53 protein-coding genes, 1 other RNA gene and 1 riboswitch (2 of these 55 only partly in view) are annotated in these 55943 nt (G+C 59.7%); of the genes, 34 read left to right on the top strand and 20 right to left on the bottom strand.

Annotation, left to right across the window (positions count from 1 at the left end):
- The 3 genes from AB5Y86_RS05480 to AB5Y86_RS05470 all read left to right on the top strand — a co-directional run.
- Positions 1 to 247, top strand: partial view of a hypothetical protein gene (locus AB5Y86_RS05480; RefSeq protein WP_069651784.1) — the 3' portion only. Its footprint begins 245 nt before the window's first position; 247 of the gene's 492 nt are visible here — the last part of the coding sequence; its start codon lies off the left edge, out of view; the stop codon is at positions 245 to 247.
- 168 nt (positions 248 to 415) lie between these two features.
- Positions 416 to 940, top strand: a complete 525-nt coding sequence (locus AB5Y86_RS05475; RefSeq protein WP_167824804.1) for a helix-turn-helix domain-containing protein — start codon at positions 416 to 418, stop codon at positions 938 to 940.
- A gap of 270 nt (positions 941 to 1210) precedes the next feature.
- Entirely contained in the window at positions 1211 to 2545 is a 1335-nt protein-coding gene (locus AB5Y86_RS05470; protein ID WP_368192335.1) for a hypothetical protein, read from the top strand.
- 204 nt (positions 2546 to 2749) lie between these two features.
- Here the strand turns inward: AB5Y86_RS05470 and AB5Y86_RS05465 are convergent, their stop codons facing one another.
- From AB5Y86_RS05465 to smpB, 4 genes are all read right to left on the bottom strand, one after another.
- Positions 2750 to 3106, bottom strand: coding sequence for a hypothetical protein (locus AB5Y86_RS05465; protein WP_201920384.1), 357 nt, complete (start codon positions 3104 to 3106; stop codon positions 2750 to 2752).
- Positions 3103 to 4836, bottom strand: a complete 1734-nt coding sequence (locus tag AB5Y86_RS05460; protein ID WP_368192334.1) for a hypothetical protein — start codon at positions 4834 to 4836, stop codon at positions 3103 to 3105. The genes AB5Y86_RS05465 and AB5Y86_RS05460 overlap by 4 nt, the downstream gene beginning before the upstream one ends.
- Positions 4837 to 4909: 73 nt before the next feature.
- Positions 4910 to 5269: a transfer-messenger RNA gene (ssrA, locus tag AB5Y86_RS05455) on the bottom strand.
- Positions 5270 to 5435: 166 nt separating this feature from the next.
- Positions 5436 to 5924, bottom strand: coding sequence for an SsrA-binding protein SmpB (smpB, locus tag AB5Y86_RS05450; RefSeq protein ID WP_005334498.1), 489 nt, complete (start codon positions 5922 to 5924; stop codon positions 5436 to 5438).
- Positions 5925 to 6093: 169 nt separating this feature from the next.
- On the opposite strand from smpB, the gene AB5Y86_RS05445 reads away from it, so the two are divergent.
- Together AB5Y86_RS05445 and AB5Y86_RS05440 are read left to right on the top strand one after the other, a co-directional pair.
- Entirely contained in the window at positions 6094 to 6528 is a 435-nt protein-coding gene (locus tag AB5Y86_RS05445) for an SRPBCC family protein (RefSeq protein WP_005334496.1), read from the top strand.
- The gene (locus AB5Y86_RS05440) at positions 6521 to 6868 is read left to right on the top strand and encodes an RnfH family protein (RefSeq protein WP_042054648.1); all 348 of its coding nucleotides are present in this window, start codon (positions 6521 to 6523) and stop codon (positions 6866 to 6868) included. Before AB5Y86_RS05445 ends, AB5Y86_RS05440 begins: the two co-directional genes overlap by 8 nt.
- 81 nt (positions 6869 to 6949) lie before the next feature.
- Here the strand turns inward: AB5Y86_RS05440 and AB5Y86_RS05435 are convergent, their stop codons facing one another.
- Positions 6950 to 8224, bottom strand: coding sequence for an amidohydrolase (locus AB5Y86_RS05435; protein ID WP_368192333.1), 1275 nt, complete (start codon positions 8222 to 8224; stop codon positions 6950 to 6952).
- Positions 8225 to 8403: 179 nt separating this feature from the next.
- The gene (gene fadE, locus AB5Y86_RS05430; protein ID WP_368192332.1) at positions 8404 to 10860 is read right to left on the bottom strand and encodes an acyl-CoA dehydrogenase FadE; all 2457 of its coding nucleotides are present in this window, start codon (positions 10858 to 10860) and stop codon (positions 8404 to 8406) included.
- 255 nt (positions 10861 to 11115) lie between these two features.
- Here fadE and lpcA point away from each other — a divergent pair, with 255 nt between their 5' ends.
- The 3 genes from lpcA (at position 11116) to AB5Y86_RS05415 (ending at position 13295) form a co-directional block, all read left to right on the top strand.
- On the top strand, positions 11116 to 11694 hold the full coding sequence (gene lpcA / locus AB5Y86_RS05425; protein WP_005334485.1) for a D-sedoheptulose 7-phosphate isomerase: 579 nt from the start codon (positions 11116 to 11118) through the stop codon (positions 11692 to 11694).
- A gap of 164 nt (positions 11695 to 11858) precedes the next feature.
- Positions 11859 to 12668 carry a class II glutamine amidotransferase gene (locus tag AB5Y86_RS05420; protein WP_368192331.1) on the top strand — a complete coding sequence of 270 codons (810 nt, stop codon included), beginning with the start codon at positions 11859 to 11861 and terminating at the stop codon, positions 12666 to 12668.
- 291 nt (positions 12669 to 12959) lie between these two features.
- Positions 12960 to 13295 carry an Hpt domain-containing protein gene (locus AB5Y86_RS05415; RefSeq protein ID WP_019446543.1) on the top strand — a complete coding sequence of 112 codons (336 nt, stop codon included), beginning with the start codon at positions 12960 to 12962 and terminating at the stop codon, positions 13293 to 13295.
- Between the two features lie 39 nt (positions 13296 to 13334).
- On the opposite strand, the gene yvcK is transcribed toward AB5Y86_RS05415, so the two are convergent.
- On the bottom strand, positions 13335 to 14249 hold the full coding sequence (gene yvcK / locus AB5Y86_RS05410) for a uridine diphosphate-N-acetylglucosamine-binding protein YvcK (RefSeq protein ID WP_368192330.1): 915 nt from the start codon (positions 14247 to 14249) through the stop codon (positions 13335 to 13337).
- A gap of 113 nt (positions 14250 to 14362) precedes the next feature.
- Here yvcK and AB5Y86_RS05405 point away from each other — a divergent pair, with 113 nt between their 5' ends.
- Both AB5Y86_RS05405 and AB5Y86_RS05400 read left to right on the top strand, forming a co-directional pair.
- Positions 14363 to 15547: an FIST signal transduction protein gene (locus tag AB5Y86_RS05405; protein WP_236350476.1), complete on the top strand. Its 1185-nt coding sequence runs from the start codon at positions 14363 to 14365 to the stop codon at positions 15545 to 15547.
- Positions 15548 to 15578: 31 nt separating this feature from the next.
- The gene (locus AB5Y86_RS05400) at positions 15579 to 17675 is read left to right on the top strand and encodes an ATP-binding protein (protein WP_368192329.1); all 2097 of its coding nucleotides are present in this window, start codon (positions 15579 to 15581) and stop codon (positions 17673 to 17675) included.
- Between the two features lie 249 nt (positions 17676 to 17924).
- On the opposite strand, the gene AB5Y86_RS05395 is transcribed toward AB5Y86_RS05400, so the two are convergent.
- The 3 genes from AB5Y86_RS05395 to narQ form a co-directional block, all read right to left on the bottom strand.
- Complete coding sequence (locus AB5Y86_RS05395; protein WP_005334473.1) at positions 17925 to 18500, bottom strand: LON peptidase substrate-binding domain-containing protein; 576 nt, start codon at positions 18498 to 18500, stop codon at positions 17925 to 17927.
- Between the two features lie 103 nt (positions 18501 to 18603).
- Positions 18604 to 19242 (bottom strand): two-component system response regulator NarL, encoded by a 639-nt coding sequence (gene narL, locus AB5Y86_RS05390; RefSeq protein ID WP_005334471.1) that lies wholly within the window; start codon positions 19240 to 19242, stop codon positions 18604 to 18606.
- Complete coding sequence (gene narQ, locus AB5Y86_RS05385) at positions 19242 to 20954, bottom strand: nitrate/nitrite two-component system sensor histidine kinase NarQ (RefSeq protein ID WP_005334468.1); 1713 nt, start codon at positions 20952 to 20954, stop codon at positions 19242 to 19244. The genes narL and narQ overlap by 1 nt, the downstream gene beginning before the upstream one ends.
- A 78-nt stretch (positions 20955 to 21032) precedes the next feature.
- A riboswitch (molybdenum cofactor riboswitch) is annotated at positions 21033 to 21173 on the top strand.
- Here narQ and moaA point away from each other — a divergent pair.
- The 16 genes from moaA to AB5Y86_RS05305 all read left to right on the top strand — a co-directional run bounded on the left by moaA (position 21161) and on the right by AB5Y86_RS05305 (position 34070).
- Positions 21161 to 22156, top strand: a complete 996-nt coding sequence (gene moaA, locus AB5Y86_RS05380; protein ID WP_040065406.1) for a GTP 3',8-cyclase MoaA — start codon at positions 21161 to 21163, stop codon at positions 22154 to 22156. It overlaps the preceding riboswitch by 13 nt.
- Positions 22157 to 22395: 239 nt before the next feature.
- Positions 22396 to 22938, top strand: a complete 543-nt coding sequence (gene napF, locus AB5Y86_RS05375; protein ID WP_101530466.1) for a ferredoxin-type protein NapF — start codon at positions 22396 to 22398, stop codon at positions 22936 to 22938.
- Positions 22939 to 22967: 29 nt separating this feature from the next.
- The gene (locus AB5Y86_RS05370) at positions 22968 to 23222 is read left to right on the top strand and encodes a chaperone NapD (protein ID WP_031227438.1); all 255 of its coding nucleotides are present in this window, start codon (positions 22968 to 22970) and stop codon (positions 23220 to 23222) included.
- A gap of 101 nt (positions 23223 to 23323) precedes the next feature.
- Positions 23324 to 25813 (top strand): nitrate reductase catalytic subunit NapA, encoded by a 2490-nt coding sequence (napA, locus tag AB5Y86_RS05365; RefSeq protein ID WP_368192328.1) that lies wholly within the window; start codon positions 23324 to 23326, stop codon positions 25811 to 25813.
- 16 nt (positions 25814 to 25829) lie between these two features.
- The gene (gene napG / locus AB5Y86_RS05360; protein ID WP_368192327.1) at positions 25830 to 26567 is read left to right on the top strand and encodes a ferredoxin-type protein NapG; all 738 of its coding nucleotides are present in this window, start codon (positions 25830 to 25832) and stop codon (positions 26565 to 26567) included.
- Positions 26564 to 27439, top strand: coding sequence for a quinol dehydrogenase ferredoxin subunit NapH (gene napH / locus AB5Y86_RS05355; protein ID WP_182963533.1), 876 nt, complete (start codon positions 26564 to 26566; stop codon positions 27437 to 27439). The genes napG and napH overlap by 4 nt, the downstream gene beginning before the upstream one ends.
- On the top strand, positions 27439 to 27894 hold the full coding sequence (locus AB5Y86_RS05350; RefSeq protein ID WP_005334452.1) for a nitrate reductase cytochrome c-type subunit: 456 nt from the start codon (positions 27439 to 27441) through the stop codon (positions 27892 to 27894). The genes napH and AB5Y86_RS05350 overlap by 1 nt, the downstream gene beginning before the upstream one ends.
- Positions 27895 to 27905: 11 nt before the next feature.
- Positions 27906 to 28496, top strand: a complete 591-nt coding sequence (locus AB5Y86_RS05345; protein WP_088869497.1) for a cytochrome c3 family protein — start codon at positions 27906 to 27908, stop codon at positions 28494 to 28496.
- A 242-nt stretch (positions 28497 to 28738) separates the two neighbouring features.
- Positions 28739 to 29245, top strand: coding sequence for a molybdenum cofactor biosynthesis protein B (moaB, locus tag AB5Y86_RS05340; RefSeq protein WP_206874859.1), 507 nt, complete (start codon positions 28739 to 28741; stop codon positions 29243 to 29245).
- 9 nt (positions 29246 to 29254) lie between these two features.
- A complete protein-coding gene (moaC, locus tag AB5Y86_RS05335) occupies positions 29255 to 29779 on the top strand; it encodes a cyclic pyranopterin monophosphate synthase MoaC (protein WP_144715204.1) in 525 nt (174 codons plus the stop codon).
- A complete protein-coding gene (gene moaD, locus AB5Y86_RS05330; RefSeq protein WP_005353453.1) occupies positions 29776 to 30021 on the top strand; it encodes a molybdopterin synthase sulfur carrier subunit in 246 nt (81 codons plus the stop codon). Before moaC ends, moaD begins: the two co-directional genes overlap by 4 nt.
- A gap of 2 nt (positions 30022 to 30023) precedes the next feature.
- Positions 30024 to 30497 carry a molybdopterin synthase catalytic subunit MoaE gene (moaE, locus tag AB5Y86_RS05325; protein ID WP_139407100.1) on the top strand — a complete coding sequence of 158 codons (474 nt, stop codon included), beginning with the start codon at positions 30024 to 30026 and terminating at the stop codon, positions 30495 to 30497.
- An 87-nt stretch (positions 30498 to 30584) separates the two neighbouring features.
- On the top strand, positions 30585 to 31313 hold the full coding sequence (gene modA / locus AB5Y86_RS05320; RefSeq protein ID WP_368171833.1) for a molybdate ABC transporter substrate-binding protein: 729 nt from the start codon (positions 30585 to 30587) through the stop codon (positions 31311 to 31313).
- A gap of 111 nt (positions 31314 to 31424) precedes the next feature.
- A complete protein-coding gene (gene modB / locus AB5Y86_RS05315; protein ID WP_263085880.1) occupies positions 31425 to 32105 on the top strand; it encodes a molybdate ABC transporter permease subunit in 681 nt (226 codons plus the stop codon).
- Entirely contained in the window at positions 32102 to 33202 is a 1101-nt protein-coding gene (gene modC, locus AB5Y86_RS05310; RefSeq protein WP_368192326.1) for a molybdenum ABC transporter ATP-binding protein, read from the top strand. Before modB ends, modC begins: the two co-directional genes overlap by 4 nt.
- Positions 33203 to 33293: 91 nt before the next feature.
- Entirely contained in the window at positions 33294 to 34070 is a 777-nt protein-coding gene (locus AB5Y86_RS05305; protein WP_368192325.1) for an alpha/beta fold hydrolase, read from the top strand.
- 70 nt (positions 34071 to 34140) lie between these two features.
- Here AB5Y86_RS05305 and moeB read toward each other — a convergent pair whose 3' ends face one another.
- Entirely contained in the window at positions 34141 to 34896 is a 756-nt protein-coding gene (gene moeB / locus AB5Y86_RS05300; RefSeq protein WP_368192324.1) for a molybdopterin-synthase adenylyltransferase MoeB, read from the bottom strand.
- Positions 34893 to 36119: a molybdopterin molybdotransferase MoeA gene (moeA, locus tag AB5Y86_RS05295; RefSeq protein ID WP_368192323.1), complete on the bottom strand. Its 1227-nt coding sequence runs from the start codon at positions 36117 to 36119 to the stop codon at positions 34893 to 34895. The genes moeB and moeA overlap by 4 nt, the downstream gene beginning before the upstream one ends.
- Positions 36120 to 36427: 308 nt before the next feature.
- Here moeA and folE point away from each other — a divergent pair, with 308 nt between their 5' ends.
- Positions 36428 to 37084 (top strand): GTP cyclohydrolase I FolE, encoded by a 657-nt coding sequence (gene folE, locus AB5Y86_RS05290; RefSeq protein ID WP_368192322.1) that lies wholly within the window; start codon positions 36428 to 36430, stop codon positions 37082 to 37084.
- 411 nt (positions 37085 to 37495) lie between these two features.
- Positions 37496 to 39151, top strand: a complete 1656-nt coding sequence (locus AB5Y86_RS05285) for a methyl-accepting chemotaxis protein (RefSeq protein ID WP_267511563.1) — start codon at positions 37496 to 37498, stop codon at positions 39149 to 39151.
- A 72-nt stretch (positions 39152 to 39223) separates the two neighbouring features.
- Here AB5Y86_RS05285 and AB5Y86_RS05280 read toward each other — a convergent pair whose 3' ends face one another.
- On the bottom strand, positions 39224 to 40954 hold the full coding sequence (locus AB5Y86_RS05280) for a formate--tetrahydrofolate ligase (RefSeq protein WP_368192321.1): 1731 nt from the start codon (positions 40952 to 40954) through the stop codon (positions 39224 to 39226).
- 67 nt (positions 40955 to 41021) lie between these two features.
- Between AB5Y86_RS05280 and AB5Y86_RS05275 the strand changes: the two genes are divergently transcribed.
- Positions 41022 to 41450: a hypothetical protein gene (locus AB5Y86_RS05275; protein WP_201947835.1), complete on the top strand. Its 429-nt coding sequence runs from the start codon at positions 41022 to 41024 to the stop codon at positions 41448 to 41450.
- Between the two features lie 58 nt (positions 41451 to 41508).
- Here the strand turns inward: AB5Y86_RS05275 and AB5Y86_RS05270 are convergent, their stop codons facing one another.
- Positions 41509 to 42408, bottom strand: coding sequence for a LysR family transcriptional regulator (locus AB5Y86_RS05270; protein ID WP_100645488.1), 900 nt, complete (start codon positions 42406 to 42408; stop codon positions 41509 to 41511).
- A gap of 109 nt (positions 42409 to 42517) precedes the next feature.
- On the opposite strand from AB5Y86_RS05270, the gene AB5Y86_RS05265 reads away from it, so the two are divergent.
- The 4 genes from AB5Y86_RS05265 (at position 42518) to AB5Y86_RS05250 (ending at position 45507) form a co-directional block, all read left to right on the top strand.
- Positions 42518 to 43078, top strand: a complete 561-nt coding sequence (locus tag AB5Y86_RS05265; RefSeq protein WP_323875235.1) for a YceI family protein — start codon at positions 42518 to 42520, stop codon at positions 43076 to 43078.
- Entirely contained in the window at positions 43078 to 43815 is a 738-nt protein-coding gene (locus AB5Y86_RS05260; protein WP_368192320.1) for a hypothetical protein, read from the top strand. Before AB5Y86_RS05265 ends, AB5Y86_RS05260 begins: the two co-directional genes overlap by 1 nt.
- Positions 43816 to 43997: 182 nt before the next feature.
- A complete protein-coding gene (locus AB5Y86_RS05255) occupies positions 43998 to 45122 on the top strand; it encodes an adenosylhomocysteinase (RefSeq protein WP_005353422.1) in 1125 nt (374 codons plus the stop codon).
- Positions 45123 to 45198: 76 nt separating this feature from the next.
- The gene (locus AB5Y86_RS05250; protein WP_019445942.1) at positions 45199 to 45507 is read left to right on the top strand and encodes a SelT/SelW/SelH family protein; all 309 of its coding nucleotides are present in this window, start codon (positions 45199 to 45201) and stop codon (positions 45505 to 45507) included.
- Positions 45508 to 45621: 114 nt separating this feature from the next.
- On the opposite strand, the gene AB5Y86_RS05245 is transcribed toward AB5Y86_RS05250, so the two are convergent.
- Positions 45622 to 47331 (bottom strand): lysophospholipid acyltransferase family protein, encoded by a 1710-nt coding sequence (locus AB5Y86_RS05245; protein WP_368192319.1) that lies wholly within the window; start codon positions 47329 to 47331, stop codon positions 45622 to 45624.
- Between the two features lie 209 nt (positions 47332 to 47540).
- Positions 47541 to 48764 carry a peptidase T gene (gene pepT, locus AB5Y86_RS05240; RefSeq protein WP_368192318.1) on the bottom strand — a complete coding sequence of 408 codons (1224 nt, stop codon included), beginning with the start codon at positions 48762 to 48764 and terminating at the stop codon, positions 47541 to 47543.
- Between the two features lie 1019 nt (positions 48765 to 49783).
- Here pepT and speA point away from each other — a divergent pair.
- On the top strand, positions 49784 to 51685 hold the full coding sequence (speA, locus tag AB5Y86_RS05235; RefSeq protein WP_005344160.1) for a biosynthetic arginine decarboxylase: 1902 nt from the start codon (positions 49784 to 49786) through the stop codon (positions 51683 to 51685).
- Positions 51686 to 51769: 84 nt separating this feature from the next.
- Here the strand turns inward: speA and AB5Y86_RS05230 are convergent, their stop codons facing one another.
- The 4 genes from AB5Y86_RS05230 to AB5Y86_RS05215 all read right to left on the bottom strand — a co-directional run.
- Positions 51770 to 52294, bottom strand: coding sequence for a hypothetical protein (locus AB5Y86_RS05230; RefSeq protein ID WP_368192317.1), 525 nt, complete (start codon positions 52292 to 52294; stop codon positions 51770 to 51772).
- The gene (locus tag AB5Y86_RS05225) at positions 52291 to 54273 is read right to left on the bottom strand and encodes an alkyl/aryl-sulfatase (protein ID WP_368192316.1); all 1983 of its coding nucleotides are present in this window, start codon (positions 54271 to 54273) and stop codon (positions 52291 to 52293) included. The genes AB5Y86_RS05230 and AB5Y86_RS05225 overlap by 4 nt, the downstream gene beginning before the upstream one ends.
- 104 nt (positions 54274 to 54377) lie before the next feature.
- On the bottom strand, positions 54378 to 55139 hold the full coding sequence (locus tag AB5Y86_RS05220) for a hypothetical protein (protein WP_368192315.1): 762 nt from the start codon (positions 55137 to 55139) through the stop codon (positions 54378 to 54380).
- A gap of 240 nt (positions 55140 to 55379) precedes the next feature.
- On the bottom strand, positions 55380 to 55943 hold the 3' portion of the coding sequence (locus tag AB5Y86_RS05215) for a LysR substrate-binding domain-containing protein (protein WP_368192314.1). It continues 375 nt past the right edge of the window; only the last 564 of its 939 coding nucleotides appear in the window; its start codon lies beyond the right edge, outside the window; its stop codon occupies positions 55380 to 55382.

Genomic DNA, 55943 nt, shown 5'->3' with positions numbered 1-55943 from the left:
GCGCGAGATCGTCCGCTCCTTGCTCGTATCACCTGCCGGGGTGGATCTGATCTCTATGCATGTGCCAGTAGAAAATGATTTCTTCGTCTCTATGCTGTCTAGGATCCCACAATCGGCGGCAGTAGCCCCCATAGCCAATGACAATGAGCGGGCGGCAACCCTGACATATCAAAATGGGAATGCGCGTTTATGGACGATGTTCTGCGAACAGCAGCAGGGTTTGGAGCATGGAGAGGGGAAAGCATGACGCCGCAAAAAACAGTCCAAGTAATACGGCTATCCCGTCCAGTCGCGGAACGTGTGGCGATATGGGCCAGTGCTCTGAATATGTCGCCTACGCAAATTGTGGAGCTGGCAATCACCCGATGGGAGCAATTGACCCCGTGTGATGCGCTCGGAATAGAGGGGGGCCGCGATGCGTCGCACCTCCCCCGCCCTTGAAGCGCAGGTCGCCGCAGCTCTCGCGGCAGGATGGCCTATTGTTGCTATCGCCGAGCAGACGGGAATCAGCCTATCCACAGTGAAACGGATCCGGGGGCGTTCAGGTGTTCGCCCCGACTCGATGCGGGAGGAGTTGATAGAGGAGGCCCGCGCCGGATTGCGGGCCTCATTATCTTCTGAGTTCGCCGCCTCGGAGGGCGCTCGCCTCGTCCGGTCACAGGTTGCACTTTGCAACCAAATCCATACCAAGACAGCCGAGCTGCTGGAGAGCCTGACAATTGATAGTGAATGTGACAGGCACCAAGCGGCCAAGATCCTTTCAGCGTGTGCCACAGCCAGCAAGCTAGCCGCTGATGGGTTGCGCCGGGTACTCACACTGGCAGCGGAGCCGGAGGTGGTCGAAGCCCTGCCGGAGCTGGTTGTGAGAGACTACACAGACGAGGAGATATTGGCTATCAGGGCCGAGCGCGATTGCTGGGGCGATGTGCCGCCAGAGTGATGCAGGTTGACGGCGACCCCGCCCATGTCGCAAAGTAACTCCGTAATTTTGGCCGATGAGTCGGCCCTACCTCTTCGCTAACGCCCATTTCGCGGCGTCATTTCGCTGGAATCCCTATGAGTAATAGCACTGACCCTAACCGGTCAGGTCGTTGCTGTACGCGCTTTACAGGCACTTAGGGGATGGGACGGGAGACATTTAAAAGAGGGCTTGCCGCTGGCAAGCAGTTAAAAAAAACCGCCCAATGAGGCGGCACAAAAGGTTTTAACTATGAAAAGAGTATCATCAGAGAACCTGGAGCTCAATGACCGGTCATCAAAATTAACGCGGCCTAATGAATTTGCGCTTGCCCGTCGCAACCTACACTGCGACGACTCCCCATCCCGAGACGAGCGGATTGCTAAGATGCAGATCGCCAGAATCAGGGATGCACTCAAGGGGGGGATGAACGTTGATAAAAGTATCCGGCGAGCCACAAACAGAGCTGTAACCAGCATCAGTGAAACAGCCCGCTGGACGCTTTGGCGAGCAAGGTTTCCAAATACAAAAACCGCCGCAAGAGCTCTCAAGGGGATGGTGCGTCAAAGCCTTGTCCTGTCTGGCTTAGCGTCCCGACGCGACTACGAGAAAATGATCTCGTCTGTAGTAAATATGTATGATCCTTCCTTTGTCCTTATCTCAACACCCAACTGGAGGAAGGAACCCCTTCGGCCATGGAAAGACTTATCAGGCTTGGAAAAGTACGCTTGGGTTACATCCGGCATGATGTATGAGAGGTGTAGCAAGCGGTACGTAGCCTTTTCCCTGAATTTATCCATGGAGGACGCAGCTAAGAGCCCCGCTGAACTAAAAGACCCCATCAGGAAGCGTCTGGGTCGTGCGCTAGGACGCGAGGTCGAGCACATGACCATGTTCTGCATAGAGAGAGACAGCGAGGGCCGTTCCCACTGTCATGGTATCTACTTCGGAAGCCTCACCGCAGAGCAGAAAAAGAGGCTCAAGAGTGCGGGCGGTGAATGGGATGGTTCAGACTCGCGCCGCCAGCGTCGTACCACTGAGCGCTACGGCATGGGAGAGGCTATCGGTTGGGGCTGGTATATTCACAAGGATATAGGCAAAGATGCCGAGTTCTACATCCCCCACGAGCTGACGCGCCTAGGACAAGCCCACTATGGGAGAATGACAGCCCTCCTTCTCCCTCACTTCATTGCCGAACGGGATTCCACGGTCAGCCAAAAGGCCACCAGCCCCACACAAACCAAAGTCCTAGAAAAACCAGCTCCCTACTCATCCCCCAGTGAGAAAGTCAGCACTGCAATTTTGAAAATTGAGGGCAATGGCTGTGCAGCCATACCCGGACACGTTCATGAAGGCCCACAGGACGCGCCAGAATCAATTCCAAACTCAAAAGCACTCAGGGGCATGGCAAGCACCAACAAAGCAGCTAAAAGCGATTCTGTGAGCTTTGGCGACATAGAGGACCAACCAGTCCACCAGCCCCGGCTACCTGAAGACAGCGCCCTTGATGCCATGCTCGTAGAGTTGGACAAGTGGGCAGCCACTCACTTCGGAAGGGAAGAGATGCAAGGAGAGCTGACCCGGTAATGGACGGTTAATGACCCGGTAGTAAAAGCAGAGGCGCGGGGTGTGTCAGGTGTAAGGGGGATCGTAAACGTGTGAGACAGTACCGGGACGATTTACAAAAACCGCTTCAGAGCTCTTCAGAGACCATCCGGCAACTACGCCAATGGCATAGCGGAAAAAACGCACTGGGGGCGTCCCAGGCCCCCAGAATCAAACCTTTCGCAGCTATGCCACCACCTGACGAGTAACCCCCAGAACATCACGCCCCAGCATCAGGCACAGATTGAAATCGGCAGCAGACACCGGGAGCGTTCCGTTGTCGCTCTCGTCGAGATAATCCAGCACATCAGCGGGTGAAACGTGCTGGATGTCATCGAAGCCACTCTGGATCAGTAGCGTCCAGAGCGCCCTTTTCCCTGCCTGTGATAATTCGCGCTCGCTCCATTGAAACCACTCGCACACGCCTTCGCAATGATGGATATGGCGACCGTTAGACAGGCGGCACCCACAGGGCAGCGACACGCTCAATACCCTAGCCTGTATGGACAGCAGGACGTCCTCGAAGCTGATGTCGGATCTCATTTCAAATTCCCCATTTTCTTGGCTCTTCGCCAGTTCAACCAATTAACCTCGGTCAGGTCACAGCCGAAATCGACACTGTCTATGACGTTGCGCAGCTTTGCACAAGCCTCCTGCATCCGTGGGCTATAATTGACACCTGGTTTGATGTAGGGGGCGGATGACCCCTTATCTTTAGTAGCTGGCAGGCCGTAGGTCTTGCGCAGGTCTGGTCCGTGGCCGACGATCATCTGCATTAGCTCAAGCTTGATGTCAGTATGATGAGCGGCTGTGATGAAGGTATGCCGCAGGCTGTGAAAGCTGACCTGTTGATCGGCTTTCCAAATGTCGAGCTTCGCCAGAAGCCCCGCCCCCTGTTCGTAGTTAAACCATTTGCCCAATGAGGCTGAGTAATTTTTCGCACTCTTACCGCCACCATGGACCCAGTCCGGAAACAGTCGCGCGTCGTCACCAGACCTCCGCGCCCATTCCACTAACTGCATAAAACCCGCATTCAAGACCACACTCGGGAGTGGGAGCAGTCGGTCGGCGTTGGGATTTTTAGTGCCGGGGACGTTGAGCATGGCGACTCCGCCCACGTTTACTACGTGAGTTGCGGTGAGTCGTCCAATCTCATCGCCACGCATCCCCGTGGTCAGGGCAAGTAGGGGTGCCCAGAAATGCCAGTCTTTTGGCTGTTCATGGGGATGTTTGGCATTAGCAAGCCACAGCTTATTAACGAGTTTGTCCAGTTGATCCTTAGTGAAGGGCTGCCCTCCCTCTTCATAGTCGGCATCGTTCTTGATGGGGGTCAGCATGTCGCTGAAATCCTCGGCAACGTGCCGCTCGGCCTTAAGCCATTTAAGAAAGGGCTTAACGTGATGGAAGTGGGTCATCTGCCCCTGCTCGGACAGGGATGGCTGGCCCTGCTTACCTAAGCCGAGATACCAGTTACGCCGTAGCACGGGATCCTCAGGGCGCTCCTTCCAGATTGCTTTTTTCGGGAGATTCTTTGGGAACGTGCGGATCACCTCCCGGTAGTGAGCAATATCGGCGGCACCAAGCGCCGCGCTGTCCAGCGGGCCGAGAATATCGAGAAAACGGGCAAGATTGCTTTTGCGCTGGCTCAGGGTCTTGGGTTTGAGCTTCTCCACATGTTCGCTGTGCTCATTGAATCGGGCCACCAGCCATTCCAACGATTGACCGGGCGCAGAAGGGGCAACCAAGGCACTACCGACGGGCACCGGCTCGGCGTTGAGCGTTGTTGGCAACGTGGCGAGAGCGTCCGCCGTCCGCCGGGCTTCAATGAGCTGGCCTTGTGTCCGTTGGGCAATGCCAACCGCAGTACGGGCCAGTTCCTTCGCCTTCTGAGTCACTGCCTGAGCTGCCGCCAGCTCTTTGCGGGAGCGTAGTGCTTCAAGACGCTGCTCGTTAATCTCATCTTGCAGTGCGGCCAACTGTTCCCCGAGCCGGATTTGCTCTCTTTTTGCGGCGATCTTCGCCTTCATGATTTCTGAGATTTCAGCCATGTCTACTTCCTGATCGACTTCCTGAACTAATGCCAATAATTCGTCGAGCAGGAGCCTGCCAAGTTGGAAAGCATGGATCCACAATTCTCCCGTTTTAGCGCGACTTTTTGTGCCAAGTGAGAAACGGGTCTCACGAGGAGCGCCGTACTGGCGGAGGGAAGGGGGGAAGATCAGGCGGTAGCAGTAGACACCACAGCGGTTTTTGATGAGACCGGGATAGAGCATATGTGACACCTCAGTGTGTCACTCCCTGACCAGCCATAAAGAAAAAGCCCTGACGAATCAGGGCTTTAGAAGGTGGTGGAGCTGGGGGGATTTGAACCCCCGTCCAAAATTACTACATCCTTGGCACTACATGCTTAGTCACTCTTTACATTCGCCAACCCGCTGCGGAGAGACACGCCACGAATTGACTAGCTCGATTGGTTTTAATGCTTCCGCCCCGAGCAGGACTTCCACACGATCCTGTGAAGGATGACCTTCCGATTCCCTAGGACACAGGCAAGCTAGGGTAGAAGGGCTCTATGCAGGTTATTAAGCTGCTAGTGCGTAGTTTTCGTCGTTTGCGACTATTTTTTTGCGGTTTATTAACGAGGCCTACCGCACCTCGGCATGCACCTTGGGTTTCGTGAATCTTGTCGAATCCAGAATCAGCCCCAAGTTGTTAATTGCGATTGTACGCAAAAATGCTGTCATAGCAAGGCGTTGATACCCATTCCCTCTGGCAGCCAGTCTGTTTGCCGATTTATTGTACGCAGCTGAGCCTGAAGAGCCAGCTGCGCCGGGGGAAGGTGAACTGGCGTCCTGATCCTGGCAGTCGCAGGTTAGCCGCGATGCTTGTTCTTCATGATGCGCGCTTTTTCCCGATCCCATTCGCGGGCCTTGGTATCTTCGCGCTTGTCGTGCTCTTTCTTGCCCTTCACCAGGCCGATCTCGACCTTGACCCAGCACTGTTTCCAGTAGAGGGCGAGGGGAACTATGGTGTAGCCCTGACGGGCAATCAGGCTTTCGAGCTTGTCGAGTTCACGACGGCTCAGCAGCAGTTTGCGGGTGCGGGTCGGGTCACATACCACATGGCTGGAGGCCGCTTGCAGTGGCAGGAAGCTGGAGCCGAACAGGTAGGCCTCGCCATCGCGGAAGATGACATAGGCTTCGCTGATGTTGGCCTTGCCCGCCCGCAGGGATTTGACTTCCCACCCTTGCAGGGACAGACCCGCTTCGATCTTCTCTTCGATGAAGTATTCGTGGCGCGCGGTTCTGTTGAGTGCAATGGTGCTGGACCCGGCTTTGTTTTTACTGTTTTTTTTGCTCATGACGGGCGATTTCCGGCAATGACTAGGAGGCTCGTATTATACGTAGGCAGGGGCGGCTGTAAAACGCGCAGCAGGTCAAGTGGTGGCTTTCTGAGCGGTTTGGCTGAGGTTTTACCTCCACAACCCCAAACATGGTGATAAAATCGCGCCGATTGGATGAGGAAAAGCCATGCCCCGAATTACGCGCAGTGCCCTGGTGATGTTCAGTGCAGAACAGATGTTCAAGTTGGTTAACGATGTGGATGCCTATCCGCAGTTTTTGCCCGGCTGTGTCGGCAGCCGTGTCCACGAGGCTGGCGATGACTACATGATGGCGTCGGTCGATGTGGCCAAGGCGGGGATTGCCAAGACCTTTACCACCCGCAATCAGCTGGATGTGAACCGCCAGATCAGGATGGAACTGGTGGATGGCCCGTTCCGCAAGCTGGCGGGCTGGTGGACCTTTACCCCGCTTGATGTCGACGCCTGCAAGGTGGAGTTTGATCTCGATTTCGAGTTTACCTCCAAGCTTATCGAGGTGGCATTTGGTCAGGTGTTCCGCGATCTGGTGAGCTCCATGGTCTCCGCCTTCTCCAACCGGGCGAAGGAGGTCTACGGTGTCTGACCAGCTCAACATCGAGGTTGTCTATGCCTTGCCGCAGCAGCAGACGGTGATTGCCCTGCGGGTTGCGCCCGAGACCTGCGTGTTGGCGGCCATCGAGCAGTCCGGCATCGTACAAAAACACCCCGAGATCGATCTGGCGGTCAACAAGTTCGGTATCTACAGCCGCCCGGTGAAAGGGAGCGAGCCGCTGCACGACGGCGATCGCATCGAGATCTACCGCCCGCTCATCGCCGATCCCCGCGAGATGCGCAAAAAGCGGGCCGAGAAGGCCAAAGAGGAGGGGAGAGCCGATAGCGTGACCGGGGGCCGCCCCGATGTGCATCGCAAGCTCCGCGAGTAGCGCTCAGGTTTTTCTTGCAGAAAAAAGGCGCCGAGGCGCCTTTTTTTGATCCCGTTAGCCGGTGAGCTTGCCGAGGGGATATCAAGAGAGGGCTGCTTCTGCCACACCCAGTCGTGCACGGGCCCAAGCGGCCAGTAGCTCTACCCCGCTTTGCATCACCCGCTCATCGAAATTGAATTCGTTGTGATGGTGCGGCGCCGCCAGATCGGCCCCCAGAATGAGGTAAGCCGCTTCGCCCCCCTGTTTTTGCACCCGCTCCATCAGAAAACCGGCATCTTCGCTGGCGCCAAAGCGGCGAGTCTGGATAGTGGCGAGCCCCTGCTTGCGGGCCAGCGCCGCCAGCTCGGCTTGCAGTGCCGGGCTGTTGTCGAGGGCAATGGCCTCGCCCTGTTTGATGATGCGGTAGGTGACGCCGTGGGCGAGGGCAGTCCCTTCGACGATGCGCTGTACCTGACTGAACATGTAGTCGTTGAGCGTGCTATCGGCGCCGCGGGTCTCACCGCGCAGCTCGGCATGATCCGGGATGACGTTGCGGCCGCTGCCAGCGTGAAGCTGGCCGACGTTGATGCGGGTCATGCCGTCGCGGTGGCGGGGAATGCCGAGCATGGCGGTGGTGGCCATGCAGGCGGCGGCCAGCGCATTGCTGCCGGCATTGGGCTCGAGCCCTGCATGGGCGGCGGTGCCCATAAAGTGGACGTCGAACTTGGTGGAGCAGAGAAACTCGGTGGGGTTGATCACCAGCTCGCCGCTACCAGCGTGAATACCGATATGGAGCGAAAGCAGGGCATCCACGTCATCGAGTGCGCCACCGGCAGCCAGCGCCTTGCCACCGCGACACCCCTCTTCGGCGGGTTGGAAGAAGAGCTTGATGCGACCGCACAGCTGCTCCTTCATCGCCATCAGGCTGCTGGCCAGCCCCATGCCGATGGCGGTGTGGCCATCGTGAGCGCAGGCGTGCATCCACCCCTTGTTGTGGGAGGCAAAGCCCTCCTGCTGCGGCTGGTGTTGTTCAGCGTCGGACTCTTCCACCTCCACCGCATCGATGTCGAAGCGAAAGGCCAGGGTCGGACCGGGACGGCCGGTATCCAGCTCTCCCATCAGGCCAGTGACATCGCCGATCCGCTCCAGCCAGTCGGGGTGGGCCCCCTGACGGCGGGCACGGGCCTTCTCGGCCGCCACATCCACATCACGGCCCATCATCAGATTGCTGGCAAGCAGTTTGTCGCCGAGCACGATGCGATAACCGAGCTCGCTCAGGTGGTGGGCAATCAGGCTGGTGGTGCGAAACTCTTTCCAGGCGGCTTCCGGCAGGCGGTGCAGGTCGCGGCGCCACAGGATCAGGTGCTCAAGGGTCATCTTGGCTTCCTTGGTGATTCGATTTGTCGGCTATTGTGCCTTTTTTCCCGGCTGACCACACGGGGCCTGCAGCTGGTCGGGGGAGCTGTGAGTGCAAGTGGTTGCAGTGGGGGTCGTGAAAAGTGGCGAGCGCCCATAAAAAACGCCTCCACAAGGGAGGCGTTGTCGATAGCTGGTTATCAGGCTGCGTGATGGTAAGCGGAGGCTTCAAACAGCTTCTTGTTGGCCACCAGATCGATGGGGTCAAAATCATCGACGTTGATGGTGCGCAGGCGACTCACTTCGGCGCGGCGCAGCAGCTCCGCGTCGCTCTGGGTCAGTACGCCAGCAGCCAGACCAATGTCGGCCACCTTGTCCAGCGCCATGAAGGGGCGTTTGATGCCGTCAGCCTTGCAGACTTTCTCGAACAGCGGCTCGGCGGCCAGTACGTCATCGAGCGCCTGCTCCAGCAGGCCGAAGGGGTTGCCCTCTTCGCGAGTCAGGTATTGGCCCTTGGCCAGGCGGCTGCGAGTTTCGCTCGGGGTTTGCAGCAGACGGGCAACCTGTTGATCCAGCTTGTCGCACGGACGGCTCAGGTCGCGACCCAGCGGCAGTACTACGGCACGCAGGGCCAGACCAATCCAGCGGTTCGGGAAGTTGCGCAGCAGCTCGTCGATCGCCTCTTGTGCCTTGAACATGGCATCTTGCAGTGCCCAGTGCAGCAGCGGCAGGTCGGCCTGCTGGCGTCCCTCGTCCTGATAGCGCTTGAGGGCGCTGGAGGCCAGATAGAGCTGGCTCAGCACGTCGCCAAGACGGGCGGAGACCCGCTCCTTGCGTTTGAGCTCGCCACCCAGAGTACCCATCGCCATGTCTGACAGGAACGCTAGGTTGGCCGAGAGGCGGGAGAGCTGCTGGTAGTAGCCCTTGGTCTGATCCTTGTAAGGGGCCGCGGCAAAGCGGGCGCCGGTGATACCGAGCCAGAAGCTGCGTACCAGGTTGCTGATGGCAAAGCCGACGTGGCTGAACACCGCCTTGTCGAAATCCTTCAGCGCCTGCTCCTTGTCGGGGTGGCTGGCGGCCAGCATCTCCGGCAGTACATACGGGTGGCAACGGATAGCGCCCTGACCGTAGATGATCATGCTGCGAGTCAGGATGTTGGCCCCTTCCACCGTAACGGCGATGGGGGCACCCTGATAGCCACGGGCCAGATAGTTGTTGGGGCCCATGCAGATGGCCTTGCCGCCGTGGATGTCCATAGCATCGATGATGCACTTCTGGGCACGGTCGGTGAGGTGGTATTTGACGATGGCGGAGATGACCGACGGCTTCTCGCCAAGGTCGATACCGGTCACGGTCAGGTTGGCTGCGGCGCCCATGATGTAGGCGTTACCGCCGATGCGGGCCAGCGGCTCTTCAATCCCTTCCATCTTGCCGATGGGCAGCTTGAACTGGCGACGGATGCGGCTGTAGGCGCCGCTTGCCAGGGCCAGCATCTTGACGCCACCTGTGCTGTTGGAGGGCAAGGTGATGCCGCGACCGACCGACAGACACTCGACCAGCATGCGCCAGCCCTGACCGGCCATGGCCGGGCCACCGATGATGAAATCGAGCGGGACGAACACATCCTTGCCCTGGGTCGGACCGTTCTGGAACGGCACGTTGAGCGGGAAGTGGCGACGGCCAATGCCGACCCCCTTGATGTGAGTCGGGATCAGCGCACAGGTGATGCCGAGCTCTTCCTCTTCACCCAGCAGGTGTTCCGGATCACGCAGTTTGAAGGCCAGACCCAGCACGGTAGCAATAGGGGCGAGCGTGATGTAGCGCTTGTTCCAGGTGAGGCGCATACCGAGCACCTCTTTCCCTTCCCACTCGCCCTTGCAGACGATACCGAAGTCGGGGATGGAGCCGGCGTCAGAACCCGCCTCCGGGCTGGTCAGGGCGAAGCAGGGGATCTCTTTGCCTACCGCCAGGCGGGGCAGGTAGTAATCCTTCTGCTCGTCAGTGCCATAGTGTTGCAGCAGTTCGCCCGGGCCCAGCGAGTTGGGTACGCCAACGGTGGAGGCGAGCACGGCGCTGGCACCGCACAGCTTTTGCAGGACACAGGACTGGGCGTAGGCCGAGAACTCCAGACCGCCATATTTCTTCTTGATGATCATGGCGAAGAACTTGTTGTCCTTCAGGTATTGCCACACCTCGGGGGAGAGATCCGCGCGCTCGTGGGTCACTTCCCAGTCGCTCACCATGCGGCACACTTCCTCGACCGGGCCATCCATAAAGGCCTGCTCTTCGGCAGAGAGGGTGCTGACCGGGATGGCGTGCAGCTTTTTCCAGTCTGGGTTGCCCGCGAACAGGTCGGCTTCCCACCAAGTTGTGCCCGCTTCAATCGCCTCTTTCTCGGTGCGGGACATTTCCGGCATGATCGATTTGTAGATCTTGAACAGCGGCTTGGTTATTTGATTGCGGCGAAATTCCACCAGATTGAGCGGGATGGCAATCACCGCGAACAGCGCCCATACCAGCAAGGGCACATGCCCATAGATGGTGCCAAGCACCAGGGCGGCGCCGGTGACCAGGGTGGAGATGAACAGGGATGCCCGGCGATAGGCCAGGGCTCCGATAACCAGGATCACCCCGAGCAGAGTGAGGGTCGTCGTCATTGCTTGCTCCTTGCGTGGTTAGGTTGCCAACGTGGCGTAACTGATCCAGAGGTCTGACCTGTTGGATATGGCCCCTGTTGTAATTCATACGCACAAAGTTATCAAGCTGTTTACATCTTCATTACCTTCTCTCTGTGATCCCCATAACGCTCACGCGCCGCCAGCGCTGTGGCTCGCAGGGGGGCGACTGTGCGATTCGCTTGTGCGAGAATAGCCGCGATCTACACGCACACTAAAAACAGTGGAAGAGACATCATGTACCAAGAATTGATCCGCAATGAACTGACCGAAGCTGCCAGCGTGCTGCAGGCCTTCCTGGCTGATGAGCAGAACCTGAAAAACATCGAAGCGGCCGCCAAACTGCTGGCTGACTCTTTCAAAGAAGAGGGCAAGGTGCTCTCTTGTGGCAACGGTGGCTCCCACTGTGACGCCATGCACTTCGCCGAAGAGCTGACCGGTCGTTACCGCGAGAACCGCCCGGGTTATGCCGGTATCGCCATCTCCGATCCGAGCCACCTCTCCTGCGTCTCCAACGACTTTGGCTATGACTATGTCTTCTCCCGCTACGTAGAAGCGGTCGGCCGCCGTGGCGACGTGCTGCTTGGTATCTCCACCAGCGGTAACTCCGGCAACATCCTGAAAGCCATCGAGGCTGCCCGCGCCAAAGGGATGAAAGTGATCGCCCTGACCGGCAAGGATGGCGGCAAGATGGCGGGTCTGGCGGATGTCGAGATCCGCGTGCCGCACTTTGGCTATGCCGACCGTATTCAGGAAGTGCACATCAAGGTGATCCACATCCTGATCCAGCTGGTCGAAAAAGAGATGGCCAAGTAATCAAGCCATCGTCACCAGACAAGGGCAACGCCGGTAGCATGGTTCGCCATCGGCCGGTTGTTGCCAGTCACAGGGGAAGGGATTGCGCCTTCCCCTGCTGTCTGTCGAACCAGCGTGCTGGTCGAACATGACACAAGCCAAATCATGAAAGGAGTCTGCCGGATATGTGCGAACTGCTCGGCATGAGTGCCAATGTGCCGACCGATATCTGCTTCAGCTTTACCGGGTTGATGCTGCGCGGCGGCAAGACCGGGCCCCACAAGGATGGCTGGGGGATCACCTTCTACGAGGGGAAGGGCTTTCGCACCTTCAAGGATCCCGAGCCCAGCGCCCAATCTCCCATCGCCAGACTGGTACAGGCGCTGCCCATCAAGAGCTGCGCCGTGGTCAGCCACATTCGGCAGGCCAACCGTGGCTGTGTGTCACTGGAAAATACCCACCCCTTTACCCGTGAGCTGTGGGGCCGTTACTGGACCTTCGCTCACAACGGTCAGTTGACCGGCTACAAGAAGCTGCCAACCGGCCGCCACCGGCCGGTGGGGGATACCGACAGCGAGCACGCCTTCTGCTGGCTGCTCGATCGGCTGGAGCAAAAATATCCCAAGCGTCCGGCCAACTTTCCCGCCATGTTTCGCTATCTCGCCACCCTGTGTGACGAGCTCAGAGCGTTCGGGGTGTTCAACATGCTGCTCTCGGACGGGGAGTATGTGATGAGCTACTGCAGCAACAATCTGCACTGGCTGACCCGCTGCGCGCCCTTTGGCGAGGCGAGCCTGCTGGATGAGGAGGTGGTGATCGACTTTCAAAGGGAGACCACCCCCAACGATGTGGTCACCCTGATCACCACCCGTCCGCTGACCGGCAATGAGAATTGGGTCAAAATGGCGCCCGGCGAATTCAATCTGTTTCGCATGGGGGAGCTGGTGGCGACCAATCAGGTCGCGTTTGAGCAAGATAAAAAAATACCAGGGTAGATACCTACCCTGGTTCTTCGCAGCAGCCATAAAAGGCAAAAGGGATGAGAGGTGTTGCTGAGCATCATCACTCTGACGGCATTGAGTGTTGATCAATTGTTAATTTGTGGCAATCAAGTTGTTGTCTTGACGGGCGTTTCAGCATCGCTATTTCGATACTGATCACATTTTTTGCCACTTTATTCCCTGAGCCATCCAATCGGGTGCTTCATCACAGCCTGGTCGTGAGCCACGACATCGAAAACTATCTATAGTATGGTCTGTTTGAATACCGTTCTGGAGGAGCCTCGCATGGAGTGGGTGGATCGCAAGGTGTTGCAGCAGCTGGCAGAGGATATCGGTCCGGATATGCTGCCCGTGGTCATCGCAGTCTTTATTGAAGAGGTGGGCGAGCAGCTGAGTCAGCTCAGACCCCTCTATGAACAGGGAGAGTGGGAGGCGCTGGCTCGGGTGGCGCACAGTATGAAATCATCCTGTGGCAGCTATGGCGCCATACCGAGTTATCAGCAGGTGATGGCGCTGGAGATGGCCAGCAAGCAGGCCGATGTGGCCGAGGCAGAGCGCCAGTTGCAACTGCTGGAGGCCTCCTTGCCCCAGGTGCTCGCGTTTCTTGCCGATTATCAGTAACGGCGCCATGCAGGGGGGCCGGGGCGCCGTGACCGTTGCCTAACGCTGGTTGAGCAGTTGCTGGATGGTCCGGTCCAGCGCCAGTTTCAGCTTCAACCGATCGTGCCGATGGGGCAGCTCAAGCTCGCCCAGCTCGGCTTCGATCACTCGCCCTTGCCAGTCCCCCGCATCACCCGCGCCTTGTGGGGCCAGGATGGCATCCAGCCGACCCTGACCGACCCGGGATTCCAGCCAGCGACACTGATTCATCAGATCCAGCTGACTGGCAGGGCCGTTTTCCGCCACCAGATTGCAGACGAAAACCAGCATGGCGCTGCTCTCGTTGATGGCCTGGGCGATCTCGGCCAGCAGCAGTGGTGGCATGATGGAAGTGAGAAAACTGCCCGGCCCCAGAATAATCATGTCCGCCTGCTGCAATGCCAGCACCGCTTCCCGGGTCGCTTGCACTTCCGGCATCAGGCCGAGGGAGAGGGGAGGGGTTGCCAGTTGATCGATGGATACCTCTCCCAGGATCTGGGTGCCACACTCCATATGGGCGCAGAGATCGGTGGGAAATTCAGACATGGGTAGCAATTGTGACTCGATTTTGAGCATGTCACTGATCAGCTTGATAGCATCAAGAGGACGGACACAGAGATTATCGAGCGCCAGCAGCATCAGGTTGCCAAGGTTGTGGCCCGCCAGCTCGCCTTTGCCGGCAAAGCGGTACTCGAACAACAGGCTGCCGATGCTGGGATCGGTCACTAGCTGGTTCAGGCAGTTGCGCAGATCGCCCCAGGCGATGCACTCCTGACTCTTGCGCAGGCGTCCGGTTGAGCCACCATCATCTGTGGTGGCGACGATGCCGGTGAGCCGTTGACCGAGAAACGAGAGGGACGAAAGCACTCGTCCCATGCCGTGGCCACCACCGATGGCAACGACCCGATCGAAGTCATTGATGTTTTTTTGCCACATATGGGCGTCCTGTCATTGGTCTCAGTTGACCGCTATGTTAGCAAGCGAAGCGAGATAATTGTTTGATAAAGGTATGATTTTTGCTTGAGGCTGCCATTCGATAAAACAAGGAGATGGTGTTGAAATTTCTGACCGTTCACTCCCTCGCCCAGAATTCATCGCTGGCGGCCCAAGATATCTGCGCGCAGCTGCGCCACCATGCCGATCAGGCCCCCTCCCTGCTGTTACTCTATTTTACCCAAGCCCATGAGGGGGCGATACTGCGCGACGCGCTCAAACGCCAGTTCCCGACGACCCGCCTGCTAGGGTGCAGCTCTTGCGGTGGTGTCATGACCGAGATGGGACACCACGCCCGAGACGGATATGGGCTGGCCGTTGCTGCTCTGTACGATGAGAAAGGGGCATTCGGGGTAGCCGGTGCCAGCGGTGACGGGGTGGATGTGCGGCAGTTGCTGCGCCGAGCCATGAGCGACTGTGGTCGGCCGGGCGAGCTGCCCCAGTTGATCCTGTTTCATGCCAGTCCCGGCAAGGAGGAGGGGCTGCTGGCCGGTATCGAGGCCGAACTCGGTGCCTCGGTGCCGGTGGTCGGTGGATCCGCGGCTGATAGTAGCGTCAGCGGTGACTGGCAGCTCTGCTGGGATGAGGCGGTGAGTCAGGATGGCGTCGGTCTGGCGGTGCTCTATCCCGATTGCCAGCTGGCTTTTCAGTTTCACTCCGGTTATGTGCCTGCCGAATTCAGTGGTGAGATCACCACCTGCAACGGGCGGGAGGTACTCACCATCGATCACCAACCTGCTGCCGAGGTCTATGCCCGCTGGTGCGGTCGCGAGCAGCCCTGGCCGGTAGGGGCGATTTTGCGGGAGACCACGCTCACCCCGTTGGCTCGTCAGGTGGGAGCACTGGATGGCATTCCTTACTACAAACTCTCCCATCCCGAAGCGGTGACCGAACAGGGCGGGCTGCGGCTCTTTACCGATGTGGTGCAAGGGGAGCGTCTGCTGTTGATGTACAGCAGTCAGGAAGGGTTGTTGCAGCGCAGCCTCAATGCCATGCGCGTCGAGCCAGGGTATGGGGTCGATGTGGAATTGCAGCCTATCGGCGCGCTCATCATCTTTTGTGCTGGTTGCCGTTTGGCGCTAGGTGATATGTTGTGCCAATTTGTCGAGCAGAGCCAGGCTCGCCTCGGCAAGATCCCTTTTATCACCCCCTTTACCTTCGGCGAGCAGGGGCGGCTGCCCAATGGCGAGCTGGCCCACGGCAACCTGATGGTATCGAGCGTGATTTTCCTGACCCGTTGAGTCGGCAGAACATAACAGAGCAGGCAACAAGATGATTGGCAACAGTGAACTGGAAGCCCTCGGCGACAAATTGCAGACCACGCTGGTCGACCTTATGCGGTGCCGCGAGCGCGAGGCCAAGTATCGTCACGAGTCCCAGACCCTGCTGGGTGGGGTTGCCACCCTCGCCGATGCCAAGACGCTGGAGCAGGTGCTGGAGAGCCTTATCCAGGTGCTCAAACCCTTTATCGGCTTTGAGCACGCGGATGTGGTGGCCTGGGAAGGGGAGCTGGGGAGTACCCACCTCAGTACCGAGCCGATGCTATCAGCCCGCAGCTGGCGCATGACCCCGGCATTTGCCCGCGCCATCTCGGGTGAAACCCTGGTGATTTACGATCCCGCCCAACTGCCCGAGCTTGCGCCGCTGGCGAGCGAGCCGGGCTGGGCCAGCGTGATGCTGACCGGGCTGCAGGCCCCCGGTTTTACCGCCACCCTCATCTGCCGCCACGCTCGGGCGGGTACCTTCGATCTCACCAGCAAGGCCGCCATGGAGCGTTGCCGTCCTCTTATCGCCCAGGCGCTGGTCAACATCACCTATCGGGCCCGCTTGCAGGAGCAGGTCGCGGTAAAAACCGAGGCGCTGCAGGCCAGCGAACGCCGTTTTCGCAGCTTCGCCGCCATGGCTTCTGACTGGTTCTGGGAGACAGATGCCGAGCATCGCCTCAGTTACGCCTCTGAGCCGGGTTATCTGGATGAGATGACCCCGCAGGCGACCCGGCCGACCCTCTATGACTATGTCTGCAACAAGCAAAGCTGCGATGCCCAGAAATACCTGCAGCTTTTGGAGCTGCGCCAGCCGGTGCGAGGGGTGCGGATGCAGGTTGCGCTGCAACACGGCCCCTGCTGGATGGAAGTGAGCGCCGAGCCCTGTTTTGACCATGATGGCCAGTTTATCGGTTATCGCGGCACTGCCCGGGATATCAGCAACCAGATCCGTAGGGAAGAGGAGCTGGCGCGGGCACGGGATGAGGCCGAAGCGGCCAACCGTGCCAAGTCCCAGTTTCTGGCCATGATGACCCACGAGATCCGCTCGCCCATGAATGCGGTGTTGGGGATGCTCGATCTGGTGCAGCATGCCGAGCTGGCGCCGGAGCAACAGAGCCTGCTGCGCCATGCCACCCACTCGGCCAGTTTGCTGCAAACCATCATCGACGACGTGCTCGATTTTTCGAAAATTGAGTCGCAAACCCTGGTGTTTCACTGCGAGACCCTGCAACCCGTCCAGCTTTGCCAATCTCTGGTCGAGCCGCTGCAAGCTCGCGCGACCGCCAAGGGGATCGCGCTGGTTTATCGGGTCGATGAGTCGGTCCCCCGGGAGTTGCAGGGGGATCCGATGCGTTTGTCACAGGTGATGGGCAATCTGCTGGACAACGCCCTCAAATTTACCGAACAGGGGCAGGTGACACTGCACCTGGGTTGGCAGGATGAGAAGCTGCTGATCTCGGTCTCCGACACCGGGATCGGTATCGCCGATGCGGATCAGGCGCTCCTGTTTGAGCCCTTCTCCCAGGTCGACAACTCGGCCACCCGGCGTTTTTCCGGTACCGGTCTCGGTCTTGCCATCAGCAAGCGTCTGGTGACGCTTATGGGGGGAGAGATCCACCTGAAGAGCGAGCCGGGCAAGGGAAGCTGTTTCTGGTTCGAACTGCCCGGCATGGCGCTGCCTTGTCATAGCCAGCCGCAGCGGGAGGAGGGGGCTTCGGCACTGCTGCCACTGGATGTGCTGGTGGTGGAGGACAGCCCGGTGAACCAGTTGGTGGTGTCGCTGATGCTGCAAAAACTGGTGGGCAAGGTACGGCTGGCGGCCAATGGTCTGGAGGCGCTGGCGCAGGTGGATGAGCAGCTCCCGGATCTGATCCTGATGGATATGCGGATGCCCCTGATGGACGGGCTGGAAGCGACCCGACGCTTGCGGGAGTTGGGATGCACTATGCCAATCGTTGCCCTGACGGCCAATGCGATGGCGGAGGACAAGGCGTGCTGTCTGGCGCAGGGGATGGATGACTTTCTCGCCAAGCCCATCACCTTGTCACGGTTGAGAGAGTGTTTGCAGCGTCACTTTGGTCAGCGGTTGCCGACGCGCGGATAAAAAAAATGGTCAACTTTGTGGGTTGACCAGTTCTTCAGCAAATACTGAAGAGAGCACGGGATAAATCGGGTTGTATCAATCTATATGAAAAATCTGTGCCAACTTTTTTGGGACTCTTTTGTGTTCGATTTTGGCCGTTTAGCGCAGCGGCTCTCTCTTGTTATGGTGTTTTGCGTTCCTACTTACTCGCAAAATGCGAATTTCACATTTTCATTGTTGGAATAATTGCATTTTGCAACGCTGTTTTTGTCATTGTGAAATCAGGCGATGCAGAAATTTACGGGCCGCTTCGCTGTTTTGTTTGGCAATCAGCATCTGCTTTTCATAAATCGGCATCGGCAATATCTCGAGCCAGCGTTGGCAGAGCCAGGCGGCATCTTCAAAGCGCTTGTCCGGATAGAGCTCATCAAGCTCCGGATACTGCTCGAACACTTCCCGCAGGCGATTGACCAGCAGCTTGTCGTTGAAATCTGAGTGGGTGCTCGGCCAGTTGGGCAGCATCTCCACCTTGGCCCGGCGCAGGCCCATCTCGTCTGTTTCCATCTCGTGGATGCAGAAGCGCTCCAGTCCCAGCACCGTCACACCCAGCAGGCCATCATTGAGGGTGTAGAAGTCAGTCACCTTGACCCGGGTGCCCACCGGCAGAATGCGGCCGGATTGTCCCGAGGTGGTCGACTCTTCCATCACGATGCCAAAGCCCTGATCGTTGATGAATGATTCCTTGAGCATCTGCAGGTGGCGTGGCTCGAACAGACGCAGAGGAAGCTTGCCACCCGGCAGTATGTGGGAAGGCAAGGGGAACAGTGCCAAAGGTTGTAGTTTCATGTTCCATCCTCCATTGAGTAGTTGCTGAATATGACAATGCAGCGACTGTGCCAGAGAATGAAAAAAGCCACCGGAGGGTGGCTTTTCGGGCGGTTGAGGGCGCTTAGTTGCGCTGCTCCAGATACATGACAGCCGCTTCCACGCGGCTTTGCGCCTCGAGTTTCTTCAGCAGGCTCTTCACGTGAACCTTGACCGTTCCCTCGGATATATGGAGCACCGAGGCGACCTGTTTGTTGGAGAGGCCTTTTGCAATTTCGCGCAGGATTTGCATTTCGCGACGCGTTAAGCTTTCCAGCTTCTGCTGCAGGTGATCCAGCTCGTAGATGTTTTCGAGATAGGGGCGCAGCGGTTCGCTCAGGATCTGCTTGCCAGTCATCACGTCGGCCAGCTGGGCCAACAGCAGATCAGGCTCGGTATCCTTGAGCAGGTAGCCGTCGGCACCGGCCTTGAGCAAAGCCACCACATCCTGACGGGCATCGGAGACGGTGAGGATCACCACCCGGGAGGTGATCTCTTCGGCCCGCAGCGCCTTGAGGGTATCGAGGCCGGAGAGCCCCTTCATATTGAGGTCGAGCAGGATCAGGTCCGGCTCGGACTCTTTGGCCAGCGCCACGGCATCTGTGCCGTTGGAGGCTTCACCGGTCACCTCCATGTTCTCTTCCAGAGCCAGCAACTGCACAATCCCTTTGCGCATGAGGGGATGGTCATCTACGACCAGAACTGTGTATTTCATCTCGTCCATCAGGCGTCTCTCGCTAGACTGGTGGGAAAGGTCAGATGCACGCAGGTGCCTTGTGGTTGCTGCTCGTTGATGGTCAGCAGACCGTGCAGTTTGCTGGCGCGCTCGTTCATGATGCTCAACCCGTAATGGTTGATCGCCGAGCTGGCGAGTCCGATCCCGACACCGTCATCTGAAATCTGAACCTCAATGTTACCACTGGCGAGGGTCTCACAGCTAACATCAATCACTTGCGCGTTGGCATGTTTGATGGCATTGAGCACTGCCTCACGGATCAGCTGCAAAATGTGGATATGCTGGCCCGCCTCCAGGTCGTTGTCGGCCAGTCCGTAATGGAACCGGATTTCGGCCTGGGTCTGGGGTTGCAGCTGATCGAGCATGACGCGGATTGCTTCCCCCAGATTGGCATCGCCAATGGTGAGACGGAAGGTGCCGAGCAGTTCGCGCAACTGGGTATAGGCATTGCTAAGCCCCTCGTCGATCTGCTGCATCGCCTCCTGCGCCTTGTCATGTTGCCCCTTGGCGTAAGAGCGCTTGAGCAGGGTGGACTGGATCTTGAGATAAGAGAGGGCCTGCGCCAGCGAGTCGTGCAGCTCCCGGGCGATCACCGCCCGCTCCTCCATCAGCAGCAGTCGCTGCTGTTGCAGCAGGGTCTGGTCTTTGTGCAGCACCTGAGCCAGCAGCATGGTGAAGTTTTTAATCAACCGCTCATCGATGGGGTGTTGGCTGATGATGTCGAGGCGGCCGAACTCCTGCTCATCCATCTGCAGATAGAAGCTGGCCACCGCATCGAGATCGCCGGGCCAGCCGGTTCGCCCCGAGATGTAGACCGGCATGGCGTTGTGCTCGAAGCGGGTCAGCCGGATGTGGTCGATATGCTGGTGGGCGGCAGCCCTGTCCAGCAGCTTGATCAGCGTGCGGGTGCTGAGCGGGGCGGCGTGCAGCTTTTGGGCGGTCGAGTAGAGAAACGAGAGGGTGTCATTGGCCTGCTGCAGCTTGGCGGTTTTCTCCTCCACCTTGTTCTCCAACTCCCGATAGAGTTTGCCCAGCTCATCGGCCATGGTGACGAAGGCGCGCGACAGCTCCCCCAGCTCGTTTTCGCCGTGGGCGGGCAGCTTAAGATCGAAATCCTGCCGCTGGATCTGGCGGGCACAGTAGACCAGCTGGTTGAGGGGGGCGACCACCTGCTGGCGGGTGAAGCGCACCGTAAACCAGGCGATGGTGATGATGGCCAGCAGGCCGAGCCCCTCCGCAAGCGCCAGCATCCGCACCTTGAATTCCACGTGGTACTGCATCTGATTGACGAAATTGTCGATGGCCGCCACAAACTGCTCGGTGTTATCGGTGTACCGTCTGGGGGTGCGATCCTCGATGTGCTGGCGCATCACCTGCCACTGGCCGAGCACCTCACCATAGGTGCGACGCAGGGAGGCAGGAGTGATCCAGCGCTGGGTCTCCTGCAGCTCTTCGGCGTGCAGGGTCTCTTCAAACTGGGAGAGGCGCCCCAGCACGCTGTCGCCCCGCTCGATTTCGTAGGCCATCCGGTAGGCTTGCATCCGCAGCGAACCGGAGAGGTTGATCGCCTTGGCATCGGGTACCGAGTAGAAGAGGGTGACCATGGCGACCAGCGCGATCAGGCTGGCCATAAAGAGGATCAACACCATGGCGCGACCAATGGCACTGCTGACCGAATGGACCCGGAACCGTTTTCCCATACTGATGCGCACCTCTGAATAGTGATAAGGACCCCGCAAGATGCGTGGGAGTGTACTCCAACTTGTGTTAGCATCGAAAAACTAGATGAACTCCGAGCGGTTTTGCCTAAGTCCTAGCGATAGGGGGAAACCAGCCGTCAGCCGACGTTTGAGCTGTAAGGGTCAGGAAAGAAATGCCCTGGCCTCCCGTATTTGGAAAGGTGTTTATGTTGCCACTTGAAGATGGTTTTTCCCGTCGTTTTTACTATTTGCGTCTGTCAGTGACCGATGTGTGCAATTTCCGTTGCACCTATTGCCTGCCTGACGGCTATCGCCCCCCGGAAGGTCACAAAGCGGGGCGTCAACCCTTTCTCTCGATTGACGAGATCCGCCGCGTGGTCAGCGGTTTTGCCGCCATGGGCACCCGCAAGGTGCGCATCACGGGGGGCGAGCCCTCCCTGCGCCGCGATTTCACCGAGATCGTCAAGGTGATTGCCACCACCCCGGGTATCGAGAAGGTCGCCATGACCACCAACGGCTATCGCCTCAAGGAGCGGGCTCAGGAGTGGTTTGATGCCGGACTCAACGCGCTGAATGTCAGTGTCGACAGTCTCGACCCGCGCCAGTTTCACCAGATCACCGGTGAGAACAAGCTGGCCGAGGTGATGGAGGGGATCGAAGCAGCACTGGCCGCCGGTTTCAAATCGGTGAAGATCAATGCGGTGCTGCTCAAGGGGCTCAACGACTACCAGCTTGATGCCTTTCTGGGCTGGATCAGGTACAAGCCCATCGAGCTGCGCTTTATCGAGCTGATGCAGACCGGCGAGATGGATACCCTGTTTCGTGACCACCATGTCAGCGGCGAGCAGATCAAACAGCGCTTGCTGGAGAGCGGCTGGGTGCAGCAGTTGCGGGGCACGGATGACGGTCCGGCGCAGGTCTTTATGCACCCCGATTCGCAAGGTGGGGTGGGGCTCATCATGCCCTACAGCAAGGATTTCTGTGCCGGTTGCAACCGGCTGCGGGTCTCCTCGCTGGGGAAGCTGCATCTGTGCCTGTTTGGCGACAACGGCATCGACCTGCGGGATCTGCTCGGCGCAGATGGGCAATCTGATGAGCTGCAACAGCGCATTCGCGCGGCACTGGCGGGCAAGAGTGCCACCCATCGTCTCCATGAGGGCAATGCCGGCATCACCCCTCATCTCGCCTCGATCGGCGGATAACCGCAAAAAATCGCCAACGATTAAATAGCAATCCTCACATGGAGGTATTTTAACCGATACCTCCTTTTTTATTGCGCTGCAAGGCTTTGATCTGGCGCAAGAATCCCCCCTGTTTATCTCCCTGGTGGTATATCCCTTACCTTGTCAGGGCCGCAATATACACCCACTCTTATAATTGGTATCAAGAATGCCAATCATGGACTCGCCCTGTCCCCTTTTTCACCAGAACAGGAGTCAACATGCCGGATGAGATCGATCTTGCCCGCCGCGGCCTGTTCCGGGGGCGGCTGAGAACTGCCGAACCGCCGGTGCAGTTGCCCTGGTCAGTCAACTGGTCGGCATTTGTCGCCGACTGCACCCGCTGCGGGGACTGTCTGGCGGCCTGTCCGGAGCAGATCCTGGTGAATGGCGAGGGCGGTTTTCCGGTGGTCGATTTCCAGCGTGGCGAATGCACCTTCTGCACCGAGTGCGCCACGGTCTGCAAGGCGCCGCTGTTTCGCCCGACCAGCGAGTCCCCCTGGCACTACAAGGCCCATATCGAAGCCAACTGTCTGGCCAATGGTCAGGTGTTCTGCCAGCGCTGTCAGGACAGCTGTGAGCCCAATGCCATTCGTTTTATTCCGGTGCTGGGGCGTGTGCCCACCCCGACGGTCGAGCCGGACCGCTGTAATGGCTGCGGCGCCTGTGTGCAGGATTGTCCGGTTGGCAGCATCAAGGTCGACGGGCGAGCCGCCCCATCCGGTGGTGCGAGCCAGCCCACCCTCAAGCAGGAGTCAGAATGAGTCAGAAGCCGTGTGACACAGAAGCCACAATGGATCAGGAGTTCCATGTATCGAGTCTGGTGGTGCTGACCCAGCCCCCTTTGCGCCATCAGCTCGCCGAGCAGATTGGCGCCCTGGAAGGGGCCGAGATCCACGCCGTCAGTGACGAGGGCAAGCTGGTCGTGACCCTGGAAGGTCCGAGCCAGCGGCCGATCATGGCGGCCATTGATGCGATACAGGCGATGCCGGGTGTGCTCTCAGCCGCCCTGATTTACCACCAGTTCGATGAACTGGGCGGTCACTGAAAAGAGTGATGGGATGCCGGGCGTGCCCTCTGCCGCTGATGGCTGGCTCCCGTTCGACAGATTCGACAACTATTACGCGATAAGCAATGTGAGGATATGCCATGAAGCTGAGTCGACGCGACTTTATGAAGGCCAACGCGGTGGCAGCTGCCGCTGCCGTGGCCGGTGTCAGTGCCCCCACGCTGGCAGCCAATCTCATCACCAGTACCGACAAGACGGCCATCCATTGGGATAAGGCTCCCTGCCGCTTCTGCGGTACCGGCTGCTCCGTGCTGGTGGGCTCTCAGGATGGTCGGGTCGTGGCGACTCAGGGCGACCCCGATGCGCCGGTCAACCGTGGCCTCAACTGCATCAAGGGCTACTTCCTCTCCAAGATCATGTACGGCCAGGATCGCCTGACCCAGCCGATGCTGCGGATGAAGAACGGCCAGTTCGACAAGGATGGCGACTTTGCCCCCATCAGCTGGGATCAGGCGTTTGACATCATGGCCGAGAAGTTCAAGGCAACCCTGAAAGAGAAGGGGCCGACCGCTGTCGGCATGTTCGGCTCCGGCCAGTGGACCGTCTGGGAAGGCTATGCCGCCGCCAAGCTGATGAAGGCCGGTTTCCGCTCCAACAACATTGACCCCAATGCCCGCCATTGCATGGCCTCTGCGGTCGTTGGCTTCATGCGTACTTTCGGCATGGACGAACCGATGGGCTGCTATGACGATATCGAACAGGCCGATGCATTTGTGCTGTGGGGCTCCAACATGGCCGAGATGCACCCCATCCTCTGGTCGCGGATGTCCGATCGCCGTCTCTCCAACCCGGAAGTGCAGGTGCACGTGCTCTCGACTTTCGAACACCGCAGCTTCGAGCTGGCGGACAACGGCATGGTGTTTACCCCGCAGACCGACCTGGCGATCCTCAACTATGTCGCCAACTACATTATCCAGAACGACAAGGTGAACTGGGACTTCGTCAACAGACACACCGTGTTCAAGAAGGGGGCCACCGACATCGGTTACGGCCTGCGCCCGACCGATCCGCTGCAGCAGAAAGCGAAGAATCCGGACAGCGGCGATGCCACTCCGATGACCTTCGAGGAGTTTGCCAAGTTCGTGGCGGATTACGATGTGGAGTCGGTCTCCAAGCTCTCCGGCGTCTCCAAAGAGAAGCTGGAAAAGCTGGCCAAGCTCTATGCCGACCCGGGCAAGAAGGTGGTCTCCTACTGGACCATGGGTTTCAACCAGCATACCCGTGGCGTCTGGGCCAACAACCTCTGCTACAACATCCACCTGCTGACCGGCAAGATCTCCGAGCCGGGTAATGGTCCTTTCTCACTGACCGGCCAGCCCTCTGCCTGTGGCACTGCGCGTGAAGTGGGTACCTTTGCCCACCGTCTGCCTGCCGACATGGTGGTGACCGAGCCCAAACACCGCGCCATTGCCGAGAAGATCTGGAAACTGCCGGAGGGGACCATTCCCGACAAGGTGGGTTTCCACGCCGTGCTGCAGGATCGCATGCTCAAAGATGGCAAGCTCAACGCCTACTGGGTGATGTGTAACAACAACATGCAGGCCGGCCCCAACATGAATACCGATCGCCTGCCTGGCTATCGCGATCCGCGCAACTTCATCGTGGTCTCCGACCCGTACCCGACCGTCACTGCCCAGGCCGCTGATCTCATCCTGCCGACCGCCATGTGGGTGGAGAAAGAGGGGGCCTATGGCAACGCCGAGCGCCGCACCCAGTTCTGGCACCAGCAGGTGAAAGCGCCGGAAGGGGCCAAGTCCGACTTGTGGCAGCTGATGGAGTTCTCCAAGCGCTTCAAGGTTGAGGAAGTGTGGCCGGCTGAGCTGATTGCCAAGATGCCGGAAGTGAAGGGCAAAACCCTGTTCGACGTGCTCTATGCCAACGGTCAGGTCAACCAGTTCCCGAAAGAGCAGAGCAAAGGTCTGCTGAACGACGAGGCCGAGCACTTCGGGTTCTACGTCCAGAAAGGGTTGTTCGAAGAGTACGCCACCTTCGGTCGTGGCCACGGTCACGATCTGGCTCCGTTCGATCAGTACCACGAAGCCCGTGGTCTGCGCTGGCCTGTGGTAGATGGCAAAGAGACCCTGTGGCGCTACCGTGAAGGGTTCGACCCCTATGTGAAAGCGGGCGAGGGGGTACGTTTTTATGGCAAGCCCGATGGCAAGGCGGTCATCTTCGCCCTGCCGTTCGAGCCCGCCGCCGAGTCGCCGGATAAAGAGTACGATCTGTGGCTCTCCACCGGTCGCGTGCTGGAGCACTGGCACACCGGCACCATGACCCGTCGGGTGCCCGAACTCTATCGCGCCTTTCCGGATGCGGTGCTCTTCATGCACCCGGACGATGCCAAGGCCCGCGGCGTGCGTCGTGGTGAAGAGGTGATCGTCTCCTCCCGCCGTGGCGAGGTGAAGACCCGTGTCGAGACTCGTGGTCGCAACCGTCCGCCGAAAGGACTGGTCTTCATGCCCTTCTTTGATGCGAGCCAGCTGGTCAACAAGCTGACCCTGGACGCCACCGATCCGCTCTCGAAAGAGACCGATTACAAGAAGTGCGCCGTCAAGGTGATGAAGGCTTAAGGCGGGGGAGTGCGAGATGAGTCGTAGTCGTCGCCAGTTTCTGGCCGACATGGCCAAGGGGGCCTGCGGTGTGGGCCTGCTTGGCGTGGGGCTAGGTGGCATGGCCCGCCAGCAGGCGCAAGCTGTGCCTGCCCAGGCGCTGCGCCCGCCTGCCGCCCTCGATGAAGCAGAGTTTCTCGGCGCCTGCGTGCGTTGCGGGCTCTGCGTTGAGGCCTGCCCCTACGACACCCTCAAGCTCGCCCGGCTGTTTGACCGTGTGACCACTGGCACCCCCTATTTCAAGGCGCGTGCCGTGCCCTGCGAGATGTGTGATGACATCCCTTGCGTGGTGGCCTGCCCGAGCGGGGCGCTGGATCAGCAGATGACCGACATCGATCAGGCGCGGATGGGGGTGGCAGTGCTCATCGATCACGAGACCTGTCTCAACTATCTGGGTCTGCGCTGCGATGTCTGCTATCGGGTCTGTCCGCTGATTGACAAGGCGATCACTCTTGAGTTGCAGCATAACCAGCGTACCGGCAAGCACGCCATGTTCCTGCCCACGGTGCACAGCGATGTCTGTACCGGCTGTGGCAAGTGTGAGCATGCCTGCGTGCTGGAGGAAGCGGCCATCAAGGTGGTGCCACGCCAGCTCGCCAAAGGTGAGCTGGGTCATCACTACAGGCTCGGCTGGGAAGAGAAGGCCAAGGCGGGGAACAAGTCGCTCATTGGCGACAGGCTCACCCTGCCCACCCGCAAACCGGAGGGGTTATGAGTCGTTATCCGGGGGAAGATGCTCGCATCAAGCTGGGGTGGTGGCGTTCCCACCGCTTCCTGTTGCTGCGTCGGCTGAGTCAGTTCAGCGTGCTCGGGCTGTTTTTGCTGGGGCCGCTGGCGGGCATCTGGATCCTCAAGGGCAACCTCTCCAGCTCGCTGTTGCTGGAGACGGTGCCGCTGACCGATCCCCTCACGCTGTTGCAGTCGCTGGCGGCGGGTCACTGGCCCATCACCACTCTCTGGCTGGGTGCTGCCATTGTGCTGGCCGGTTACTGGCTGGTCGGGGGGCGGATGTTCTGCTCCTGGGTATGTCCGGTCAACCTCATCACGGATGCCGCAGCCTGGCTCCGGGGGCGACTTGGATTAAAGGGCAACGGCCAGTTCAGCCGTGCGACCCGCTACTGGTTGCTGGCCATGGTGCTGGTGGTGCCAGCGGTGGTTGGGGTGATGGCGTGGGAGCTGGTCAATCCGGTGTCGCTCGCCATGCGCGGCCTGCTGTTTGGCATGGGGGCTGGCTGGGCCCTGCTTGCAGCGCTGTTCCTGTTCGATCTCTTCGTGGTTGAGCGGGGCTGGTGCGGTCATCTCTGTCCGGTGGGGGCCTTCTATGCCCTGGTCAACCGGGTCGGATTTATCAAGATTTCTGCCAAGGGGCGCGAGCGGTGCAACAACTGCATGGATTGTTATGCGGTTTGCCCGGAGCGTCCCATCCTGCGCGGGCCTGTTCACGGTGCCAAGCGCGGTCACGGGCCCTTGATTGCGGCTCAGGAGTGTACCAACTGTGGCCGCTGCATCGATGTCTGCGCGGAACAAGTTTTTGAAATCACTGTAGGTTTTGCCGTCAAGGCAGAAAAAACGTCGGAGAACAAATAATGAAAAAGCTGATTGGAGCAATGCTGGCCTGCCTGATGGCGGGATCCTTGATGGCAGCGGCCCCCGAGATCACCAACAGTACCGGTGGCCTCAAGTCCGAGCGTGGCGCCACCGATCTGGTGACCGATGCCACCGCCGCGCCCCTGAAAAACTTCCGCAAGGATGGCGCGCCCTACGATCGCCAGTACATGCATCAGCCGCCGCTGATCCCCCACGACATTCGCAACTATGAGGTGGACACCAAGGTCAACAAGTGCCTGGCTTGCCACAGCTTCAAGAATGCCAGCGCCATGAAGGCCCCCAAGATCAGTCCGACTCACTTCGAGACCCGCGACGGCCTGACCCTGGGTGAAGTGTCGCCGCGTCGCTACTTCTGCCTGCAGTGCCATGTACCGCAAGCGGATGCCAAGCCGCTGGTGGAAAATACCTTTAAACCGGTTGAAGCGCTGAACTGAGGAATCCATAGATGAAATTACCCGGCTTTATCCAGCGTCTGTGGACCACCTTCAAGTCACCATCGAAGGCGGCTCTCTGGGTCATCCTGCTGATGGGCTTCTTCGGTGGCGTGATTTTCTGGGGTGGCTTCAACACCGCCATGGAAGCGTCCAACACCGAGGCCTTCTGCACCAGCTGTCACGAGATGAAGGACAACGTGTTCGAGGAGTATCGCGATACCATCCACTACGCTAACCGCTCCGGCGTGCGGGCCAGCTGCCCGGATTGCCACGTACCGCACGAGTGGACCTACAAGATCATCCGCAAGGTGCAGGCTTCCAAGGAGCTGTGGGGCATGATCACCGGCAAGGTGGATACCCGCGAGAAGTTCGAGGCACACCGGCGCGAGATGGCGGAACGGGAGTGGCAGCGGATGAAAGAGACCGATTCGCGCGAGTGCCGCAACTGCCACAACTTCGAGTACATGGACTTCTCCCTGCAGGGGCAGCGTGCCGCCAAGATGCACTCTACCAATCTGGCCAGTGGTGAAAGTACCTGCATCGACTGTCACAAGGGGATTGCGCACCAGCTGCCCGACATGACCGGGGTGAAAGGGTTCTGATCCTGCGACGACAGGCCGGGTTTGCCCGGCCTGCGTTTTGTTCATATATGGGACAAGCATCAGATTTGTGTGTCTTTTAAATCCCATATCTCGTGAAACCTTTGATAGAATCAGCCCGCCGTCACACGCTTGAGCAAGTTGGTCACCCCTGTCTGCGTCCGTTTTTGCGCCCTGACAGCTGGCCTCTCATACCCCTTCTCTTCCTGCCTCGTTGACGGCCCATTGCCACAAGGAGCTGCCCGATGGGACAGAAACACAACGCATTTATTCCCCTCAAGATCGCCGTGCTGACGGTTTCCGACAGTCGCACTGCCGCTGATGACAGCTCGGGCGACTATCTGGTCTCGGCCCTTGCCGACGCGGGCCATCAGCTGGCCGATCGGGCGCTCTGCCCGGACAACCTGTTTCGCATCCGCGCGCGGGTGAGCGAGTGGATCGCCGATGAGGGGGTGCAGGTGGTGCTGATTAACGGCGGTACCGGCTTCAATGAACAGAACCGGGTACCGGAAGCGGTCGGTGTGCTGTTCGAGCGCACCGTACAGGGTTTTGGCGAGATGTTCCGTCAACTCTCTTTTGCCGAGATTAAAGGCTCCGCCATGCAGAGCCGTGCACTGGCGGGACTCGCCAATCGCACCCTGATCTGCTGTCTGCCGGGCTCCACCGGCGCCTGTCGGCTGGGTTGGGAGCAACTGATCCGCGATCAGCTCGATGCCCGCACCAAGCCGTGCAACTTTGTCTCCCACCTCTGAGAGCAAACGATGAACCAGACCGATCCCAAGCAGACCCAGCCCAACCTGACGCATCTGAACCAGAGCGGCGAAGCCCATATGGTGGATGTGACCGACAAGCAGGTGACCGAGCGTGAAGCCCGTGCCGAAGCGTTTGTTGCCATGGCCCCCGAGACCCTGGCGCTGATCCTGAGCGGCCAGCACCACAAGGGGGACGTGTTCGCCACCGCCCGCATCGCTGGCATCATGGCCGCCAAGAAGACCTCCGATCTCATCCCCCTCTGCCATCCGCTGGCCCTGACCCGAGTTGAGGTGGAGATAGTGCCGCTGCCCGAGCAGCAAAAGGTGCATATCCGCACCCTCTGCAAACTCTCCGGCAAGACTGGTGTCGAGATGGAGGCACTGACCGCAGCGTCGGTAGCGGCGCTGACCATCTACGACATGTGCAAGGCGGTACAAAAGGACATGGTGATCGAACAGGTGCGGCTGGTAGAGAAAAAGGGCGGCAAGTCCGGCCATTTTCAGCTGGGGTCAAATAGCGGGGAGCAAGCATGATCAAGGTACTGTTTTTTGCGCAAGTAAGAGAGCTGGTGGCCTGCGATGAGCTGAGCCTGCCGTGCGACTACGCCACCGCCGAACAACTGCGCGCGGCGCTCTGTGAGCGTGGCGACAAGTGGGCGCTGGCGCTGGAAGCAGGCAAGCTCTTGGTCGCGGTCAATCAGACCTTGGTGCCCCTCGATACCCCCATCAATGATGGCGATGAGGTGGCCTTCTTCCCGCCGGTGACCGGAGGTTAAGGATGAGCGAGGCAACCATGACCGATCGCATTATGGTCCAGCGGGAGGATTTCTCGCTGGCGGACGAATATGCCCGTCTCGCCACCCGCCCCGACAGTGGCGCCATCGTCACCTTCGTTGGCAAGGTTCGCGACTTCAATCAGGGGGAGGAGGTGAAGGGGTTGGCCCTCGAGCACTACCCCGGCATGACCGAGAAGGCGCTGGCCGATATCGTGCAGGAGGCCCGTCGCCGCTGGCCGCTGCAGGAGTGTACCCTCATTCATCGTATCGGCGAGTTGTGGCTTGGCGATCAGATCGTGCTGGTGGCGGTGAGCAGTGCCCACCGCGACGCCGCCTTTGACGCCTGTCACTTCATCATGGATTTCTTGAAAACCCGGGCGCCGTTCTGGAAAAAAGAGCTGACCGCCGAGGGTGTGCAACGCTGGGTCGAGGCCAAGGAGAGCGACAACGCCGCCGCTGCCCGCTGGCAAGCCTGACCTGTTCATCACGAGGGGCACAGGTTCAACGGGAACCACGGCCCCGCCAAGGGGCGCGGATGTGCGAGCCCCATCAGGAGAAAGGGAATGAAACCGTTGTTATCTGTTGTCATCGTAGGCGTCTGCGCCGCCACCTTGCATACCGGTGCCGTGCAGGCCGATGAAGTGAAGGTGGCTGTGGCTGCCAACTTCAAGGGAACCATCGAGCGTATTGGCAAGGAGTTTACCGCCAAGACCGGCCACACCCTGGCCATCTCGTCTGCCGCCACTGGAGTGCTCTACACCCAGATCAGTCACGGCGCACCGTTCGATCTCTTCCTCTCCGCCGATGCGGCGACCCCCGAGAAGCTGGAAAAAGAGGGCAAGGGGAGCGATCGCTTCACCTACGCCATCGGCCAGCTGGGGCTGTGGAAGAAGGGGGGGCCGGCCCCTGACGAGGCGACCCTGCGTAGCTGGAAAGGCAACCTCGCCATCGCCAATGCTCGCACAGCTCCCTATGGTGCTGCCGCCATGGCGACCCTCACCCATCTCAAGATCGATCCCAAGCAGTACCGGTTGCTGACCGGCGCCAACATCGGCCAGACCTGGCAATTTGTCGACACCGGTAATGCCGAGCTGGGCTTTGTCGCCTGGGCCAATCTGGTGGAAGCGGACAAGACCGGTGAAGCCTGGGCCGTACCGGCTGACTTCTATCCCCCCATCGAACAGCAGGGGCTGGTATTGAAGAAAGGGAGTGCGGTCGAGGCGCTGGTCGCCTGGCTCAAGGGGCCGGGTCAGGCGCAGATCAAGGCAGCTGGTTATGCCTTGCCCCAATAAGGTGATGGGCCTGATGCGATACCCTGAGTGGTCGGCCTTCGGGTCGGCCACTCTTTGCAATAAGGATGGATACCATGCTGTTGGGGGCATTTATCAACCGGGAGGTCGGCAATGAGTGAAGGGGATCTGCTGGCGGTCTGGCTCACCCTGAAGCTTGCGGCCTGCACCACAGCGATTTTGCTGTTGTTGGCACCGCCGCTCGCCTGGTGGCTGTCGCGCAGTCAGAACCGGCTGCGGCCGCTGGTGGAGGCGCTGGTGGCACTGCCGTTGGTGCTCCCCCCCACAGTGCTGGGTTTTTATCTGCTGCTCGCCTTCTCCCCCGAATATGGTTTCGGCGCCTGGTGGCGCGACACCTTTGGTGCCCCGCTCGCCTTCAGTTTTCTCGGCCTGCTGTTTGCCTCCATCCTCTATTCGCTGCCGTTCGTAGTGCAGCCGCTCACCTCCGCCTTCGTCAACATGGGTAACAAGGAGCTGGAGGCTGCCGCTACCTTGGGGCTCGGCCCGCTGGAGCGCTTCTTCCACATCATCTTGCCGATGACCCTGCCCAGCTTCGTGATGGCGGCGGCGCTGGGCTTTGCCCATACATTGGGGGAGTTTGGCGTGGTGCTGATGATTGGCGGCAATATCCCCGGCGAGACCCAGGTGCTTTCGATTGCCCTGTTTGATCATGTGGAGGCGATGGATTACCAGAGCGCCCATATTCTGGCTGGCGGCCTGATGGCCTTCTCGCTGGTAATGCTGGTACTGGTCTATGGTGTGCTGCAGCGCCGACAGCGGAGAGTGTTTGGATGAACCAGCCCGCCACTATGTCGTCAGTGAACGAGCCACCCCGCCATGTCCTGAACCTCCATGCCCGGCGTGAGTTTGGCCCCTTTACCCTTGATTGCGTACTGACCCTCGAACTGGGTGGGATCCTCGGCCTGTTCGGCCCCTCGGGCTGTGGCAAGAGCACCCTGCTGCGCATCATCGCCGGGCTCGATCGCCAAAACGGGGATCGCTTGCTGTGGCGCGATCGGGAGTATGCTCAGCTTCTGCCCGAAGCGCGCCGGATCGGACTGGTGTTTCAGGACTCGCGCCTCTTCCCCCATCTGACGGTGCTCGGTAATCTGCAACTGGCGGCCCGCAAGGGGCGAGGGCGCTGGCAACCCGAAGCGCTGGCGGCTCGGCTCGGTTTTGCCGATCTGCTGGGGCTGCCTGCCCATGCCCTCTCTGGCGGTCAACGCCAGCGGGTAGCGCTGGGGCGGGCGCTGCTGGCCGAGCCTGATCTGCTGCTGCTCGATGAGCCTTTCTCGGCGCTCGATCGGCGCAGCCGCATCCATCAGGCCCATGTGCTCAAGGGGTTGCAGCAGGAGAGCTGCATCCCGATGATCTTCGTCAGCCACGCCATGGAGGAGGTGAGCCTGCTCTGCGATCAGCTGGTGCTGCTGGAAGGTGGCAGGGTGGAGGCGCAGGGACGGCCGAGCGAGATTTTCGCCCGAACTGATCTCTCGCTCGCCAGCCGTGACGATGCCGGGGTGATGCTGGCGGCGACCCTCTCTCACTACGATGAAGAGGAGCAGATGGCGACCCTGCAGCTCGGTGAGCAGCAACTGCGGGTCACCATGATCCATGTGCCGGACGAGAGTGGCCCCTTGCAGATCAAGGTGGCCGGGCGGGATGTGGTGATTGCCACGGCACCCATCGAGCACTCCAGTCTCTCCAACTGTCTCGTCACCCGTCTGCTGGCGGTGCGCGAGGTGCGCCCCGGCCAGACCCTGTTGCAGTTGGCGCTGGGTGAGCAGATACTGCTGGCCCGGATCACCAGCCGCTCCGCCAGGCGGCTGGCGCTGGCGCCGGAGCAGCAGATCTACGCTTATATCAAGGCGGTGAGTCTGGTCAGCGAAGGCTGATTGGGCGCCGTGCTGATAACGTGGCAGGATGGCCACGGGCAACATAACAACAAGAGATGGTTCAGGTGATGAGTCGAGAGGCAATACACTGATGCGCCGCAATCAGGTGATGAAATTCAACGGTCTTGCCCTGCGCAGCGCAGGAGAGGGCCCCTTGCTGTTGCTGCTGCATGGGCTGGGCTCCTCCAGCCTCGACTGGCAGGCGCAGATCGAACGGTTTTCCGAACACTACCGGGTGGTGGCGCTGGATCTGCGCGGCCATGGTCAGAGCATGCAGGAGGGGCCGTTCGACGTATCAACCCTGGCGGCTGATGTGGCGAACTGGCTCGATGAGCAACCTGAGCCCGCCTGGGTAGTGGGATTGTCGCTGGGGGCCATGGTGGCGCTGGAGCTGGCTTTGCAACTCCCACACAAGGTGCGGGGGCTGGTGCTGGTCAACGGTGTCAGCGAATTTTTGCTGGAAATGCCGAGGGAGCAGGAGCGCTACGCCCAGCGCCTCAAGTGGCTGCGCTGGTTTGGCATGCGGCCGCTCGCCTGGTGGCTGGGACGCGAGCTCTTCCCGGGCCCGGATCTTGCGCAGGTGCGCCATACCTTCCGGCTGCGTTTCGTGCGTAACAAAAAGAAGGTTTACAAGGCGCTGCTGGAGGCGTTACCCGGCTGGTCGGTACGCGCCCGGCTCGGCTCCATCTGGCAGCCGGTGGCCATCATCTCCACCAGTCACGACTACCTGCCGCTGGCCAAACGGGTAGAGCAGTTTGCCGCCCTGCCCAACGCCACCATCCACACCCCCAACGGCCACCACGCCTGGCCCGCGGAAGATCCCTCGGGCTTTAATCACCTGTTGCAACGGATCCTCACGACCCATTGAGGAAGGGGTTGTTAGGTGCAGGTACCAAAAAGCCGAACCACAGGGTTCGGCTTTTTTGATCCCGTTTGCGTCAAGGGTGGGAGCAGACCGGGCAGTCGGGGCGCTTGGGCAGCTTCATCTCGCGGAAGGTGCCACTCAGGCCGTCGATCATCAGCAGGCGGCCGCTGTAGCTTTTGCCCATGCCTGCCAAGAGTTTGATAGCTTCCAGTGCTTGCAGGCTGCCCACCAGCCCCACCACGGGGGCGAGCACGCCCGCCTCGACGCAGGTGAGGGCCTGCTCGCCAAACAGGGCGCTGAGGCAGGCGTAGCAGGGCTCATCTTCCTGCCAGGTGAAGCTGCACAGCTGTCCCTCCAGCCGGATGGCGGCGCCACTGACCAGCGGTATTTTGTGCTGGCGTGCCTTTTGATTCAGCAGGTTGCGAATGGCCAGGTTGTCGGTGCAATCGAGCACCAGCTGATGTCGGGGCAGCTGGGTATCGAGCAGCGCCTCATCGGCCACGGCAGCGTGGGTCTCGACGTTGAGCCAGGGATTGAGGGTTCGCAGCGACTGGGCGGCAGAGTCTACTTTGTAGTGGCCAATGCGCTCATCGTTGTGCAACACCTGACGCTGCAGATTGGAGAGCTCCACCTTGTCGAAATCGACCAGGGTGAGCTGGCCAACTCCGGCTACCGCCAGATACTGGCTGGCGGCGCAGCCAAGGCCACCAGCGCCGATCACCAGCACACGGGCCTGCTTGAGCGCCTCCTGTCCCTCGAAGTCGAAGGATTTGAGGATGATCTGGCGGTTGTAACGCAGCAGTTCGGCGTCGCTCAGGATCTCGCTCACAGCAGCAACCCCCCGAATGGCTCCACGGTCACCGTCTCGCCCGCGGCAACGCGGCCCCGTTCCCGTTCAAGAACGATGTAGCAGTTGGCTCGCGACAGTGAGCTGAACACGGCGGAGTCCTGCGAGCCGGTGCTGCGCACCTCGAGGCCGTTTGGCCCCTGACTCAGGATGCCGCGCTGGAAGTCGAGTCGGCCCGGGCTCTTTTTGAGTGGCTCGGCCGCAATGGCTTGCAGCTGGAGCGGGCGCTCGAAGTGCTGGCCCGCCAGCTTGGCCAGCGCCGGTTGCACCAGCTGATCGAAGGTGACCATGGCGGAGACGGGGTTGCCCGGCAGGCCGAAGAACCAGGCGCGGGGCAGACGGCCAAAAGCAAACGGCTTGCCCGGCTTGATGGCAAGCTTCCAGAAGCCAATCTCGCCGAGCTCGTCCAGCAGTTGTTTGGTGAAATCCGCTTCCCCCACCGAGACGCCGCCGGTGGTGATGAGTACATCGGCCTCTTCGTCGGCGCGGATAAAGGCAGCGCGTAGCTGGGCCGGATCGTCGGGGATGATGCCAAGGTCGAGGCAGTCGCAGCCCATGCGCGCCAGCATGGCCCGCACGCCGTAGCGGTTGGAGTCATAGATATCGCCGTGGGCGAGCGGGGTACCGACCGGTTTGAGCTCATCGCCAGTGCTGAAGATGGCCACTTTCAGCGGTCGGCGCACCGCGACGGTAGCCACGCCGAGGGAGGCTAGCAGTGGCATCTCTCTTGGGGTGAGGCGAGTGCCGGCTGGCAGCACGCAGGCGCCCTTGCCGATATCGCTGCCGGTGCGGCGGATATTCTGGCCCGGTTCGGGTTGCGTAAGAAAAGTGATCCGATCGCCGTCGGCCTGCGTTTCTTCCTGCATCACCACCGCATCGGTGCCTGCGGGAACCGGGGCGCCGGTCATGATCCGCACGCAGTGGCCGGCGGGCCACTCGCCCTGATAGGGCTGACCGGCAAACGCTTTGCCCGCCATGATGAGCGGGGTGCCAGCAGTGAGATCCGCAAGGCGCACGGCGTAACCGTCCATGGCGGAGTTGTCGAAGGGGGGCACGGCGAGGGGAGAGGCGATGTCGCTGGCAAGAACCCGGCCAAGGGCCTCTGGCAGGGGCTGCTGCTCGCTGTCGCAGCAGCAGGCGAGTTGTTCCAGCATCCCTTGCAGGGCATCGCTTAAGGGGAGTAGTCCGCTGGTATCAAATCCCATCGTCATGACCTCTTTCTATGATTGAAGGCGGGATTATCACAAAAATCCCCGGGGATGGGCAGGTTATCTCAAGGATTCTCGGGGTAATCGGCACAGAAACGGGGGTAGATGGCCATAAAGTATGAGGTGACGCACAAGTTGACTTGAATCTTGGCGGCAATGGCCGTTTACTATGCCGCCATAACAGATGGCCGTTACATCCCGAGTGGCGACCATTACAGCGATACCGTCGGCCCTGTACGCCGCCATAACATAAGGGGTTGCTCCTTGAGCGGCCCTCACAGTCCCTGAGCGTGGGAGAGAAGATAATGACAACCTTAAGTCCGGAAGCCTTGCTGGTCAGGGCTGCCCTCGAAGCCCAGGGACTGGAAACCCCCCTGGTCACCAACGAGCTGAACAGCCAGGAGAAGCGGGAGAAGATCGAAGGCCATATGCGCTCCATCATGGAGACCCTGGGGCTGGATCTGACCGATGACAGTCTGGCCGAGACACCGCACCGCATCGCCAAGATGTACGTCAACGAGATCTTCTCCGGCCTCGATTATTCCACCTTCCCCAAAGTGACGGTGATCGAGAACAAGATGCAGGTGGACGAGATGATCATGGTGCGGGACATCAGCCTCACCAGCACCTGCGAACACCACTTCGTCACCATCGACGGCATGGCCCATGTGGCCTATATCCCTCGTGGCAAGGTGATTGGCCTGTCGAAGATCAACCGCATCGTGCAGTTCTTCGCCCGTCGTCCCCAGGTGCAGGAGCGGCTGACCCAGCAGATCCTGCTGGCGCTACAGACCCTGCTCGGCACCAAGGATGTGGCCATCAGCATCAAGGCGACCCACTACTGCGTCAAGGCCCGCGGCGTGATGGACTCCACTTCTTATACCACCACCACCTCCCTCGGCGGGGTGTTCAAGACCCAGCCCGATACCCGGGCCGAATTTCTGGGCGGCCTGCGCGGATAAAATGGCGGTTATTTTGTAACCGCCTTGCTGAATAAACGAGACGCCAGCAGCCATTGCTGGCGTTTTTCATTGGCCCCGGATGAGAGTGGCGGCCTGCAACGGCTTGACCCGCGCGGCTTGCCTTATGCAAACGTTATGCATTTTTCCGATTTATTCATCTAAGCGGTATATTTAATCGAACACGAAAAACCCCTCGTTTTCACCTTACAAAAAGTAACCGGACAGACTCTTTCCGAACCATCACAATCCGGTTACTCTAGCGCCCCCTCACGGCTCTCGCTGCCGCTCATGGAATTCAGAGATATTCATCAAGGTTGGATGGTGCGCCACTGAACAGGTGGCCAGATAGTTCATGCCAGGAGGGCGTGAACCGGACGAGTGCTACGAATTTAACGACCACCAGGATATCCCATGAATACCAGTTCCATGACCATAGGCAAAAAACTCACCGCCGGCTTTGCCGTGCTCGGTTTGATGGTCGCCTTTATCGGCGGTTTTTCCCTTGTCCAGTTTGGCAACATGAATGATGTTGCCATCCGGTTTACCGACAGCATCTTGCCAGCGGTCAATCGCACCAGCGCGATCGGGGATTCTCTCGGTGAGTTGCGTCGTTATGAGCTGGGTTATTTCGTGGTGGCTGCCGAGCCGCTGAAAAGGGCTGAATATCGGAATATTGCCAGTCAGCAGCTTAACTCGATCGCGCAGCAGCTGATTGCCCATGACAAGACGATCTGGCCTGAGGATGTGGCGGAGCGCCGTACCTTCGATACGGTGAAATCTGACTGGGATCGTTACGTCGCCCTGCACCAGCGAGTCAAACAGCTGCAAGACAGCGATCAGCTTGCCGAAGCCCAACGCATCTTCCTTGAAGAGGGGGTACCCCTTTACACCGCGCTGAGCAAGTCAGTGGCCTCCCTTATCCAGATTAACCATGGTTATGCGTCTGAATCCCGCAGCGACATTGTCGACTCTTATCAATCCGCCAATCTGAGTGTCACCATCGCGCTGGTGATCGGTCTGATCCTTGTGGTGGTGCTCTCCGTGGTACTGACCCGCCAAATTCGCGACCCGCTGATCATGCTGGCCCGTCAGGCCCAGCGTATTGCCAATGGCGATTTGGGTCAGGGCGAACTGCAGCAGTGGATCCGTGACAGCCGCTTCAACCGTGATGAACTGGGTCAGCTGGGCTCCGCCATCAACCGGATGCAGGGCTCCCTCTCCGATCTGGTGAGCGAGATCGCCGGCTCCGTGAGCCAACTCAGCAGCGCGGTGGAGGAGGTGAGCGCCATCTCCAGCCAGTCTGCCAGCGGCATGGCTATCCAGCAGAACGAAGTCTCCCAGGTGGCGACAGCCATGAACGAGATGCAGTCCACCGTCAACGAAGTGGCCCGCAACACCACGGATGCCATGAGCGCCGCCAAGGATGCCTCGCGCACCTCTGCTGCTGGCAGCGAAGTGGTACGCAGCTCCATTGCCAGCATCGAAGAGGTGTCGGTCAAGATTGAACAAGCGGGCACAGTGGTGCAGCAGCTGGAGGCCGACAGCGCCAACATCAGCGTGGTGCTGGATGTGATCCGCGATATCGCCGGTCAGACCAACCTGCTGGCCCTTAACGCAGCCATTGAAGCGGCCCGTGCCGGTGAGCAGGGCCGTGGTTTTGCGGTCGTTGCGGATGAAGTGCGCTCCCTGGCCCAGCGTACCCAGGACTCCACCGCCGAGATCAGCAAGATGATCGAGCTCTTGCAGAGCCGCGCCGCCGAGGCGGGCAACGCCATGCAGCTGAGCCGTCACCAGATGCAGGAGAGCGTCGGTCTGGCGCGGGATGCCGGTACCAGTATCGAGACCATCAACGGTGCCGTGGTGCGCATCACCGACATGAACACCTTGATCGCCACCGCCACCGAAGAGCAGAACGCGGTGACCGAAGAGCTCAACCGCAGCATCGTCAACATTCACAATGCCGCTGACGAGAATGCCCAGGGCGCTCATCAGATCGCCCAGGCTTGTGGCGAGCTGAGCAAGCTGGCCAACACCCTGCACCATATGACCCAGCGCTTCACCCTCTAAGGGTTGATGCATGGATAACAGAAGGCCCCGCCAATTGGCGGGGCCTTGTTGTTTCTGGCGTTGTGGAAGGGCTCAGCTCAGGCCGACTATCTCGCCGTTCTCATCGATATCGATATGGCGATAGGCAGGCAGACTGCCCAGCCCCGGCATGGTCATGATGGGGCCCGCCAGCGCATAGACGAACCCGGCACCGGCGCAGAGCTTCACCTCGTCGATGGGCACCTCGAAATCGGTCGGCACCCCTTTGAGGGCTGGGTCGTGGCTGATGGAGAGCGGCGTCTTGGCCACGCAGATGGGCAAGTGATCCCACCCTTCGGCGGAGAGCTGTGCCAGCTGCTGGTGCGCTTTGTCGGAGAGCTGCACTCCGCGGCCACCGTAGCCGCACTCCACCAGGGTTGCCAGTTTGGCGTCGAGGCTCGCCTCGTCGGGGTAGAGCAGTTTCACCTTGCCGGGTTGCTCGCAGGCGGCGACCACGGCGCGGGCCAGCTCGCTGGCACCGGCACCACCCAGGGTGAAGGCGTTGGAGATGGCTGCGCCACAGGCACCGGCTTGCTGCGCTTCATGGGCCAGCAGCGCCAGTTCGACCTCGCTGTCGGTGGGGAAGCGGTTGATGGCGACCACCACCGGCACCCCGTAGCGGCGGGCGTTCCGGATATGCCAGGCGAGGTTGTCGCAGCCCTGCTTGAGGGTCGGCAGATCTTCCCCCTGCAGGCTGGCAGGTAGCGGCTGGCCCGGACGGATATCGAGCAGGCCGCTGTTGGCCTTGAGGCCGCGCACCGTGGCCACCAGCACCACGCAGGCAGGGGTAATACCGGATTGGCGGCTCTTGATGTTGAAGAACTTCTCCAGCCCCATGTCGGAGCCAAAACCCGCCTCGGTCACCACATAGTCGGTCAAACCAAGGGCGATGCGATCGGCGATCACCGAGGAGTTGCCGTGGGCGATATTGGCAAAGGGGCCGGCGTGCACCAGCACCGGCGTCTGCTCGGTGGTCTGCATCAGGGTCGGTTGCAGCGCATCTTTCAGCAGCACCGTCATAGCGCCTGCTACTTCCAACTGTTCGGCGGTAATGGGCTTGTCGTGAATATCGCGGGCCAGCTGGATGCGGCCGATGCGCTGGCGCAGGTCTTTCAGATCGCTTGCCAGCGCCAGAATGGCCATCAGCTCGGAGGCGGCGGTGATGACGAAGCGATCGCTGCGCTCCACACCATCGGCTGCGCCCCCCTGTCCAATCGTGAGGTGGCGCAGGGCGCGGTCATTCATGTCGAGGGTGCGTGGCCAGAGAATGTTGTCAGCATCGATATCGAGCCGCGGCAGGCCGGTTTTGGCGCTGAACTGGTCGCCGAGTTTACGCTCATGGAACAGGCGGGCATCGAGGGCTGCCGCCGCCAGATTGTGGGCCGCTGTCAGGGCGTGAAAATCGCCGGTGAGGTGGAGGTTCATCTCCTCCATCGGCACCACCTGGGCGTGGCCGCCACCGGCTGCGCCCCCCTTGACCCCGAATACCGGCCCGAGGCTCGGTTGGCGGATGGTTGCGATGCTGGGCTGGCCGATATGGTTGAGCCCCATGGAGAGGCCAAGGGTAGTCACCGTCTTCCCTTCACCGAGCGGGGTCGGGGTGATGGCGCTCACCAGTACCAGCTTGCCGCTCTGCTTGGGTTGAGACGTGAGCAGGTCGAGGCTGAGTTTGCCTTTGTAGTGGCCATGAGGGCTGAGCAGGTGCTGGGGGATGGCGAGGCGTTCGGCCAGCGCGTGAATGGAGAGACGGGGGGACTGGCGGGAGATCTCGATATCGCTTAGCATCAGCACCTCGTTGGCATATCGGGGTAAAATATGCGGCGCAGTCTAGTGGAATATAACGGGTAATCCAATGACGAAAACGATTTTATTTGGCGAGGGTGAGGTTCGTCAGAATCCTGTTCTGCTGGATCTCAACGCACTCTATCATCCCCCCAAGCAGCCGATGACGGCGCTGGGGATTGTCAGCGCGCTGGTGCCGTTGTTCGGTTTCGGCTGGCAGGCGATGACCCAGGACCCCGAAACCCAGCTGCGCCACGAGATCCGCAAACGGGTCAACAAGCACAAGACAGACGAGGCAAACCTCATTTTGATCCTGCAGCTGGCCGCCATGTTTGACTGCCCCGAGATTGAAGTGGCGCTCCCCTATGCCCTCAGTGAGCAGCAGTTGTCGGTGATACGCACCCGTTTGCCACGCTGGCAGTTAAGCCTCGAGCAGGAGCGTCTGCTAGCCAAGCTCACCCCTGTTGCCGCATCCACCACCGCATCCGGCCAGCGTTAGGTTTCAAGCCGGACCAGCAGGCCGGACAGTCAGGCCGTATCTTCTGCTCTGGCAATCATCACGGCTTATCCCACTGTTGCGGGGCGAGATAGCGCTCCTGCACGAACTCGATAAAGCAGCGCACCTTGGCCGAGACGAAGCGGCGGTGCGGATAGACCGCATAAAGTCCCACATCTCCCTTGTCCCACTCCGGCAGCAGGCTGACCAGCTGCCCTGACCGCAGGGCCTCCCCCACGATAAAGGTGGGCTGCAATATGATGCCCTGATCATCACAAGCGGCGCGGGTCAGCGCCACCCCGTTGTTGGCCCGCAGCGGCCCCTGTGGCCGGATGCTCTGCTGCTCGCTTCCCCGTTTGAAGTGCCACTCCGGCTGGGTCAGGGTGTAGATCAGACAGTCGTGCTGCTTGAGATCCTCGGGTTTTTCCGGTCTGCCCTTGCGTGCCAGATAGGCGGGGCTGGCGCAAAGCTCGACCCGAATGGTGGCAAGCTGGCGCGCCACCAGCGAGGAGTCGCTGAGGTGGCCGATCCGCAGCGCCAGATCGAACCCCTCTTCCACCAGCGCTACCCGCCGGTCGCTGTACTCGATATCGAGCTTGAGGTCGGGAAAGCGCTGGCGAAACAGCGGCAGGGCGGGGGAGAGGTGCAGATAGCCAAAGTCCATCGGCACCGAGAGCTTGAGGGTGCCGTTGGGCTGCTGGTTGTGGTGGGTCAGCTGGCTGTGGGTCTCTTCCAGCTCTGCCAGCAGGGCGAGGGAGCGCTGGTAGTAGAACTGGCCCGCTTCGGTGGGATTGACCTGACGGGTGGTGCGCGACAGCAGGCGGGTGGCGAGGGACTCCTCCAGCTGTTGCATCAGTTTGGAGGCCATGGCGACCGAGATGCCGAGCTGGTTGGCGGCCTTGGTAAAGCTCTGGCACTCCACCACCTTGATAAAGGTGCGCATGGCGGCGATCTGATCCATTTTCCATCCTCAGTAAATAATGAATTTAATAAATCACTGATTATTCATCTTCAGAACGAGGTTAGCATTTTAACCACTGATGTGAACCCCAAGATGAAGGAACGAACGGATGAAAATGACCAAGGCTCTGCTGGCCTCCTGCCTGTTTATGGCTACCCCTCTGATGGCGGCGGATTACGATGTGGATGCGGCGCACACCACGGTGCAGTTCAAGGTGGGTCACCTGGGCTTCTCCGAGCTGGTGGGTCGCTTCAACACCTTCAGCGGCACCTTCAGCATGGATGACACCAACCCGGCGGCCGCCAAGGCGAGCTTTGAAGTGGATGCCGCCAGCGTCGACTCCAATCACGAAGCCCGCGACAAGCACCTGCGCAGTCCGGACTTCCTCGACGTGAAGCAGTATCCCAAGATGACCTTCGTCAGCTCCGCTTACGAGGGCACCAAGGATAAAGGCGTGCTGAAAGGGACCCTGACCCTGCACGGCGTCTCCAAGGAAGTGGCCTTCGATCTGGTCAAAATTGGCGAAGGCAAGGATCCCTGGGGCGGTTACCGCAGCGGTTTCAACGCCTCCACCACCATCAAGCGCAGTGACTTTGGCGTGAGCTACATGCTGCCCGGCATCCCGGACGAGATGAACATCAACCTGTTTGTCGAAGGCGTGCGCAAGTAATGGGCACGGAACTTCTGCTGCAAACCCTGGCGGCTCCTCTGGGAGCCGCTTTGCTGTCGTGGCGCTGGCCGCGACTGGGGTATCTGTGGGGCGCGCTGGCGCTCTGGCTGGTGGGCTCCTGGCTCGGCGGTCTCTATGGTATTCCGGCCAAGGCGTGGCAGTGGCTGCCGCTGACCCTGCTGGTGCCCGCCATTGCGGCTCAGGTGAACGATCTGCGCGGTTCACTGCTGCTCTTTGTGGTGTTCAGTGCGCTGGTGTGGTGGCAGGGATTGGCCTCGGTACTGGCGAGCGAACCCAGGATCTGGCTGGCGCTACTGCCCGCCATCCTCTGGTTTGGTTGGAGCGGTCTGCGCGGTGACAGCCGCGAAGGGCTCGGGTTTGCCCTCGGCTTTATCTGGCTGGCGCTGGTGATCGGCATCGATGGCAGTCTGCTGATTGCCCAGCTGGCCGGTGCGCTGGCCGCTTTCGCCGGTTTTCGTGCCCTGCTTGCCACCGTTGTTGGCACCAAGGTAGCCCCAGCCGGTCTGGCGCTGGCCCTCGCCTTCGTCCAGATGCTGGCCTGGCAATATGTGGAGGTGCCGCTGGTGGTGTTGCTGCCGGTCTGGTTGCTGCCGCTGCTGGAGTGGGCGTTACGTGACAAACCCTGGCCAGTGTGTTGGGGTGGGCTGATCCTGCTCGCTGCCGCGGGAACCGGACTAAGCCTATGGTGGGTGTGGCCTGCTGCTTCTTTGTACTGATTTTTGCATGAAAAACAGGCAATTACAGTCATTTTTGCATACTCGCTCATACTCTTGGCAGATAATGATTGAGCCCCATATGTGTTTCAGATAAAAAGGATTTTCATTTTATTTGGACACACACAGAACCCGGCCGCGCCGGGTTCTGTTTGCCTGCTTTGCGGCACATAAGGAGGCCACAGTTGCGCAGTCAAGGATCTGAGCATCTGTTTTTTCGCCATTTCACCGGACAGGGACGTATCGATGGTCTCTGCATTCTGCTGGTCACTCACCTGCTTCCCGATCGCCCCCGTTTTATCGACGCTCTCGGTCAGATTGGACGGATTGGTGCCATTTTGCCCAAACCGAAATCGGTACACGGTCCGACCCTGGAGTGGGTATCCCAGCACTATCCGGTGCTGCCCCTCAACCGGCGCTGGACCAATGAACCCGACAGCCTCATCCAGCAGATTGCGCCGCTTGTGGCCCCCCACGAGCGGTTGCTGATCCTCGATATTGGCGGTTACTTTGCCAAAACCCAGGTGATCTTGAGTGAATACTTCGGCCCCCGTTTCCTCGGGGTGGTGGAGATGACCGAGAACGGCCATCAACGCTATGAGCAGGAGGTGCTGGCGACCCCTGTGGTGTCGGTGGCGCGCAGCCCCCTCAAGCAGGCCGAGGATATCCAGATTGGTTTGAGCGTGGTCTACTCCGCGGAGTCGCTGGCCCGCAACCTCAACCGTACCTTCAACGTCTGCGAAGCTGTGCTGTTTGGCTATGGCAAGGTGGGGCGCAGCATCGCCCGCGACCTGCGCTGTCGCAACCTCCATCTCGGGCTGGTGGAAACAGATGTGCTGCGACAGGTCGAAGCGCTTTCTCACGGTTTTCGCTTGATCACCAAGGCTGAAGCCTTGAGCCGCGCCGAGCTGGTGATCTGCTCTACCGGCAACGGCTCGCTGGATTTGGCGGATCTGCAGGCGCTGCGCCCCGGCACCATGGTGGCCTCGGTCACTTCGGCCGACGACGAGTTTGCCTTCTCGCTGGCCCAGTTGCCGTGGCCGAGCGAAGAGGTGTGCCCCCATGTGCTGGCCCTCAACCGGCCGGATGGTACCCAGATCTACCTGCTCAACCGGGGCGAGGCGGTCAACTTCGTCCATGGCGCCGTGATTGGCGAATATGTCTATCTGGTGCTGGCGGAGATCATGGAAGGGATCCGGATGCTGGCGGCAGGCCCTCTTGCTCCCGGCCTGTTCGAACTGCCAGAATCGGCGATGCGTACCATTGCCCGCCATTGGCTGGCCGATTTTCATGGGGTTGATCAGCACTGATTTGACCGAATCGGGATCGGCCATTGGGCGGCAGCACGCCACTTCCCGCCATTGTCGCTTTTTTATGGAGTCACTCATGACCGAGTCTGAAACCCTGATCAGCAAACCCCGCATCGAAATCCGCTACTGCACCCTCTGTCGCTGGATGCTGCGCGCCGCCTGGCTGGCGCAGGAGCTGCTCTCCACCTTTGACAGCGATCTGGGGGAGGTGGCGCTGGTGCCGGCCAGCAAGGGGGAGTTTCGCATTCTGGTGGGCGGGGTGCAGGTGTGGGATCGGGTGGTGGATGATGGCTTCCCCGAGGCCAAGGAGATCAAACAGCGGGTGCGTGACGTCATCGCTCCGGAGCGGGATCTCGGCCACTCGGATCGCAAGGCGGCCGAGTAACGCCAGATGGGCCGAGCGCCTCGAAAAGCTGCTGAGCATGAGAGCGAAAGGAGAGGGAGGCGATGGCCTCTCTCTCCTTTTTTGCCTTTGGCTGTTTGCCTGGTGCCTGCAGGGCTATGAGCGCGGCTCGGCCAGATGGCTGCCGATATAGCGGGCCCGCTTGTGGGACTTGATGCGGCTCACATCGACCCATACCAGCCCGTCGATGCAGTGGTTGAAGTCGGGGTCGATGCCAAAGTCCATAAACTGCACCCCGCCCGGCTCGCACAGCTCGGAATACTGCTTGTAGAGGGTAGGGATGGCGCAGCCCAGATTATCGAGACGGGCCTTGAGTGCTTTGAGATCGGCGCCGTAATCCACCCCCTCGAACAGAGGTTGCGTCTCGGGGTAGGGACGGCGGGAGGGGGCCAGCGCCAGCTCGGGGGCAAAGTGCTGGCGGTAGAAGCTCACCAGCAGATCCTTGGCCGCCGGCGGCAGGCTGCCGGAGAGCGACACCGGGCCAAACAGGTAGCGGTAGCGAGGATAGCGAACCAGATAGGCACCGATGCCGAACCAGAGATAATCGAGCCCCCGCTTGCCCCAGTAGGCGGGCTGGATAAAGCTGCGGCCAAGCTCGATGGCAAGCTCCAGCCGCGGCAGCAGCTTATCCTCAAAGCCAAACAGGGTGTGGCTGTAGAGGCCATCCTTCCCCTTGCTGGCCAGCAGCTCCGCCACAGGGGCAAAGCGGTAGGCGCCGATGATGTCGAGCCGGGCCGGATCCCAGAGGATCAGGTGGTGATAGTCGTTGTCAAAACCATCGAGATCCCGCCGCTTGCCGGATCCTTCCCCCACAGCGCGAAAGGCGATCTCCCGCAGTCGCCCCAGCTCGCGCAGGATCACCGAGTGGCTCAGTTCGTGGCGGCGGTAGAGGTAGATCCCCTGACCATCCGGGGTGGTGCCGAGCTGTTCGCAGCTTTCGATGGCCTGTTTGAGTTGGCGGCGATCCTCCGGCAGGGCGATGGGGGCCTCGGTCTGCAGCCGTCCCGCCTTGCCACGGCCAATCCGGTAGAGGTGGTTGCGCACCAGCCGCGCCGCCGTCTTGGCGGGCAGCTCCTGAAAACTGCCGAGCGGAATGCGCGCCCCTATGGTCACCGGCAGGGTCTGCCCCTGCTGGCGAAACAGCTGACGCACCAGCAACAGAGCGGAGGCGGGCTTGTTGAGCCAGGAGGCGAGATAGAACCAGAGGCTGTTGCGCCCTCCCAGATGGATGGGCACCAGCGGGGTGCGGGTGCGCTGGGCCAGCTTGATAAAGCCTGCCTGCCAGGGGCCATCTTTCACCCCCTTGAGGCCAAGCCGGGAGACTTCGCCTGCGGGGAAGATCACCAGCCCCCCTTCATGGGCGAGGTGCTCGTTCATGGCGAGGATGGCCTGTCGATCGGTCTTGCCCTCCATATTGTCCACTGGCAATAGCAAAGGGCGTAGCGGCGCGAGTTGTGCCAGCAGCTGGTTGGCGACGATCTTCACATCGGGGCGGATGCGGCCGAGCAGTTGCAGCAGCGCCAGTCCGTCCAGCGAGCCGATGGGATGGTTGGCAACAAGAATGACCCGGCCACTGGCGGGAATATGCTCCAGCTGCGCCTCGCTGACCCGATAGTCGAAATCGAGCCGGGTCAGCGCCTGCTCGACAAAGTCGAGGCCGCGCAGGTGCGGGTAGCGGGCGGCAAAGTCGGCAAAGGCCTGCTCGTTGAGCAGCCAGCCCAGTAGCCGCTTTAACAGCGGGGTAAGCAGGGGGTAGCCAAGCAGGCGGGGGAAGTGCTGGGTCAGCAGGGTATCGATAGTGAACATCTGGGAGGCTCCGGCGATCCGTTGCTCCCAGCATGATGTGACACTGTTCCCGTGACATGTCAGCGGGATGACAGTTTGATGGCAGCGGCAGACGGTTGTTCCTGAGCGACTCTCCCCGGTTTCCCTTTCCTGATGGGTGATGGCCAGATAGCAAGAGGGGAGCCGGTTAAGCGGCTCCCCCCTTTGCCCTGGTAATGATAGCGACCCGATTAACCGCGCCAGGCTGCGGTGAGGCGCACCAGCTCCACCAGGGTGGCGACCGATTTCTCCATCGATTGCAGCGGGATGAACTCGTGCTTGCCGTGGAAGTTGTGGCCACCGGTGAAGAGGTTGGGGCAGGGCAGACCCATAAAGGAGAGGCGGGCGCCATCGGTACCGCCGCGAATGGGCTTGATCTTCGGCACCACGTCGGCGGCCTCCATGGCGGCACGAGCCAGCTCGACGATATGCATGTGCGGCTCTATTTGGCTGCGCATATTGTGATAGCTGTCGGTCAGGGTCAGCTCGATGCGGGCCTTCGGATACTCGGTCTGCAGGGCGGCCACCCGGTTCTGCATCTCGGCTTTGCGTGCGGCGAAGTGCTCGTCGTCGAAGTCACGGATGATGTAGTGCAGGGTGCTCTCCTCCACGGTGCCGCTCATCTGAGCCAGATGGAAGAAGCCCTCATACCCGTCGGTACACTCAGGGGTCTGCTCGGCAGGCATGGCAGCGTGGAAGCGGGCGGCCAGCGTCTGGCTGTTGATCATGCTCCCCTTGGCGGTGCCGGGGTGGACGTTATTGCCGATAAAACGCACCGTGGCGCTGGCGGCGTTGAAGTTTTCATACTCCAGTTCGCCCAGTTCGCCACCATCCACGGTATAGGCCCACTTGGCCGGGAATCTGTCCAGCGGGAACAGGTTGGCGCCACGGCCAATCTCTTCATCCGGGGTAAGGCCGACCCAGATATCGCCGCGCGGGATCTCGGGGTGGGCCTGCAGGTGAGCGATGGCGGTAAGGATTTCGGCAATGCCTGCCTTGTCGTCGGCGCCAAGCAAGGTGGTGCCGTCGGTGGTGATGAGATCCTGACCCAGGTAGTTTTTCAGGAAGCGGTAGTCACGGATGGCGAGCACCTCGTCACCCTTGCCAAGGCAGATGTCGCCGCCCTGATAGTTTTCGATGATTTGCGGTACTACGTGCTCCGCCTCGTAGTCGGCGGTGTCCATGTGGGCAATCAGGCCGATAGCGGGGGCGTCCGGCTGGTTGCCCGGCAGGCAGCCGGTGAGGTAGCCGTGCTCATCCAGGGTGACCTGGCTAAGCCCCAGCGCCTTCATCTCTTCTTGCAGGGCACGGGCAAAGATCAGCTGGCCTTCGCTGCTGGGGCAGGCTGGATTGGTCTCATCGGAGCGGGTATGAAAAGTTACGTAACGCAGAAAACGCTCAAGCAGGGTATCCATTAGTCAGCCTCTAACCGATTGTGAGCGGTCATTGTGGCCAATCCGTGCGGGGCACTCATTGCGTCAGCGCAGGTTTTTCCCATTTTTTGACGCAAGGGAAGAGCGGCGAATGTACGGCGCGCGGGGCAACGTCCGGGAGGGAGATCGCATAAATGTGGCATTTATTGCGATATTTAGGCGCTGGCGGTGGCGGCCAAATTCCCCTCAGCGACCGCACAGCAAGGCGTCAGCCCAATCATGGCGTTTTCACACACTTTTCAAGGGGAAACCGGGCTGTCGCATAACCTGCGCCATCCCAGAGCCTGCCTGCCCGCCAGCAAGATTTGATCGACTTATTAAAAGGGGATTTTGAACACTATTTTTTATTGTCACTGCCCGCGGTAAGTGTGTACACTCCGCGCCGATCCAAGGGCAACCCTGAAGCAGGCAGAGCCGCCAGAAACCCGACCGATCATACGCCTATAGGGCGAGGCACGCAGAAACGACAGACACTGCTGGGGAATGGTTTCTTTAATACCGGTTAGGCTCCGGTATCAGGGAGAACAACAGACTCTCATCCTTCATTTGACCGAGTGGGCCACCGGCTCATCATCTTCCCTTGTCATGGGCGGTCACTGACGGTGAGGTGGGCTGTGGTTGTTGTCGTCTATCAACACGCATGCGTGCTGGCGCCTTCGCTTCTCTTCTCTTCCTTGGAACCCTCTCCTTCTGTCGGGATCGCTGCCGAATGATGAACTGACGGCGTGGCTGATGTCGTCTGTCATCAAAGTACCGCGGCGCTACGGCATAGTGGCACCGCATACCGTTGAGCTTGATGTAAAGCCACCAGCCCCACATCAAGACTCGTTACTTCCCCAAGATCCACCAGGCAGCCTCTGGCTTGCCGCGATGTGCAAAGCGTTGGTTTGGGTGGCTGCGTCTCGTGATGGCAGCGCTCGCCGTACTCTGCACTAGATGGTCTGGATGTGATTGAGGGTAACGAAGGCGACTTTGGGTCGCTCATTTGCGAGGCATAGCCCATGACTAACTGGTCCAGCAAGGACTCCTTGAAGGTCTACAACGTTCCCTACTGGGGTGCGGGTTTTTTCAATATCAATGACGCCGGTCATGTGACCGTCGCCCCCGACAAATCACGCCCTGACGCGCATATTGTGCTCTCTGACGCCATCGAACAGTTGCGTCAGTCCGGGCTGACCACCCCTGTGTTGCTGCGCTTCCCCGACATCCTCAAGAGTCGGGTCGATGCGCTGTTCAACGCCTTTGGTCAGGCCATCGAGAAGTCAGGCTATGAAGGGGACTACCTCTGCGTTTACCCGATCAAGGTAAACCAGCAGCGTCGTGTCATCGAGACCATCAGCCAGTCCTACAGCGACAAGCCCCGGCTTGGCCTGGAAGCTGGTTCCAAACCGGAACTGCTGGCCGTGCTGTCCCATCACCATGAGCAAGGCTCGGTGATCGTCTGCAACGGTTACAAAGACCGCGAATATATCCGCCACGCCCTCTTGGGCAATCTGATGGGCCACAAGGTCTACATCGTGGTGGAGAAGCCCTCCGAACTGGAAATGGTGCTGGACGAGTCAGCTCGTCTCAACATCAAACCCAACATCGGGGTGCGTGCCAAGCTCGCTTCCACCGGCTCCGGCATGTGGGAATCGAGCGGTGGCTCCATGTCCAAATTTGGTCTCTCCGCCTCCCAGATCCTGGCGCTGATCGAACGTCTGCGCGGGCTGGGCAAGCTGGATTGTCTGCAACTGCTGCACTTCCATCTGGGCTCCCAGATCGCCAATATCCGCGACATTCAGGGCGGCATCCGCGAGTGCGGCCGTTTCTACGCTGAACTGCGTCGCCTCGGTGCCAACATCGAAGTCGTGGACGTCGGTGGCGGCCTGGGGGTGGACTACGAGGGAACCCGTTCCCAGAGCCACTGCTCCGCCAACTACAGCCTCTCCGAGTACGCCAACAACGTGGTATGGGGCATCGGCGATGTCTGCCGCGAGTTCGACCTGCCGCACCCGACCATCATCAGCGAGTCTGGCCGTGCCCTGACCGCTCACCACGCCGTGCTGGTTACCAATATCATTGGTGCCGAAGGGGTGGAGATGAACGACATCAGCGCGCCGGACGAAGATGCACCTACCATTCTGCAGAACATGTGGAAAGGCTGGCTGGATCTGCGCAGCGAAGATCCCTCCCTGCTGGAGATCTTCCATGACTCGGTGGCAGATCTGGGTGACGTGAATACCCAGTACACCATGGGCCTCTTGAACCTTGAACAGCGTGCCTGGGCCGAGATGCTGCACCAGAACACCTGTCTGGCGCTCAAAGAGATGCTCAACCCGGTCAACCGCAACCACCGTGCGCTGGCTGACGAGCTGAGTGAAAAGCTTGCGGACAAGTGCTTTGCCAACTTCTCCCTGTTCCAGTCCCTGCCGGATGCCTGGGGTATCGGTCAGGTATTTCCGGTGATGCCGCTGGCCGGCCTCGATCGTCCGCTTAGCCGTCGCGGTATCCTGATGGATATCACCTGTGACTCCGACGGTCAGGTCGAGCACTATGTCGACGGTCTGGGGGTCGAGAGCACCCTGCCAATGCCGGTCTACGGCGAGAACGAAGAGTGCCACGTCGGCTTCTTCCTGGTCGGTGCCTATCAGGAGATCCTCGGCGACCTGCACAACCTGTTCGGTGACACCCACTGCGCGGAAGTGTGGCTGGACGAAGAGGGCAAGATGGACATTCGCAACGTGGTGCGTGGCGACACCGTCGACCAGCTGCTGCGTTACGTCAACATCGACCCGTCCGTGATCCGCGAAAACTATCAGCGGATCGCCGCTCACCCGGCGCTGGACGATGCCACTCGCAAAGCCCTGCTCGACGAGCTGGAGCTGGGCCTGCAAGGCTACGCCTATCTGGAAGACGAATAAGCGCCCGCGCTTGACGTTCGCCGTGAAGGCATAAAAAAGGGAGGCATTTGCCTCCCTTTGTTCTATCTGTTCCTCCTGTGGCGGTCAGGTCTGCGAGCTCAGCGCCTTGTGCAGATCCCGCTGCAACTGCTGATTGTCGTCTCTTTGCAGCTCCACAATACCCAATTGCAGTCCCTGCTCGATGGTGAGCGACCCATTCAACATGGCGTTGATGGCGGCTTCACTCAGCAGCATCACCCGGTCTTTTGGGTTTGGGCCGCTGGTGTGCAGCTGGAGCAGTAGGGACTCCTTGCCTCGTACTCTGGACCAGAGTCCTGAGTCGATAAGCAGGATGGAGATCCCGCCGCCTCCCCCTGCCTGCTGGAGTCGACTTTTGAGGGTTTGGAGCCATGCCTGACTACGGGAGAAGCCGGCTTCGCCTGTCAGGGCTGCCAAGGGGGGTAACTGCTCACGGCTCACCGCAGTCGCCGTCGCCATGGCAATATTGACCGTCCCCGGCCAGCTCTGTTCGAACGGATTAGGATAAAGGGCATCATAACCACAGCTCTGCCCCATCCCGGGGATGAGGCAGAGCAGGACCATGCATGCGCGCAAGGTGCGTTGCATCATGGCGTCACTATGTTGAACCAGAAGTTGAACTTGTCGAGCAGGCTGATGAAGTCACTGAACTTCTTCTGATCACCCTCGATCTTGATCTCGCCGTTGGCGATCTTCTGCTCCATGGTGCCCTGACCGAGCTGGATATCATCCAGCGTCTTCTTGCTCAGGGTAATGGTCACATCAGGCTTGGCGGCATAGCGGGTTGTGTGGTTGAGCACCGAGTTCTCCAGACTCAGGGTATGTTTCTCCCCGATGTCGGTGAACGCCATGTTGATGACCATCTTCTTGCCCGCCACTTTCTCGGGGTTAATGCGCACCGAAAGATAGTCAAACAGCATGCTGGGGCTCATGGCCCGGATGGTGTCCGGCGAGGCGGTGACTGTTCCGCCAACATTGGGAACGCCATTGCGCAGCTCATAGGCGCCTTGCAGATAGACGGAGCGCCACGGGCCGGATTCAGCCTGATAGCCCAGCTGCTCCAGTGCATCTGCCAGCAGCAGCTTGCCCTCTGTGTTGTTCGGGTTGGCAAACACCAGATGCTTGAGCACTTCTGCTACCCAGCGATATTCCCCCTTGTCGAACGAAGCTTTGGCTTTTTTCAGTACCTCCTGCTCGCCCCCCATGAACTCGATATATTTGGGGCCGACCATTTCTGGGGGCAGGTTGTCGAGATCGGAGGGGTTGCCGGAGTACCAGCCCATATAGCGTTGATAGATGGCGCGGCTGTTGTGGCGCAGGGTGCCGTAATAACCGCGGTTCGGCCAGAAGTCGTTGAGCTCGGGGGGGAGGGTGATTTGCTCGGAGATCTCCTCGCCGGTGTAGCCCATGTTCATCAGGCGCACCGACTGGTCGTGGATGTATTTGTAGAGGTCCCGCTGCTTTTTGAAGTAGTCGACGATATTGGTATTGCCCCAGCGTGGCCAGTGGTGGCTCTGGAACTTGACCTCGGCCTGATCACCCCAGGTTTCGATGGTCTCGTTGAGAAAGCTGGCCCACTTCAGCGCATCGCGCACCTGGGCGCCGCGCAGGGTGAGGATGTTGTGCATGGTGTTGGTGGTGTTTTCGGCCATCCACAATGCTTTGCTGTCCGGGAACCAGGTGTTCATCTCGGCCGGGGCTTCGGTGCCCGGGGTCATCTGGAAGACCATCTTGACGCCATCGACCGTCAGCGTTTCACCGGTTTTGGTGATAAAGCGGGTCGGCAACAGCAGCGAGGGCACGCCGGTGGAGGTGGTTTGCCCCAGACCGCCATTGACGCCCCCCTGCGGGTTGCGCGGCAGCAGGGCGCCGTACATGTAGACGGCGCGGCGGGCCATGGCATTGCCGGCGATGACGTTCTCCGACACCGCGTGTTCGGTAAATCCTTCCGGCGCGATGATCTCGACGCCGTTCTTTTTCACCTCGTCCAGCGAGTTGAACAGACCGGCGGCACCGCCGTAGTGATCCACGTGGGAGTGGCTGTAGACCACCGCGGTGACCGGGCGCTCCCCTTGGGTCTTGTTGATGAAGGCCAGCGCTGCCTTGGCGGTTTGCGGGGAGATTAGCGGATCGAACACCACCCAGCCCTTGTTGCCTTCGATAAAGGTGATGTTGGAGAGATCAAAGCCGCGAATCTGGTAAATCTTGTCGGTGACCTTGAACAAGCCGTACTGCATGTTGAGCTGGGCATTGCGCCACAGGCTGGGGTTGACGGTCTCCGGCGCGGCCTTGTCGAGGCCGATGTAGGTCTTGTACTGCTCCAGATCCCACACCACGTTGCCCTTGTCATCCTTGATGGTCAGGGTCTCCGGTTTGGCGATAAAGCCACGCTGGGCATCCTCAAAATCCTGCTTGTCATTGAAGGGCAGGGTGGTGAGCACCTGCTGGTTTGCCTTGATGGTAAATTCGCTAGCCGGTTTGGGATTGATGACTGCCCAGGCGGGTTGCAGAAGCAGGGCGCCGGACAGTAAGAGAGTGACGACCGTGGGTGCTGAGAACCTTGGTTTCATCAGAATTACTCCAGAGGTAGTTGTGTTGGGCGGCAGCGCTAAGTGTAGTCAGGAGATTGCAGCCTGCCGTATTTGATATTGCCAGGCATTATTGGCAAGGTGTGTCAGAACTGGTAATTGAACTCCAGTCGATAGGCGGCCTCCTCAATTCCGGCAATATTGTTCCAGTTGATGAAAGTTCTGAAGTTAAGTCGCCCTGAATATTGATAGGAGAGTGCGAGTTCGTGATACAGTGCGGCACTTTCGCCATCACCAAAGGCGTTTTCTTTATAAAACTCTGAGCCTGAAAGAGTATTGGCAAGCATAGGGTTGTAATTCAACCACCACTTTTCATTAAGAGTCAGTTTGCTATACATGCCGACGAGATAAAAAGTACCAGGAATGGTATAACCGGCATCGATCTGTTTACGATTACTATCAATATATTGATTCATTGATATATTGGCGCCAACTCCAGCCAGAGGATATAGCTGAAGCGGGCCCCAGGCAGGTAGTGCTTTAATCAGGCTATAGGAGATAGAGGCGTTCTGCTCGGCCAGATAACTTTCATCAAAGTTGTAGATGATATCCAGCTGGGTGCCCAGACCACTCTCGGTATTGATGGTGAAATTGCGTAGCCGCAGGCTGTCGAGGGAGTTGTCACGATTTTGATGATCAGACCAGCCCAGGCCTTCACCCATGACTCCTTTTGCCTCGATGATATTCATAGCCCGTTTGTTTTGGCTACCGTTGTCATATTGGCTACCGAATTTCAGATTGAGACCATCATCGCTAATGCCACTTCCCCATTGGCTATATACCGCAAGTGGGTCAGACATATCCTGTAATGGTGCAGAATTGTCTGATGATTTGGCGATAGCAGGCATAGCTACCCCTATACATAGGGGCAGGAGTATTTTTTTCATCATGTTATGGTTTTTTATTTTGGTTAGTGAATTAGTGTCATCAGAAATGTGATTAATCGATGTCGTTGATACGACATTAATTAATAGTGTGGCATCTGACAATCATATTTATATGAAGAAGAGAGGATGCATCACTTTTTACACGCAGTTAGCGTAACTTGTTCAGCATCCCCGATCATTGCAGTTCGCAATAATCAATCGTTAAGCTGGCCTTAAACCATTGCGATTGGGTTCCGCTGTGGTGAGAAATTGTAACTGTTGAATAAGCCAGCTGAGTGCAGGGTCTCGTTTTGCACTCTGATGCCAGTTGATGTAGACGGGGCAGGGGGCTGATTCCCAGGGGAGAGGAAAGTCCTTGAGGGCAAGCGGTTGGCGCATCATGGCCAGATGCCATTGGCTGGTGACACAGAGCCAGTCAGTCTGACTGACCAGAGAGAGCGCTGTCAGCAGCGCGTTGCTTTCATAGGCGATTTTGCGTGGTGGCAAGTTCTTGTTGGTCAGGCTACGGATCACCCAGTCATCTTTGCGTCTTACGTCCCATACTACGTGCTCTTCAGCAAAGAAGGTTTCGAAGTCGAGCTGATGTTCAATGCGGGGATGGGCTGCACGGCATACCACTCTGAGTTCCAGATTCAACAGTGGCTGGCTCAAAAAGCCGCTCTCTTCCAATGCAGTGCTGGCCAGTATCAGGTCGATATTGTGCTGGCGAAGGGCTTGCTGGCGAAGGTGCTCCTCATAGAGCCCGGGGACTGATTCGACGCGGCA

Origin of the sequence: Aeromonas sp. s8, from assembly GCF_040907785.1 — a bacterium.
In the GTDB taxonomy this organism is placed as follows: Bacteria; Pseudomonadota; Gammaproteobacteria; order Enterobacterales; family Aeromonadaceae; genus Aeromonas; species Aeromonas veronii.
This window is presented reverse-complemented; position numbering and strand designations above follow the sequence as displayed.

Excerpts from the sequence above, each read along its gene's own strand:
- AB5Y86_RS05475 (WP_167824804.1), top strand. The coding sequence starts at position 416 with ATGCGTCGCACCTCCCCCGCCCTTGAAGCGCAGGTCGCCGCAGCTCTC.
- AB5Y86_RS05470 (WP_368192335.1), top strand. The coding sequence starts at position 1,211 with ATGAAAAGAGTATCATCAGAGAACCTGGAGCTCAATGACCGGTCATCA.
- AB5Y86_RS05465 (WP_201920384.1), bottom strand. The coding sequence starts at position 3,106 with ATGAGATCCGACATCAGCTTCGAGGACGTCCTGCTGTCCATACAGGCT.
- AB5Y86_RS05460 (WP_368192334.1), bottom strand. The coding sequence starts at position 4,836 with ATGCTCTATCCCGGTCTCATCAAAAACCGCTGTGGTGTCTACTGCTAC.
- smpB (WP_005334498.1), bottom strand. The coding sequence starts at position 5,924 with ATGAGCAAAAAAAACAGTAAAAACAAAGCCGGGTCCAGCACCATTGCA.
- AB5Y86_RS05445 (WP_005334496.1), top strand. The coding sequence starts at position 6,094 with ATGCCCCGAATTACGCGCAGTGCCCTGGTGATGTTCAGTGCAGAACAG.
- AB5Y86_RS05435 (WP_368192333.1), bottom strand. The coding sequence starts at position 8,224 with ATGACCCTTGAGCACCTGATCCTGTGGCGCCGCGACCTGCACCGCCTG.
- fadE (WP_368192332.1), bottom strand. The coding sequence starts at position 10,860 with ATGACGACGACCCTCACTCTGCTCGGGGTGATCCTGGTTATCGGAGCC.
- lpcA (WP_005334485.1), top strand. The coding sequence starts at position 11,116 with ATGTACCAAGAATTGATCCGCAATGAACTGACCGAAGCTGCCAGCGTG.
- AB5Y86_RS05420 (WP_368192331.1), top strand. The coding sequence starts at position 11,859 with ATGTGCGAACTGCTCGGCATGAGTGCCAATGTGCCGACCGATATCTGC.
- AB5Y86_RS05415 (WP_019446543.1), top strand. The coding sequence starts at position 12,960 with ATGGAGTGGGTGGATCGCAAGGTGTTGCAGCAGCTGGCAGAGGATATC.
- yvcK (WP_368192330.1), bottom strand. The coding sequence starts at position 14,249 with ATGTGGCAAAAAAACATCAATGACTTCGATCGGGTCGTTGCCATCGGT.
- AB5Y86_RS05405 (WP_236350476.1), top strand. The coding sequence starts at position 14,363 with ATGGTGTTGAAATTTCTGACCGTTCACTCCCTCGCCCAGAATTCATCG.
- AB5Y86_RS05400 (WP_368192329.1), top strand. The coding sequence starts at position 15,579 with ATGATTGGCAACAGTGAACTGGAAGCCCTCGGCGACAAATTGCAGACC.
- AB5Y86_RS05395 (WP_005334473.1), bottom strand. The coding sequence starts at position 18,500 with ATGAAACTACAACCTTTGGCACTGTTCCCCTTGCCTTCCCACATACTG.
- narL (WP_005334471.1), bottom strand. The coding sequence starts at position 19,242 with ATGGACGAGATGAAATACACAGTTCTGGTCGTAGATGACCATCCCCTC.
- narQ (WP_005334468.1), bottom strand. The coding sequence starts at position 20,954 with ATGGGAAAACGGTTCCGGGTCCATTCGGTCAGCAGTGCCATTGGTCGC.
- moaA (WP_040065406.1), top strand. The coding sequence starts at position 21,161 with ATGTTGCCACTTGAAGATGGTTTTTCCCGTCGTTTTTACTATTTGCGT.
- napF (WP_101530466.1), top strand. The coding sequence starts at position 22,396 with ATGCCGGATGAGATCGATCTTGCCCGCCGCGGCCTGTTCCGGGGGCGG.
- AB5Y86_RS05370 (WP_031227438.1), top strand. The coding sequence starts at position 22,968 with ATGGATCAGGAGTTCCATGTATCGAGTCTGGTGGTGCTGACCCAGCCC.
- napA (WP_368192328.1), top strand. The coding sequence starts at position 23,324 with ATGAAGCTGAGTCGACGCGACTTTATGAAGGCCAACGCGGTGGCAGCT.
- napG (WP_368192327.1), top strand. The coding sequence starts at position 25,830 with ATGAGTCGTAGTCGTCGCCAGTTTCTGGCCGACATGGCCAAGGGGGCC.
- napH (WP_182963533.1), top strand. The coding sequence starts at position 26,564 with ATGAGTCGTTATCCGGGGGAAGATGCTCGCATCAAGCTGGGGTGGTGG.
- AB5Y86_RS05350 (WP_005334452.1), top strand. The coding sequence starts at position 27,439 with ATGAAAAAGCTGATTGGAGCAATGCTGGCCTGCCTGATGGCGGGATCC.
- AB5Y86_RS05345 (WP_088869497.1), top strand. The coding sequence starts at position 27,906 with ATGAAATTACCCGGCTTTATCCAGCGTCTGTGGACCACCTTCAAGTCA.
- moaB (WP_206874859.1), top strand. The coding sequence starts at position 28,739 with ATGGGACAGAAACACAACGCATTTATTCCCCTCAAGATCGCCGTGCTG.
- moaC (WP_144715204.1), top strand. The coding sequence starts at position 29,255 with ATGAACCAGACCGATCCCAAGCAGACCCAGCCCAACCTGACGCATCTG.
- moaD (WP_005353453.1), top strand. The coding sequence starts at position 29,776 with ATGATCAAGGTACTGTTTTTTGCGCAAGTAAGAGAGCTGGTGGCCTGC.
- moaE (WP_139407100.1), top strand. The coding sequence starts at position 30,024 with ATGAGCGAGGCAACCATGACCGATCGCATTATGGTCCAGCGGGAGGAT.
- modA (WP_368171833.1), top strand. The coding sequence starts at position 30,585 with ATGAAACCGTTGTTATCTGTTGTCATCGTAGGCGTCTGCGCCGCCACC.
- modB (WP_263085880.1), top strand. The coding sequence starts at position 31,425 with ATGAGTGAAGGGGATCTGCTGGCGGTCTGGCTCACCCTGAAGCTTGCG.
- modC (WP_368192326.1), top strand. The coding sequence starts at position 32,102 with ATGAACCAGCCCGCCACTATGTCGTCAGTGAACGAGCCACCCCGCCAT.
- AB5Y86_RS05305 (WP_368192325.1), top strand. The coding sequence starts at position 33,294 with ATGCGCCGCAATCAGGTGATGAAATTCAACGGTCTTGCCCTGCGCAGC.
- moeA (WP_368192323.1), bottom strand. The coding sequence starts at position 36,119 with ATGGGATTTGATACCAGCGGACTACTCCCCTTAAGCGATGCCCTGCAA.
- folE (WP_368192322.1), top strand. The coding sequence starts at position 36,428 with ATGACAACCTTAAGTCCGGAAGCCTTGCTGGTCAGGGCTGCCCTCGAA.
- AB5Y86_RS05285 (WP_267511563.1), top strand. The coding sequence starts at position 37,496 with ATGAATACCAGTTCCATGACCATAGGCAAAAAACTCACCGCCGGCTTT.
- AB5Y86_RS05280 (WP_368192321.1), bottom strand. The coding sequence starts at position 40,954 with ATGCTAAGCGATATCGAGATCTCCCGCCAGTCCCCCCGTCTCTCCATT.
- AB5Y86_RS05275 (WP_201947835.1), top strand. The coding sequence starts at position 41,022 with ATGACGAAAACGATTTTATTTGGCGAGGGTGAGGTTCGTCAGAATCCT.
- AB5Y86_RS05270 (WP_100645488.1), bottom strand. The coding sequence starts at position 42,408 with ATGGATCAGATCGCCGCCATGCGCACCTTTATCAAGGTGGTGGAGTGC.
- AB5Y86_RS05265 (WP_323875235.1), top strand. The coding sequence starts at position 42,518 with ATGAAAATGACCAAGGCTCTGCTGGCCTCCTGCCTGTTTATGGCTACC.
- AB5Y86_RS05260 (WP_368192320.1), top strand. The coding sequence starts at position 43,078 with ATGGGCACGGAACTTCTGCTGCAAACCCTGGCGGCTCCTCTGGGAGCC.
- AB5Y86_RS05250 (WP_019445942.1), top strand. The coding sequence starts at position 45,199 with ATGACCGAGTCTGAAACCCTGATCAGCAAACCCCGCATCGAAATCCGC.
- AB5Y86_RS05245 (WP_368192319.1), bottom strand. The coding sequence starts at position 47,331 with ATGTTCACTATCGATACCCTGCTGACCCAGCACTTCCCCCGCCTGCTT.
- pepT (WP_368192318.1), bottom strand. The coding sequence starts at position 48,764 with ATGGATACCCTGCTTGAGCGTTTTCTGCGTTACGTAACTTTTCATACC.
- speA (WP_005344160.1), top strand. The coding sequence starts at position 49,784 with ATGACTAACTGGTCCAGCAAGGACTCCTTGAAGGTCTACAACGTTCCC.
- AB5Y86_RS05230 (WP_368192317.1), bottom strand. The coding sequence starts at position 52,294 with ATGATGCAACGCACCTTGCGCGCATGCATGGTCCTGCTCTGCCTCATC.
- AB5Y86_RS05225 (WP_368192316.1), bottom strand. The coding sequence starts at position 54,273 with ATGAAACCAAGGTTCTCAGCACCCACGGTCGTCACTCTCTTACTGTCC.
- AB5Y86_RS05220 (WP_368192315.1), bottom strand. The coding sequence starts at position 55,139 with ATGCCTGCTATCGCCAAATCATCAGACAATTCTGCACCATTACAGGAT.